Origin of the sequence: Gluconobacter sp. P1C6_b (genome assembly GCF_018811945.1) — a bacterium.
Taxonomy (GTDB): domain Bacteria; phylum Pseudomonadota; class Alphaproteobacteria; order Acetobacterales; family Acetobacteraceae; genus Gluconobacter.
On record NZ_JACRVU010000024.1, the window covers coordinates 1 to 42,698 of the forward strand.

A 42,698-nucleotide genomic window follows, 5' to 3' on the forward strand; every position below is an offset into this window, starting at 1 on the left:
GAGATAGCCCGCCCTCCCGGCCCGCACAACCTTCACCTCGGGACAGAGAAACCCGCTGATATCTCCGCCCGTCAGCGGATCGACAGTATTGCGGTCCAGCAGCAGTGTGACGTCATGGCTCCGCGCCTGGATGGCGGAGAGTTCCGCAAGATGACGCTCCGTCCCCGCGAATTCCCGGGTCGAGAGGCAGTGCAGAATTCTCAGTCGGGAAGTCACGCGCTTTTTCCTTGATGGGCGTGTCGGGAAAACCGAGAGTCAGGAGTTGATCCGGCCCCCGGCGCTCCAGACACCCTCGATGATCGGGCCGCTGCGGGTGGACATGCGCTGATACGGCGGCCGCGGCTGGCACGCCACGAGATAGAGACCCACCGTGAACAGAAGCTGGGAAATCGTGGTCATCTGGGTCAGAAGCCAGATGAAGCCCGGCGCGCCCATGCCCCGGAACAGCTGGTAGACCAGAAAGGCTAGCGACAGCAGGCGCATGGCCCGCAGCAGCGGACGCAGCGGATTGAGCATCCCGGGACGAACCAGCGGCGCCGAACGTTTCATGCCGAGGAAGAACGCCAGACTGATGCACCAGATCAGCGCGCTGTCGATCATGTTGGCCAGACTGGCGCCGAACAGCAGCATAGGCAGCACGAGGGAGAGCCCGTCCAGCATCAGCGCGCCGAGCTGACAGCTCAGGCCAAGCTGCAGCGCCGTCAGGCGCCCGGGAAGGCGATCCGCCACTGGCTGGAACAGCCGGTCGAGCAGCCAGTCATCCACATGGGCAATGCGTTCAGGTAAAGTCATCACAGACACTTTATCCGGCCAGACGCCCCCCTGCACATAATTTTTTCTTCATCCGACCGTCAGATACAGCCCGGCCAGCGCAGGCTACACATGCTGGACAGGGACCGGCACAACCGGTTTACTCTTTTGTGAAGATACGTTTCTCCTCTGGAAAGTTCTGAACACATGTCCGCACTCTCCCGTCTTTCCCGTCTGTCACTGCTGGCAGCCACCATGCTGGCGCCTCCAGTCCTTGCGGGAGCCCAGGCCGCACCGGCTACGGCCCCCACGACGAATGCGGCCGCAACGAGTGCCGCCCCCGCGACGGTGACGCGGGCGACCCTCGCCAACGGCCTGCGGGTCATCGTGGTGCGCGATACCCTCGCCCCGGTGGTGCAGACGATGCTGAACTATGAGACGGGCTCGGTGAACGCACCGAAAGGCTTTCCGGGTACGGCGCATGCGCTTGAGCACATGATGTTCAACGGCTCACAGACCCTCTCGCGCGACCAGCTTTCCACCATCAGCGCGCAGCTCGGCAACAACGACAACGCCGACACCACATCCGACGTCACGCAGTATTACTTCAAGGCCCCTGCCAGCGACCTCGACGTCCTGCTGCGCATCGAGGCCGGGCGCATGCGCGGCCTGAACATCACCGAAGCCGAATGGGCACATGAGAAAGGCGCGATCGAGCAGGAAGTCTCACGCGACCTCTCCAGCCCGATCTACCGCTATCTCTCGCAGATCCGCTCCGCCCTCTATGCCGGCACGCCCTACGAGCAGGACGCCCTCGGCACCCGTCCGTCCTTCGATGCCACGACCGCGCCCCTGCTGAAGAAGTTCTATGATTCGTGGTACGCGCCCAACAACGCCGTGCTGGTCATCACCGGCGATGTGGACCCGCAGGACACGCTGAAGAAGGTTCAGGCCGCGTTTGGCAGCATCCCGGCTTCCACCCTGCCCGAACGCGGCACCGTTTCCCCCACTCCGGCCAAAGCGCAGAGCATCGCGCTCGACACCGACCTGCCGATCGGCCTCGTGACCATGGCATGGCGCATGCCCGGCCAGCGCGACCCCGACTACGCCGCGACCACCCTGCTCGCCGACGCCATCAGCAGCCAGCGCGCCGCCCTGTTCGACCTCGTGCCGTCGGGCAAGGCGCTGGATACCGGCTTCATGTATGACCCCGAGGCGCAGGCTGGTCTGGGCGTCGTCTATGCCGGCTTCCCCAAGGGTGCCAACCCGGACGCCCTGCGGAGCAGTGTGGCCACCATCATGGAGAATTTCCGCACCCACGGCATCCCGGCCGAGCTGATCGAGGCCGCCCGCCGCAAGGAAATCGCCTCGCTCGAGTTCAACGCCAACAGCATTTCCGGCCTCGCCGAAAGCTGGTCGCAGGCCGTCGCCATCCAGCACCTGAACGACCCGCAGGACATGCTGGCTGCCTTCCGCAACGTGACCAAGGAACAGGTTGACGCGCTGGCCAAAAAGCTGCTCGACCCGGCCCATGCCATCACGGCGACACTGACGCCGAGCCCCTCGGGCAAGCCTGTCGGCCAGAAGGGCTTCGGCGGCGCGGAATCGTTCAACACGCCGCCTTCCGGCAAGGTCGCCCTGCCGGACTGGGCACAGCAGGCCCTCGCCCGCCTGACCATTCCGGCCGCAGCCCCGCTCCCGGCCGCCTATACGCTGCCAAACGGCCTGCATCTTCTGGTCCAGCCCGAGCATGTCAGCCACACCATCGAACTGATCGGCCGCATCCGCCAGAGCGCGGATCTCGAACAGCCGGTCGGGCAGGAAGGCGTGGCGGACGTGACCGAACAGATGTTCCTCTACGGCAGCAAGACGCATGACCGTCTGGCCCTCGCCCGCGCCCTCGACGATCTCTCGGCAGACGAGGAAGCCGGCCCGTCCTTCTCGCTCAGCACCCTGACGCCGAACTTTGAGAAGGGTCTCGCCCTGCTGGCGGATCACGAGTTGAACCCCGCCTTCCCGGAAAAAGCCTTCCGCATCACCCAGATGCAGGCCGCACAGGCCCAGGCCGGCGAACTCCAGTCACCAGGCTACCGCTTCGGCCGCGCCGCCCGCAAGGCGCTGGTCCCCCCGCAGGACCCCACCCTGCGTGAAGCGACTCCCGCCACGATCGGCAAGCTCACACTTGCGGACGTGCAGGCCTATTACGCCCATGCCTATCGCCCGGACCTGACCACCATTGTCATCGTCGGCGACATCACCCCCGAGGCCGCGAAGGCGGATGTCGAAAAGGCCTTTGGCGTCTGGAAGGCCGTGGGACCAAAGCCGGTTGTCGATCTGCCCGACATCCCTCTGAGCCGCGCCTCTCAGGCCGTCGTCGCGGATCCGGGCCGCTCGCAGGATGAGGTCAAGCTCGTCGAGACCATCGGCATGAAAGTGACCGACCCCGACCGCCATGCCCTCGCCGTCGGCAACACGATCCTCGGGGATGGCTTCTCTTCGCGCCTGATGCAGGACCTGCGCGTGAAGACGGGCTATGTCTATGGTGCCGGAAGCGGCTTCACCTATTCCCGCACCCGCAGCGGCTTCGGCATCACCTTCGGCGCCGATCCGGACAAGGTCGCCAAAGCCCGCGCCCTCGCCGTCAAGGATGTCCAGGACATGCGCGACACCCCCGTCTCGCAGGAAAGCCTCGACCTCGCCAAGGCGTCGCTGCTGCGCAGCCAGCCCATGTCCCGCGCCAGCTTCAGCGCGCTGGCCGGAAGCTACCTGTCCCTGATCGCCCTGGATCTGCCCCTCGACAGCCCGGCCAAAGCTGCTCAGGCGATCTACGACATGAAACCCGAGCAGGTGCAGGCCGCCTTCCGCAAATGGGTCCGCCCGACCGATCTCGCCCAGATCGTCATGGGACCCCAGCCGAACTGATCTTTCCTTTCCGGCACAACAGACAAAGGCCACGGACTGCTCCGTGGCCTTTTTTCGTACCCGTCCCCCGAACCGGAGACACAAAAAAAGCCGGAGACACGCCCCGGCTTTTTTCAGGATCAGGCAGGAAAGAGCGTCAGGTCAGACCAACCCTCAGCCGATCAGCCCCTCATCCCTGAGCACGCGCAGCGCATACTGGATGCGATGCTTGTACAGATGCTCGGCCTGCGTCCGCGCCTGGGCCTTGCGGGCCATCTTCACGCGAAGTTCGTTGTTGTCGAGATACGTCACCACCAGCCGCTCAAAATCCACGCGATTGGAGAACACCGGGATCTCGTCGGCGGAGTAATAGCGGCGGATCTCATGCGTATCCTCGTGGAACACCTGGAATGCCCCGGCCAGAGCAGCCTCGAATGTCCGTGGTCCCGGCGTGGACGGCGCAATCACGAAGCGCTTGTTCTCGAAGCTCAGCGAACGGCCGAGATTCAGCACCAGCTTGGAGCGGCGATAAAGCTCCACAAGCTGGGACTTCTCGATCCGAGCATCGGAGAACCCGATCCCCAGTTCGCCCCAGCCCGGCCCAACGATTTTGATGTTCAGGTCCCGCAGAACAGGCAGCAGGTTGCGGACGATGTCCTTGCGGTTCGTGAACGCCACACCGCAGAACAGGACGTCGATCGTCTTTTCGGAATCCGCTTCGATCTCGCCGTAATGCAGCTTCGGGCTCGCTGCCAGCGGCAGATGGAACACCCGCTCGCGCTGATAGAAGTTATGCCCCCAGCGATCGCAGGAGAAGATCACGTCGAAATCATCGGCAATACGATAGTTCGCATCCTGCTCGTAGGGATCTTCCGTCGCCCAGAACACCGTTACCGCGCCGATCTTCTTCGCCTCGCGGCAGACCTCGCCGAAATACGTGCTTTCCGGAAGATAGGAGCCGATGGCGAAGACGATCGTCGGCTTCAGGATCCGGATGGAACTGGCCGCGGCCGAAATATGGACGGCCGTGACGTTGTCTTCGCCAAAACAGTCCGCCCAGCCATCCATGATGGACTCACGGATCTGCGCATTGGCCTGGCTTTCATACCGGCCACCACTGCAGACAAGAACACGCCCTGTCAGGCCACTCATTCCGCTGGCCGTCCCGCTGCTGGCGCTTCCGGCTTCCACGATCGTTTCATTCACTGCGTCCATAACCTTCCCTGCTCTCCCAAACTTTTCAAACCGGAGTTCCCCGGCACGTCATGCAATGCAGCCCTGAACAATCCCTGACAGCGCCTGCCGGAAATGGACCGGAGAACAGTCCCGCTCGACAGCCGCGAGCGCGCCAGCCCTCAGAGTCTCCCACAGTTCCGCGTCCTGATAAAGCCGCTCCACGGCCGCCGCGAACGCCTCCGGATCATCCGACGGAGCCGCCAGGATCTCTGCGCCGTCCGTCCAGCCAACTTCTTCCTGAAGCAGCGTCGTCACAACCTGCGGCAGCCCATAGGACGCCGCTTCATGGACCTTGAACGGAATCCCGCCCGCAAACCGCGTCGGCGCCACAAACACCCGGTGCCGGTCAAACAGCTCCCGCGGATCCCCCACAGGACCCACGATTTCCACCCGGCTGTTCGTTGAAAAAACCGTCATATCCACATCCGGCCCCACATAACCGGCGATCGTGAAATGGACATCCGGCGCCAGAACCCTGTCCAGAATCGGCAGCACACTGTCCACAAACCAGACAAGACTGTCGTGATTGGGCGCACCCTCGTCATGGATCGCACCGAAAAAGAGGATGCTGTGCCGGGTCTCGAACGGCGCCGGCGTCGGCTGGACCTGCAGTTCATGCCCGAGAACCGAGACATTCTCATAGCCTGCGCGACGCACCAGAGCCGCGTCATGGGACGTCACCGCGATGATCTTCTGGCAGAACCGGGCACAGTCCAGTTCCTGCTGAAGCATGTCATCGAAGCTGATATCCGGCTCCGGAAGGTCCAGAACCCGGATGCGCTCCAGCGTGCGAGGCGTGGCAATCACTTCCGTGTCCAGGATCGGACCGGCAGAAGGCAGATAGCGGCTCGATTCATTCAGCAGGGGCAGGAGACGCGCCAGATTGTGCGTGCGCCCGATCCAGACCAGATCGTAATATCCCACCCGCTCCTGAATGAAATCGGAGAAACTGGACAGATCCCGATTCACGATCAGTTCCACCGTCTCCGGAAAATCCCCGAACAGGTCGATGGCCGTCTGATCCCTGGGCAGGACGGGAAAAACCGTGACCTGATATCCCAGCGCCGTCATCTCATGAATGATATCATTCGAGCGGACATAGCCGGACCCCAGACGTCGCAGAGGCAGACGGTCCTCGATGAAGAGGATCCGTTTGCGCTGGCTGACCCGGTGTTCGCGCGCCAAAACGGCGTTACGGATATGGGCCGGCTGCTGATGACGCAGGAAATCCTGCTGCAGACGGGAAAATGTCTTGAGATTGCCCCGGATCAGGGCATGGGATCCGGCGGCACCGGAGCTTCCAAACTCCAGATGCTCGATGACCACGTCCGGATCATAGATAATCCGCATTCCCGCCTTGAGGATCCGCACGCACAGATCGGCATCTTCGAAATAGGCCGGCGTGTACCGCGGATCATACCCGCCCAGACGACGCAGCAACGTTGTGCGGACCATCAGGAAAGCGGCTGAACAGTAATCAACGTCCCGGACGAAATTGGCCGTCGTCAGGTTCGGATCGTCCTCGCGCAGATAGCCGTAAGTCGCACCGTCCCGCCAGATGATCGATCCGGCTTCCTGCAGGCGCATGTTCGTGCGGATCAGCTTGCCGCCCACCGCCCCGATCGCAGCCTCGGAGCGCAGACGCTTCAGCGCGTTGACGATGGCATCAGGATACAGGCGGATATCGTTGTTCAGATACAGGACAAACGGTGCTTCCGCTTTTTCCAGCGCAAGATTGCAGCCCAGGAGATAGCCGATATTGTAGCGGTACCGCAGGATCGTGGCGCCCCGCACCATGCGCCCGATATGGCGGGTCTGGTCATGCGAGCCCGAGTCCACAAGTATGAGCTGGATGGCTCCGGCATAGTTGGCCCGCAGCGAAGCCAGGGCCTGCGCCGTCAGTGCTACCCGGTCATAGACGACCATGAGAACGCTGATTTCAGGAACGCCGTGAACCGTGAAATCCAGCGGATGCCGGACCAGAGACGGGAGGATGGCTTCGGCCTCACGTTCAAACAGAAGTCTGGACTGTTCCTCGGGAATCTCGGGCACGGCCGCAAGCGCTGCCATCCGCCTCTCACCCAGCCCCATCCGGCCGGCGACGAGATGGGCGAACGCACTGTCATACAGGCGATTGCGCACGTCGTTGCGAACCTGTGCCTGCGCCATGTGGGCGGCGAGGTCCACGTTTTCCTGCGGCGCACGTCCTTCCTGCGCGCCGTAACGGACGAAATGATCGTATCCGTTGCGGAAATATCCATGCTCCAGTGACGGCACCATATCCGGATGGGCCTGCCGGTAGAACTCTTCGGAAAAGAATTCCTGCGGATCGAAAAGACGGGGGGTCTCGTTGGTCAGGTAATGATGCAGGGCGCTCGAATAATGACCTGCGGCAATTTCCTTCCGAACTTCGGGATAGCGCGTCAGATACCAGACCGGGTCGAAATACCACGAGACACGTCCGGCATCGGCAACATGGGCCGGAAGTCCGAGCCATGACCCGAACAGCCCGATCCGGCTGTCGAAACAGTCCGGAAAGGTCAGGGCGAGTTCGCGGCAGAGTTCATCATCGAAGAAATGATGCCCCCGGTAATAATGGCTCTCTCCGATCTCGAGATAATGGTCGTAGCCGTTACGGAAACCGTTCTCGCTCAGAAAACGCTGCGTCAGTTCAGGATAACGGCGCCGATAGCCCGGCTCGTCAAACAGCCAGTGCGGCGAATGGGTCTTGTATCCGATTGCGGTATAATGCTCGAAACCCGATGCCCATTCTTCCCGGATCAGCCCCTGACGCACATCCTTGTGCGCGTCGCGATACCAGATCTCGTCAAAATACCGGTTCGGAGAATGCCCGTAACGCTGGCCCGTCTGCAGATAAAACGCATACGGATCGTCCTGCCCTTCTTCCCGCATCCAGTCCCGCACCTCGGGATAGCGCAGCAGATACCACTGCGTATCAAAGCGGGACCACCGGGGTTCCCGCGTCTCGGATAACGGGGCTGAAACAGTTTCGGACATCAGGGCAAGCCTCCTGCTCGCAGGTCAGGAAACGATTTTTCCCGCGAGAAGACGTTCCCCGCGTTCGACGTTCTCGGTGTGCAGGTCGACATATTCCGCAGACAGGATCGCACCATTGTCGAACGTCACGGCAATATTCGTCATCCTGGATCCGTAGACGTCTCCCACGACATTCACGAGAATGAAGCGATAGACGCCATCCAGCGGACGGGCATAGCCTTCGCGCGGCATGAACGTACCGCTGAATCCGGCACAGGTCGGCGCATCGCGATGCGCTGTCCCGACATCAGTCCGAAGCACGCGTTCCAGCGCAAAGAACACGATCTCGTCACGGCTTTCCGAAACCAGTCCGCCATAGGCCTGACCAGCACGGGACAGATTGCGGAAGAACATCCAGCCACGGACCGACAGAGAACCGTCCGGTGTCAGTTCGGCAGGCGGATCACCAGCCAGACCCGTGAAATCATCAATGGAATAATCCAGCGCTCCAGACGTGTAAGGATGCATCTGGTGCTTGCCGACACCCGACAGCTTCACCCCACGCATCAGACCGTCACTATGAGAGACACGGCGGAAGTCGGACAGGATGAGATCGTTGGAAGGAGCAGAACGGATGATCTTCCGGATCTGCCCGCCTTCGACCTCAATCTGCATGGACGTCAGTTGGAACGCACCCTGACCATTGACCACGTTGATCAGACCGATGCGGAAACGTCCCTCACACCACTTACCGCGCAGGGCCACCTTGCCGGAGAAACCGGCGCGGCGCGGTGCATTGGCGAAAAGCTCCGCAATATCCGCGCGAATCTCGCGCTGGCATTCCAGGAAGATCATGGCGCTGTCGGGATCTTCGCCCAGCAGGACCGTGAACATCTGACCTGCTGAACTGATCCCGGGCAGGATCATCCATCCGCGAATATGGAACTCGGGAGCACCCGGGAAGGGCTTCTCTTCCACACCCGCGAAGACATGGTGGCAGATGTCATCGATATAGCATTCGGCACCCTGCACCGAGAACCAGTCCGAAACCGGGACCGGCATTTCCACTGACAGGTCACGCGCGGTCGGCGGATCGAAGATGTGACGCGGCGGTGCCTGATGGCGCCAGGTGGGATGGGCCAGAAGGTGAACCTGCCCGGCATCCAGACGAAGTTCCGACACACCCATTTCGCGACGTGGCGCCGTATCGTGATAGAGCGCCAGCAGTTCGTCGGCATAGTCCCGGGCATGGGTCCAGAGCGCAGGCGTGATGTTCTGCATGATCTGCCGGCGCAGAGGCTCGGACGAACGCAGCAGTTCCAGACGCTCGAGCACCATGCTTGGACGGCTGATGGGAACCTTGAAACCGTTGACGCCGTCTTCGACGCGGTCTCCCAGAGCGCCCACATCGGTCACGATGGGGATGAGACCATTCTGCCAGGCCTCGGACAGGGAGATGCAGTAGGTCTCGGGCCAGATCGACAGGTTCAGTGCGACATCCGCCACCTTCAGCGCATCGATATCCCCCATCTCGTACCGGCCGTAAATCTTGACATGCGGACGCGGGACGGAGGTCAGGACCGCTTCATATTCCGGATGCACATAACCGAAGATATGGAAGACGAAATGATCCGGATGAGCGATATCGATCAGGTTGAGAATCGTATCAGCACCCTTGGTCCGCAGAAAATTCCCGACAATCGCAACACCAAGAGGGCGGTCCCCCAGTGGCTCGTAGGACTTCATCACGACCGGAACGGTATTGTCCGGGCTGGGAATGCCCATCACGAGGCTGCGCTTGGTATCGAGCACCGGATAGATTTCGTGCGTCAGGTTCCGGGAATGAACCGTGCCGAACAGGATGGCATCGACGGAATGCAGCATCTTGGCCACGAAGGCACGACGGGTCTGCTCCCCGCCATGGTCCACATTTTCGGAGGCTTTGAGCGTGATGTCGGCGGCCAGAACGGAGCGGACTTCGTCCTCGACATAGCGAAGTTCATGATTGAGTAGGTTGTACCGGGCGGAAACCAGCCAGAAATCATGAGCAGAGAAAATCACGCCCGCGCCGTTGGCCTTCGCGATGATCGGCAGCGAGAGAGCATGATGCCCCAGATGCTGAAAGTGGACGAGATCGATGTTGTACTGGCTGATAACGCTGGAAAACGCCATTTCTTCCGGCGAATCACACATCGCATCCTGCCAGCCCACTTCCGGCACGTCGAAACGCTCCAGTTCGTGACCGTTGGCCGTGGTCAGACGGCAGAAGCCGCCACGACGCAACCAGTAAAAGTATTCCACGTCACGCGACAGAAGCGCGCACAGGCCCTGCTGATAGACTTCAACACCACCCCATGCCTGCTCGTGAATCGTGGAATGCGTGCACATCAGCACACGCAGACGGCGGCGGCGATGCAGAGGCGCAAGGGCCTGGGTCCGGCGTCCGAAATCGGCCCCCGTAATATCACGCATCTTCTCGAGACGGTGCTCGTAGAGGTGCTGCGATACGACGGATTTCTGTGCAGCCAGAGCCGCATTGCGACGTGTGCCCTTCTGCTGGAGCAGCCGGGCAATCGCATTCACGACCTGATTGGCATCACGGGCCAGGGAAATGCCATTCACGGTCTCGAAATGCTCGACACTCATGCTTTCTGGAGCTTCCACGACCTGGGCGGCACCTGCCAGCGCCAGCTCGAAGAATCGCGGCCCGGGAGCCGTGGCCTGACTGACATCACCGTGGCTGGCATAGTCACGGAACATCGTCAGGGTGACGGCGCTGACATTCGCGAAATCGATGAAGGCTTCGTGGCTGATCGGGCGCTGGATGGCCAGCGCAGCCAGATCAGCCGGCAGGGGCGGCAGGAATTCGTTGGTCGGGCAAACGAGCTTGAGACGGGCATCCGGGAACGCTGCGATGACCTTGCGCAGGGTATGGACACGGTTGGGCCACATCGTACCGGCAAAGAAAATATCATATTCCAGCTCGGCAGCAGGAAGTACGGAACGCTCGTGAATCGACGGGCTTGCAGCCAGCGGGAGATAATGGCCCTTGCCGTGATAGTATTCCGCACAGGACGGATCATTCGTAAAAACGTAATCGAAGAGTTCGGCATTCTCGACATTGAAGTCCCGCATGAAGGGGTCTTCGAAAGTCCAGAGAATCATGGTCTTGAAGGCAGGACGTACACGACGGATCAGGGGCAGATTGATGCGCTGGGCATCCAGGCAGATCAGGACATCATGTTCACCTGAAGCCGCGATACCGGCCAGGCTCATGTTGTCCGCGACAACCACCTGCTCCTTTCCGAAAAGCGTCTGGGCTGCCCGCTGAACGGCAAGCGTCAGATAGGAATTGGGATTGTGGGTGTAGTTTGTATTGTAAATGACCGCCATCAATCTCTTGGGCTCGGACGCCCACTCCCATATTCAATATTGGCCAGTCGTCCGGATTACAGCAGGGCATGCCCTCCGTTCACGACATTTCCGTCTCAGCGCTTTTTCTTTTGTAGCGGATGGCGCCGTTAAGAAAAAGCCCACCCGGGAAGAATGAATTTTCAATAAAAAAGGGCCGCCGAAGCGACCCTTTTCATATCCGACCGGGAGAGAAGACTCTCTCCCGGTTCACCAGAGCTGGAGCTCAGGCGTCCGTGTTACGACGACGGATGGCGGCACCCAGGATGTCACCCAGGGACGCGCCCGAGTCAGAAGACCCGTACTCGTTGATGGCCTGCTTGTCTTCCTCGACCTCACGGCCGCGGATCGTCAGGGCCAGCTTGCGGGACGCGCGGTCAACGGAGACGACCTTGGCGTCAACCTTCTCACCGACTGCGAAACGCTCCGGACGCTGCTCGGCCTTGTCACGGGCCAGCTCGGCGCGACGGATGAAGCCGGTCAGAACGTCGTCGACCTTCACTTCGATGCCGTTGCTCTGAACAGCCGTCACAACGCAGGTGACGACAGCACCCTTCTGGACGCGGGACAGGGTGTCAGCTGCCGGATCTTCCTGAAGCTGCTTGATGCCCAGGGAGATACGCTCCTTCTCGGGATCCACGTCGAGAACCTTGGCCTTGACGACCTGGCCCTTCTCGTAGTGCGCCATGGCTGCTTCGCCCGGCTCGTCCCAGGACAGGTCGGACATGTGAACCATGCCGTCGATGTCTGCGGAAAGACCAACGAACAGACCGAATTCGGTGATGTTGCGGATCTCGCCTTCGATGATCGAACCGACCTTGTGCTCTTCCTCGAACTGCTCCCACGGGTTGCGCTGAACCTGCTTGAGACCGAGGGAGATGCGGCGCTTGGCGCTGTCCACATCCAGAACCATGACGTCGACTTCCTGCGAAGTGGCGACGATCTTGCCCGGATGGACGTTCTTCTTCGTCCAGGACATCTCGGAAACGTGCACCAGACCTTCGACGCCCGGCTCCAGCTCCACGAATGCACCGTAATCGGTGATGTTCGTAACGCGGCCCGTGAAGCGCGCACCAGCCGGATACTTGATGGCGACGTTTTCCCACGGATCAGCTTCAAGCTGCTTCATGCCGAGGGAGATACGCTGCGTGTCCGGGTTGAAGCGGATGACCTGCACGCGGACCGGCTGGCCGATCTGCAGGGCTTCGGACGGGTGGTTGATGCGCTTCCAAGCGATGTCGGTGACATGCAGGAGGCCGTCAACGCCGCCGAGGTCAACAAACGCACCGTAGTCGGTGATGTTCTTGACGACGCCGTCGAGGATCATGCCTTCCTTCAGGCCCTGGATCAGCTCGGAGCGCTGTTCCGCACGGGTCTCTTCGAGAACGGCACGACGCGAGACAACGATGTTGCCACGGGCGCGGTCCATCTTCAGGATCTGGAACGGCTGCGGCTGGCCCATCAGCGGTCCGACGTCACGAACCGGACGGATGTCGACCTGGCTGCCCGGAAGGAACGCCATGGCGCCGCCGAGATCAACCGTGAAGCCGCCCTTGACGCGACCATAGATCGTGCCGTTGACGCGCTGGTTGTTGGCGAACGCACGCTCCAGAGCGGTCCATGCCTCTTCGCGACGAGCCTTCTCGCGCGACAGGACGATGGAGCCGTCACGGTCTTCGTAACGCTCGACATAAAGCTCAACGACGTCGCCCGGCTTCACGTCCGGAGCAACGCCGGCCGGACCGAATTCCTTGAGGGACACGCGGCCTTCGCTCTTGAGGCCGACATCGACGATTGCGAATTCGTCGGTCAGGCGGACAACGCGGCCCGTGACGACGGAGCCGTCAAAGCCGGTGTCACGGCCCAGGGTCTCTTCGAGAAGGGCTGCGAAATCTTCGGTGCCGTGATTGGCCGTGGGGGTCTGAGTGGCTGAAGCCATGTAGATACTATATTCCCGGATGCCCGTTCCTTTGGCGGAGCGGATATCCACGTCTGCGCCAGATCCATGACGGACCGGACGTCTCCCCGCTGCCGCTGAACGGTCAGATCGGGTTGTTGGCTGTTTGACCTGCCTGCCAGACGCAGAACAGACCATCACCCTGCCCTTGCGGCCGGGTGATACGGTGCACCAACACCCTGCAAGGGCGCGGTGTCAATAAAAAAAGGCGCTTTTTCGGGCGCTTCGTCGTCAGGTCAGTTTCGCGCGCGACGCAGGGCGACGGTTTCGCATGCCTTATCAAGGACCTCGGCGGCAGAGAGCGCATCGGTCTCGATCAGGATGGCGTCAGGAGCCTGCACCAGCGGAGCGGTTTCACGCGATGAGTCGCGCTCATCCCGCGCCACAATCTCGGCTACGGCAGCCTCCAGAGCGGCCTCGTCCAGCGGAGTCCCACCCTGAACCTGATGATGCCGGCGCAGCGCACGGGTGCGCGGCGAGGCCGTGATGAAGAACTTCACGTCCGCATCGGGGAAAACAACGGTGCCAATGTCACGGCCGTCCACGACCGCGCCCGTTTCAGACGCGAAAACGCGCTGGCGTTCGAGCAGGGCCGCGCGGACGGCGGGCTGCGCGGCCACGAGGGAAGCACCCCGGTCAATCTCGGGGACGCGCAGATCCGTGCGGGCCAGGTCTGCCTGTTGCAGGGCCTGTGCCTCAGTCGAGGCATCGTCAGCCGGATCCAGTCCGGCATTCACCATCCGGCGGGCGACGGCGCGATACAGCAACCCTGTATCGAGATAGGGCAGCCCCAGCTTCGCGGCGAGCGCCTTGGCGAGCGTGCCTTTCCCGGCTGCGGCCGGACCATCGACGGCAATGACAAGCGGACGGACCGTCACGGCGTCAGCCCCGCGCCGAGACCGTTCATCAGATCCACGAAACCGGGGAAGCTGGTTTCGATGAAAGCCGTGTCGTCCACGTTCACCGGCTTCTGGGCAGCGAGGCCAAGCACAACGGCGCTCATGGCGAGGCGATGATCCATGTGGGTCTGGACCGTGCCGCCGCCGAGGGGACCGTGATGACCCTTCACGATGAGATCGTCACCGATCACTTCGGTTTCGGCACCGTTCACGTTCAGCAGCGCAACCGTGGACGCCAGACGATCGCTCTCCTTCACTCGCAGTTCTTCCAGACCGCGCAGACGGGATGGACCCTCGGCAAAGGCACAGGCGACGGCCAGAACCGGATATTCATCGATCATGGACGGCGCACGCTCGGGCGGAACATCCACACCCTTGAGCTTGCTGTAACGCACATGCAGATCGCCGACCGGCTCACCGCCTTCGACGCGTTCGTTTTCGATGGAAAGGCTGGCGCCCATTTCGATCAGCGTCGTGAACAGCCCCGTGCGGAGCGGGTTAAGCCCCACGCCTTCGATCCAGATATCCGAACCCGGAACCAGCAGGGCGGCAACGATCGGAAAGGCCGCGGAAGATGGGTCGCCAGGGACAGTGACGTCACGGGCCGTCATCCGCACCGGCCCCGTCAGGGCGATTCGGCGTCCGCCGGCATCAATGCGCGAGACATCCACCTCAACACCGAAATGGCGGAGCATATTTTCCGTATGATCGCGCGTGGCGACAGGCTCTTCCACAACCGTGGTGCCGTGGGCGTTCAGGCCGGCCAGCAGAATGGCGGACTTGACCTGGGCAGACGCGACGGGAAGGCGGTATTCGATCGGCTTCGCCTCACCCGTGCCGCGGACAGCCATCGGCAGGCGACCACCCTCGCGGGTCAGGAATTCAGAGCCGTTGGCTGCAAGCGGAACCGTCACGCGGCGCATGGGACGCGAGCGCAGGGACGCATCGCCCGTCATGATGCTGTTGAAAGCATGGGAGGACAGGATGCCGGAGAGCAGACGCGCTGCCGTGCCGGAATTGCCCATGTCCAGCACATCCGCCGGCTCGGTCAGGGCGCCCACACCGCGCCCCTCGATGACCCAGTCCGCGCCTTCACGCGTAATGGTTGCGCCCAGCGCGCGCATGGCATCTGCCGTCCGCAGCACATCCTCGCCTTCGAGCAGGCCGGCCACATAGGTGCGGCCGGAAGCGAGGGCGGCGAACATCAGCGAGCGGTGGCTGATGGATTTGTCACCCGGGACACGGGTGCGGCCGGAAAGTCCCTTGGGGGACGCGGAGACGGTCAGGGGGCGCGAGACTTGCATGGCAATGTTCTTGCTGGGGCTCCCCTCGCCTGTCAATCACCTCGTGAATCACGCCGGGGCGGCGCAGTCATGCGCCTGAAAACTGTCAGGAATCATGCTTCGGGATTTGACAGAGCGCGCACAAGCTGGCATGGCCGCGTTCCTTATTCGAGGCATTAGCAGGCTCCGCACAATGGCAAAACCCGAACTTGGTCTGAAACGGACATGCGTTGAATGCAGCGCCCGCTTCTATGACCTGAACCGCGTCCCTGCGGTGTGCCCGAAATGCGGCACAACGCAGCCGGACGATTCCCGCCTCAAGCGCAGCGAGGTTCCGCTGCCTGAGGAGAAGGATCCGAAGCCCCAGGCCAACGAGCATGAGGATGATGTGGATCTGGAAGTCGCCGAAGACGAGGACGACGATGATGTGATCGCCCCGGACGATGATCTGGACGATGACGATGATCTCAGCAATGACATCGAAGTCCCCAACGACAAGGATGACCGCGACGACAACTAAGGTTGTTTGCGCTGTTTTCCTGGCGGCACTGATGAGCGGCTGTTCTGATCCGGAAGGTATTTTTGCCCCGGACAGCGCAGCCGTTCGCGCATTCAGGGCCCGGCTTGACAGCCAGCCCAGCGCTACGGCCGCACTTCAGGCCCGTTGCTCCACCCCGATCCGCGTGATCCGACTGAGCGTGGACCGGCCGGTGACGGAAGACATCCTGACGCTGCTTCAGGTCCGCGAAACGCATCAGGTCATGACGCGGCATGTCCGGCTGCTGTGCGGCGAAACCGTACTGTCGGACGCCTGGAACTGGTATGTGCCCGAGCGCCTCTCCCCCGCCATGAACACGCTGCTGGAACAGACCGACACGCCGTTCGGGCGCGTGGTCCGCCAGACCGCTTTCCGGCGACAGAGACTCGAAACCCGCTTTCCGGGCAAGGCGTCGGGAATCGTTCTGGAAAACCGGGCGCTTCTGCTACGCGGCGCAGACAACGCACCGATTTCCCTTGTCGTGGAAGATTATCTTCCGGCTGCGATCCGCCCCTGAGGCTTCAGGAGGCGGGCGACCAGTTCAGGTGCTGCCCGCCGTCGAGCGCCAGCATCTGGCCCGTGACGGACGGAAGCGCAAAAAGCGCGAGCGCGGCCTGAGCAATTTCCTCGGGCGAGGAGCCGTGTTGCAGCGGAGTTCGCGCACACATGCTATCAAAATGCTCCTGGCTCTGACGCATGGCTGGCAGGACCGGCCCGGGGCCGATCGCATTCACCCGCACCCGGGGAGCAAGTGCGAGAGCCATGGTCTGCGTCAGGGTCCATAACCCTGTGCGGGACAGGGTATAGCTGACGAAATGCGGGGTCAGGTTCCACACACGCTGGTCCAGCATGTTCAGGATCAGACCCTCCGCGCCTTCGGGAAGCGCCTGCGCCATCGCCTGCGAGAGGACGAACGGGGCGCGGAGATTGGTTTCCAGATGCAGGTCCCAGCTTTCGCGGGTTACACTGCCCATTTCGTCACGGATAAAGGCGGATGCGTTGTTGATGAGGATGCCCACCGGGCCAAGCATCGCCTGAACACGAGGCAGAAGTGCCACGACTTCCTCTTCGCGTTGCAGATCGGCCTGCAGGACGCAGCCTTGGCCGCCAACCCGCTCCAGCAGGGCTTCGGCCTCGCCCGTACTGTCACGGCAGTGAATGGCGACCGCGAATCCCTGCTCCGCCAGCATTTCCACCAGAGCGGCACCAATGCGACGCGCGCTTCCCGTAACAAGGGCGACACGGGGGACACGCGGTGGAATCCGAAAAGACAGCGTCATGGTCAGAGAGACCGGCGGGCCGTGAGAGCCGCGGCCAGAGTGCCATCATCAAGCACGTCCAGCGCGCCGCCCATGGGCACGCCGTGGCCAACGCGCGTGACGGTCACGTCCGTAGGGAGCAGCCGCTCCTGAAGCCAGTGCGCGGTCGTTGCGCCTTCAACGGTGGCGCTGAGTGCAAGAATAACTTCCCTCACCCCGCCTTCTTCAATCCGCTCGAACAACGGCCGGACATTCAGATCATCCGGCCCAAGCCCCGCCAGAGCGGACAGGGTGCCTCCCAGAACCTGATAGACGCCACGATGGACGCCCGCGCGTTCCAGCGCCCAGAGGTCCCCGACCGTCTCGACCACACAGATCAGCCCGCGGTCACGTCCTGCATCCGTGCAGATATGACACGGATCGACCGTATCGAGATTACCGCACAGGGAGCAGGTCTTCACGCTCGTGGCCGCGCGCTCCATCAGATGGGCGAGCGGCAGCATCCGGCTTTCCGGCTGCCGCAGAAGCGCCAGCGCGGCGCGACGGGCGGAGCGTGGCCCCAGTCCCGGCAGACGCGCGAGCATGGTGATCAGCTGGTCGATATCGCCATGGCCCATCATGGGCGTGCAGTTCCTGTCAGCCGGATCAGAACGGCAGCTTCAGCCCGGCCGGGAGGTCGAGACCACCGGTGACATCGCGCATGGCTTCGGAGCTTGCAGCTTCAGCCTTGGTCTTGGCGTCCGTATAGGCCGCGACGATCAGGTCCTGCAGCGTTTCGATATCGCTCGGATCGGCCAGCTGCGGGTCGATCTTCAGGTCGCGCATCTCGCCCTTCCCCGTCAGCTTGACAGTCACCAGCCCCGCACCGGCAGAGCCTTCGACAATGAGAGACGCCAGATTGCTCTGGGCGGCTTCCATCTTGGCCTGCATCTGGCTGGCCTGCTTCATCAGTCCGGCAAGGTTTTTCATCGGTATCGTCCTAATCAGTTGAGGTTCAGGTCGTCTTCTTCAAGGGAATCGGCATCCAGAGGCGCGAATTCCAGATCGGGCGGTTCGTCATCGGTCAGCGGCACGGTAATTTCCGGCGGCAGCCCGTATTCATCAAGGGAGTGATCCTGCACTTCCCCGATCTTCGCACCCGGAAAGGTCTGCAGGATGGCCTGCACCAGCGGGTGCTGCTCCACCGAAGCCTGATTGAGGGCTACGACTTCCGCACCCTGTTCATCCAGCGTCGGCTCGCCCGGAGCGGTCGAGGCACTGACGCGCCACTGGCCGGGATAGACGCGATCCAGCAGTTTCTGGAGCTGGCGCTCGATGCGGGCCTGCGGCTCCTCGGCGCGGATCTGCACATCCGGCGGTGAAAAGCGCACGAGATGAACGGCATTGCGGAGCAGGCCATGCAGCACGGGTTCGCGCTCACGCGCCACCATCGCCACCATTTCACGCCAGGTCCGTGGCGGCGGCGGAAGCTCGGGTTCCGGCTCTGGCTCCGGGACAGGTTCGGCGTAACGGATGCCGGGCTCGATGATCTCACCCCCATTGGCGACCAGCCGGACATGCGCGCGGGGCCCGGAGCCGCCAGAGGTTTCACTGACACTGCTGGACGCGATGCCGCTGACCGATCCGGACGGCGTTGCAGAAGCCGCGCCCCCAGTCGGGCCGGAAGGACCAGCCGGGAGGGACAGATCCTGCCCCCCTTCGGTCAGCTGGCGGATCAGGCGGTCCGGCGTGGGCAGCAGGCTGGCATGACACAGGCGGATCAGCACCATCTCGGCGGCCTGACGGCGATCCGGAGCAGTTTCGACTTCCTGCACACCCTTGAGCAGGATCTGCCAGGTGCGCCCCAGAACCGCATTGGACAGCCGGTCGGCCAGAGCCGCGCCCCGTGTGCGCTCGGCTTCCGGCAGATCCCGCCCCTCTCGCAGTGACGGAATAGCCTTGAGACGCGAGATCAGATGCAGCAGGTCCAGCAGATCCGCCAACAGGACACCAAGATCGGCCCCGCGGGCATAGGCCTGATCCGTCAGATCAAGAGCATCCGCGGGCTTGCCAGCCATCAGAGCATCCAGCAGATCGAAAACCAGACCGCGATCCGCCAGGCCGAGCATGTCGGCCACGGCATCCGCGTCGCTGGCTCCCTGCGCGATCGCCTGATCGAGCAGAGAAAGCCCGTCACGCACGGAGCCGTCAGCCGCGCGGGCAATCAGGGCAAGCGCGTCTTCGGAAAGGGTTACCCCTTCCCTGACAGCGATATTGTGGAAATGCCCGGCCAGAAGAGACTGCGGAACGCGGCGCAGATCGAAACGCTGGCAGCGGGACAGGACCGTGACCGGAACCTTGCGCAGTTCGGTCGTGGCAAAAATGAACGTGACCTGCGGCGGCGGCTCTTCAAGCGTCTTGAGAAGCGCGTTGAAGGCGTTGCGCGAGAGCATATGGACTTCATCGATGATGAAGACCTTCATCCGCGCCTGCATCGGGCGGAAGCGCGTGGCCTCGATGATTTCGCGTACATCATCCACGCCGGTGCGGGACGCGGCATCCATTTCCAGCACGTCGGGATGACGGTCCGCGAGAATGGCGGTGCAGTTGGGGCAGACGCCGCAGGGATCGGCGGTCGGGCCACCATTGCCATCCGGGCCGACACAGTTCAGGGCGCGGGCAATGATGCGGGCCGTGGTCGTCTTGCCAACACCACGCACGCCAGTCAGCATGAAGGCATGCGCCACACGCTTGAGTTCGAAAGCACGGCGCAGGATGCGGACGAGGGAATCCTGACCGATCAGGTCATCGAAAGTCTGCGGACGGTATTTGCGGGCCAGAACGCGATAGGGCGTGGCCTCGGCAGCCGCTGGGGCTGGAGTTTCCGCTGTCGGAGCTTCCCCGAAAAATCCACCGCCATTTTCGGGCGGCAGGGGAAGATCGTCGTTTTCATCAGTCATGGAGATGTCGAACCATCAGCACGGAGGGTGGGACCGTGCCATGACGGTCGGGGCGCTGCGTGGAGGATGCCGGAACGCCCGGTGATCTGTGTGAGGTAGGAGGCCGGACATTCAACCCGGATAAAACTCACTGCGGCTGCTTCCTTCCGGACCTGACCGGGTTGGCAAGGTATCCGTCCAAAGCCGACCTCCCGGCGCTCTCCTAACACGGAGAGAGGGGTGTCTGACAACCCCCAATCATCAGAGTGCGCCCTCATTATTCCGTCTTATTCTCCGACAGCCGCCCCGCCCATGTGCCGCGGATCAGCCGCACCATAGATCAGACCGGTCTTTGCCGCAGACAGGCTCGGGTGGTCCGCAAGAATACCTTCGGCCACACCCCAGGGGCGATGCGGCGACAGGGCATAACCTTCGGCCTTGAGGGTCTGCATGGTCTCGTCCGACAGCGCACCGGGTTCCAGTTCGACAGCCGAGGGTTCCCACTGCTCGTGGATTCGCGGCAGATCCACGGCCTGACGGATATCCAGCCCGTAATCGATCACACCCAGAATGACGGACAGCGTGATGGTCGGAATCCGCGAACCACCCGGGCTGCCGATCACCATGACGGTCTTGCCGTCACGCGAAACGATGGACGGGGACATCGAGGACAGGGGCGTCTTGCCCGGCGCGATCGCATTCGCTTCGGAGCCTACGATACCGAACATGTTGGGCGCGCCCGGCTTGGACGAAAAATCGTCCATCTCGTCATTCATCCAGATGCCGGTATGGCCACCCATCACGCCCGCACCGAACCATCCGTTGAGGGTATAGGTCGCGGAAACGGCCATGCCATCATGATCGAGAACGGAGAACTGCGTCGTCTCGTGCTTTTCCTGCGTGTCAGGTGCAGCCTGCGCCACGGATGCGGGAAGCGGGTCCCCTGCCCTGAGCGTGCTGGACGACAGGGCATGATCGGTCGGGATCCCCTGACGGATCTGATAGGCATAGGCCGGGTCGATCAAGTGCTCGACGGGATTGTGCACGAAATCCGGATCGCCCAGGTCACGGCGGTCCGAATAGGCGTGGCGCATGGCCTCGATTTCACGCTGCACGGACGGTGCCGTGTGCAGGCCAAGCGCATGCATGTCATAGCCGGACAGGATGTTCAGGATTTCGCAAAGCGCAACGCCGCCACCGCTCGGCGGGGGCGCGGTATCGATCGTATAGCCGCGATACGTGCAGCGGATCGGTTCGAGATGCCGGATATGATAGGATGTGAAATCGGCAGGCTGGAGCAGGCCGCCGCCTTCCGTGCTGGCACGCACGATTTCCTTTGCGATCGGACCTTCATAGAAGGCTTTGGGACCATCCTTCGCGACCAGCTCAAGGGAATTGGCCAGATCTTTCTGCACCAGACGGTCACCCGCCTGAAGCGGCGTGCCATCGGGGCGCAGATAGAACGCGCGGGCATACGGGTCCTTCTGGAAATAGCGCGTGGACGTATGCAGAAGATCCGCATCGCCCTGATTCAGAATGAAGCCATCCCGGGCCAGCGCGATGGCAGGCGCCATGACCTTGGCGCGCGGCAGGTGGCCCCATTTCTGCAGGATGGAATCCAGCCCTGCGACGGTGCCGGGGATGGCAACGGCCTTCCAGCCTTCGGTGGACAGGCCCGGAATGACCTTGCCAGAGGCATCCTGATACATCGTCGCCGTAGCCGCACCCGGTGCATGCTCACGGAAATCGATGAAAACCGTCTGGCCGGTCTTCAGACGCAGGGTCATGAAACCACCGCCGCCGATATTGCCGGCTGCGGGATAAACCACGGCCAGCGCATATCCAACAGCCACAGCCGCATCGACCGCATTCCCACCCTGCGCCAGAATCTTCGCGCCCGCATCGGAGGCGAGATGCTGGGCCGAGACCACCATGCCGTGACGCCCTGAAGCCAGAACACCGGCGCTGACATGATCCGGACCGAAAGCCAGCGGATCATGGGCGGAACTGAGCGCCTGCGGGGCGGCACTGGCAAGCGTCGTGCTGCTGATCAGGAGCGTGGCGAGAAGAAGCGGAAACGCTCTCATGCAGTCTCTCCGTAGGGCGGCTTGGTGTAGCCTTTGGGGGACAGGGTGAAAATTTCGCAGCCATCGGCCGTCACGCCGACCTGATGCTCGAACTGGGCAGACAGGGTGCGGTCACGGGTGACGGCTGTCCAGCCATCGTCAAGAATCTTCACGTCCGGGCGGCCGATGTTCAGCATGGGCTCGATCGTGAAGACCATGCCTTCCACGAGCTTCACGCCCTCGCCCGGCCTGCCGTAATGCAGGATGTTCGGTTCGGAGTGGAAATCACGACCGATGCCATGGCCGCAAAAATCCCGCACGATGGAGAAGCGGTTGGCCTCTGCATATTCCTGGATGGCATGACCGATATCGCCAAGCGTGTTGCCTGGGCGCACCTGCGCAATACCACGCATCATCGCGTCATAGGTCACATCGACCAGCTTCTCGGCCTTCTTGGGCGCCTTGCCCACGACATACATGCGCGAACTGTCGCCATACCAGCCATCCAGAATGGAGGTGACGTCGATATTGACGATGTCACCATTGGACAGCTTCTTGGAACCCGGAATACCGTGGCACACGACGTGGTTGATCGAGATGCAGCAGGATTTCGGGTAACCGCGATAGTTCAGCGGGGCAGGCGTGGCGCCATGAGCAATCGTAAAGTCATGGATAAGCTGGTTCAGCTCTTCCGTGGTGACGCCGGGCTGCACATGGGGTGTAATCATGTCCAGCGCTTCTGCCGTCAGACGACCGACACGATGCAGATGTTTGAAATCGTCCTGATCGTAGAGAACGATACCCCGTGCCTTGTCCATATCTGCTGCCCGATCCTTCAATCTTCAAAAAGCCTGGACAAAATGCGTCTGTCCGGGCTGGATCGCAAGGCGGCAGGTCAGATTTTCGGTATCAGCTGTGTCGGGAACGCTTTTTGTGGGCAACGACATGCCGCGCACTGACCATCCGGACAGCCGCGCCATGATGGGAAATCCGCCCATAACGACGCGGAGAGGTCGGCGCATCGGCCACTTCCATCGGACGCGATGATGCGAGCAGGACAGAGTGCCGGAAATGACCCCGGCGACGGGCCGAAGCCATCAGCACGCCGGACGGCGCCACCGGATGAAGCAGCGGCTGCGGCGCAACGCCCTCGTCCGCGAACCCCTTGTCGAGCAGCGACACCATTTCCATCGAACGACGGGTATTGTTCGGTGCCCCCATGACCACGCCGATCAGCCGGACATTGCCCCGCTGGGCGGAGGTGATGAGATTGTGGCCCGCAAGATCAGTATAGCCGGTCTTGAGACCATCAGCGCCCGCATAGATCTTCAGCATCGGATCATGGTTCGGAACCATGCGGCGATGAAAGTAGAACGAAGGCACGTTGAAATAGTGATAATACTGCGGGAAATCCGAAATCAGATGCTGTGACAGCAGGGCAAGATCGTGGGCCGTGGTGACCTGATCCGGGTCCGGCAGCCCGGACGCATTGCGGAAGGTCGTGTTGGTCATACCAAGGGCACGTGCTTGCTGCGTCATGAGCTGCGCGAAGCGGACCTCGTCTCCTCCACCAAGAAATTCACCCAGAGCGCAGGCGGCATCATTGGCGGATTTGGTCACGAGTCCCAGAATACCCTGTTCCACCGTCAGGCGCGTCCCCGGTACGAGCCCGAGCTTGGAAGGCGCCTGGATGGATGCATGGATGGAGACCGGAACCTGCTCGTCCAGCGTGATCTGATGGGCCTCAAGGGCGCGAAAGGTCAGATACAGGGTCATGAGCTTGGTCAGGGACGCCGGATAGCGCTGAAGCTCGGCATCCGTTGCCGAGAGAACCGCGCCCGTGCGAGCATCCATCACATAGCTGGAGATATGGCCGGCATACTGCGCCTTCGCAGATCCCAGACCCATGGCTGTCATGGCGCACAACAGAAAAGCTTTCTGGAACGGGAAACGCATTTGTCTGACAGCCTCTGAACGGAAAATCGTCGCAGGAAGGGTTTCGGGCTCTAAAGCCACCTGCATTGCAGATACTCTAGGCGCATTAAAAACTTCCCGTCCACCAGCTTTGAAGGACTTTCCTTAATTTTTCGTAAGCAGACGGCAAACGCGGCAGCATCATGGCAAAAGGGGCATAAAAACCTCTTTTCAGAGGCGCGCGGCCCTTCTCAAGACCGAAATTCGCACCATATCATACCGGTCATGTCTTCTTATGATCTTCCCCCCCGCCCGAATGGCCTTCCCCGTGCCGCATTCCCGCGGCTCGCATCCCGCATGGGGCCAGAGTCTCCCGACTCCATTCCGCCCCATGGGCCCGGGAACGGAGTTGGGGACGGAGACGGGGATCAGGACCTTGACATCGGAGTGGTCGTGCGGCCGCGAACCCGGACGCGCAAGCCTTCCATGTACAAGGTCCTGATGCTCAATGATGACTACACGCCGATGGAGTTCGTGGTGCATGTCCTGGAGCGTTTCTTTGCCAAAACGCGCGACGAGGCGACGTCCATCATGCTTCAGGTCCATCAGCGTGGTGTCGGAATCTGCGGTGTGTTCACGTATGAAGTGGCCGAGAGCAAGGTGACACAGGTGATGGATCTGGCGCGCCAGAACCAGCACCCCCTTCAGTGCACGATCGAGAAAGACTGATCCGTCTGACAGACAGAAAAGCACGGACGCAGGATATTTTCTTGTTTCCATCTGCGTTTCTGGCTGGCGTTACACGTTACTCCGCGACAAGATACCTTTCCTACGAGAGGTCGAGAGGAGCGCCATCACATGCTGTCCCGTACGCTCGAACAGACGCTCCACCGCGCCCTGACATTCGCAGGTGACCGGCGTCACGAATATGCAACCCTCGAACATCTTCTGCTCGCGCTGACAGAGGACGACGATGCCCTGACGGTCTTCCGGGCCTGCGGCATCGACCTCGACAAGCTGCGCTCCGACCTGACGGACTTCCTGGACAAGGATCTGGCGGGACTGGCGGCAGAACGCCCGACAGAACCCAAGCCGACCGCGGCCTTCCAGCGCGTGATCCAGCGCGCGGCGATCCACGTACAGAGTACGGGCCGGGACGAAGTCACGGGCGCGAACGTTCTGGTGGCCCTGTTCGCCGAACGCGAGAGCCATGCCGTTTATTTCCTGCAGTTGCAGGACATGACGCGACTCGACGCGGTCAATTTCATCTCCCACGGCATTGCCAAGGCTCCGGATCGTGGCGCAGGCCGGCGTCCGGCGGCGGCTTCCAAGGACACGTCCGAGCGTGAAGAACGCAAGGAAAGTGCAAAGGAAGGCGCACTGGCGACCTATTGCGTCGATCTGAACGAGCGTGCGCGTGAAGGGCGGATCGATCCGCTCATCGGCCGCGATCAGGAAATCGAACGCACCATCCAGATCCTGTGCCGCCGTACCAAGAACAACCCGCTCTATGTGGGTGATCCGGGCGTCGGCAAGACGGCCATTGCCGAAGGTCTGGCCAAGCGGATCGTGGAAGGCGACGTGCCGGAAGTGCTGCTGAACAGCACGATCTACTCGCTCGACATGGGCTCGCTTCTGGCTGGCACGCGGTATCGCGGCGATTTCGAAGAGCGGCTGAAGGCCGTCGTGACGGAAATGGACCAGACCCCTGGCGCCATCCTGTTCATCGATGAGATCCATACCGTGATCGGTGCCGGTGCGACGTCGGGCGGGGCGATGGATGCGTCCAACCTGCTCAAGCCCGCTCTGGCTGCCGGGACGCTGCGCTGCATCGGATCCACGACCTACAAGGAATTCCGCCAGCATTTCGAGAAGGATCGGGCGCTCGTCCGCCGGTTCCAGAAGATCGACGTGCCGGAGCCTTCGATCGAGGATGCGGTCAAGATCCTGCGCGGCCTGAAGGGCAGCTACGAGAAGCATCACAAGGTCCGTTACACCGACGAAGCCCTGCGTGGCGCAGTCGAACTGGCGGCCAAGTATGTCCATGACCGCAAACTGCCGGACAAGGCGATTGACGTGATCGACGAAGTCGGTGCCGCGCGGATGCTGGTGCCCGAGAACAAGCGCCGCAAGACGGTGACGCTGAAGGACGTGGAAGAGGCCATCGCCAAGATTGCCCGCATCCCGCCCAAGAGCGTCTCGGCCGATGACCGCGAGACCCTGCGCCATCTGGAGCGGGATCTGCGGAACATGGTCTTCGGGCAGGACAAGGCGATCGATGCGCTGGCCGCCGCGATCAAGCTGTCCCGCGCCGGACTGCGCGATGCTGAAAAGCCGATCGGCAACTATCTGTTCTCCGGCCCTACAGGTGTCGGCAAGACGGAAGTGGCCAAGCAGCTTGCCAACTCTCTCGGGATCGAACTGATCCGCTTCGATATGTCCGAATACATGGAGCGTCATTCGATCTCCCGCCTGATCGGTGCGCCTCCGGGGTATGTCGGCTTCGATCAGGGCGGTCTGCTGACGGATGCGATCGACCAGCATCCGCATGCAGTCCTGCTGCTAGACGAGATCGAGAAGGCCCATCCGGACCTGTTCAATGTCCTGCTTCAGGTCATGGATCATGGTCGCCTGACGGACCACAATGGGAAGGTCGTTGATTTCCGCAACGTGATCCTGATCATGACCACGAATGCAGGTGCTGCGGACCTGTCCAAGGAAACGATCGGGTTTGGCCGCACCGTGCGCAGTGGTGAGGATGAGGAGGCGATCAAGCGCCTGTTCACGCCGGAATTCCGCAACCGTCTGGATGCGATCATTCCGTTCGCCAACCTCACGCCGGAAACGGTGGGCCGCGTGGTCGAGAAGTTCGTGCTGCAGCTTGAGGCCCAGCTGGCCGACCGTCACGTCACGATCGAGATCTCCTCGAGTGCCAAGGAATGGCTGGCCGAGCGCGGGTATGACCGTCTGTATGGCGCACGTCCTCTGGGCCGTGTCATTCAGGAGCACATCAAGAAGCCACTGGCGGAAGAGCTGCTCTTCGGACGGCTGGCTCAGGGTGGCGCCGTGAAGATCGGCATGAAGAACGGTGCACTCGACTTCGACATCATCGAAGGCCGGGACAGCGCCAGGGGCGAAGATGGCGCGTCAAAGAAAGACGAAGCGACAAACTGAAGCCCAGCTTTAAAAGAGAAGGCCCGGGAGACATCGTCTTCTGGGCCTTTTTCGTTACTGGTACCGGGTGCCGTTCACGACGACATAACCGGGCCAGCGCCATTTGCGGCTCGTACCATGATGGGTCCAGTCCACGCCCTGACGACGCAGGCTGTCGTAATAGTACCGTCCCTGCACCTCGACCTGATCTCCCTTGTTGACCCAGGGCCATTGGGGGGCGTTCATCTCATCGAGGTCGGAGACGATCCGGATGGAAACACCCTGCCCGACCGACACATAAAAATAGCCATGCCAGCCGCTGCGGGTCCGTTTAGCCTTCGGTGAAATGGCGAGAACCTGTCCGCACAGATGCTCGGGAAGATCGACGCGGGTGGGGCCGGACTGCTCAAGGCCCTGCTGATCCGCAAGGAAACGCGCATTATCGCAGGTGGCAGGCATGTCGTGGGTGGCCTGGCCTGTCAGAGCCTGACCGAAAAGACCCTGCGCGGAAGCAGCGAACGGGGCGCACAGCAGGGCTGCGGCGACTGCGGGGAGCAGACGGAATTTCATGGAATTTCTCCTGTCTGGGCGGTCCTGTGCGATGTTCTGCCGCCGACGGAAAGGACCCGGACACAAAAAAGCCCGCCCCGACACGGGAACGGGCTTTCCTGCTGGTCCGGGAAAACGGATCAGGGGGCTTCGCTGGAGCCTTCACCAGCAGCCGGCTCGGCCTTGGCGGCGTCGCTGGCAGCCGGGCGTGCGTGCGCACCATCCGTGATCATTTCGAGCTGACCGGTGATCTGGCCACCGTCTTCGACCTGCAGGCGGCGGCACTTCACCTTGCCGATCAGACGGCCGGTGGAGCGGATCGTCAGGCTGCCATTGACGGTCAGGGTCCCGTCAATCGTGCCGGCCAGTTCCGCATCCTCGACTTCAACACCACCGCGGAAGACGCCACCATGCGTGACCTGAAGCTCGCTGGCCTGGATCATGCTGGATTCGACGGTCCCCTCGACCACCAGGCGCTCAGCGTCCTGCACTGAACCCTGGACGCTGATGCCGCGGCCCACGACGAGCGTACGACGCTCCGGGCCGGTCTGGCGCGGTGCGCCCGGAACAGCGGCCGCACCGGGGCGCGGAGCCCCTGCCGGCATCGCGCCCGTCGGAGAGTTGGGAGACGGCGGTGCCGGGAAAGGGGTACGACCCATGGGAGCGGGGTCCTTCTGCTGGTTGGGCTGCTGGGGACTGGTAGGCGATCCGGATCCTGACGCGGGAGCCGTCTGGCTGGGAGCGTCCGGCCGGTTGGGGAAAATGGGCTGCCCTGCGAGCTTGCTGTTCTCTGCAGGTTTGGAGTCATCTTCCGGTTTGCGTCTTCTGAACAAGGAAACCCCGCTGCGGATCTGGAAAAGAACACTCTCTGTCTAGGACGTCTCCCGTATGTTCCATCGCGAGGGCGGAACAGTCAGGGCGGGCCTTTCGACAACGCTACACGCTCACCACCCGGCGGGACAAGACGCGCATTTCCATAAATGTGACGAATGGCCACGCATGAAAACGGCGCCGGGCGGACCGGGAGTTGGCGTGAACCCAGAGGGGACCTATGATCGTGTTGATTTAATGGCGCAGTCTGCCCGTTAGATGTTTTTTCCCGAAGTTTTCAGCGACCTGACCGGAGTTCCAATGTCTGCACCCCAGCATGACCTTCTGTGTATCGGCAATGCCATCGTCGACGTCCTCGCCCCTGTGGGCCAGGATCTGATCGACGGACTTGGCGCCGCTGCCGGAAGCATGACCCTGATTGACGCTCCTACGGCGCATGCCATCGAAAGCCGCGTCGATATCGAAAACGTGACCGGCGGCGGTTCCGGCGCGAACACGGCCGTCGTGGCGGCCCGCATGGGCGCAAAGGTTGCGTATCTCGGCAAGGTGACGGCTGACGAGGCTGGCGACCACTTCACGCGCGACATCCGCGAGCAGGGCATCACCTTCCCGTCCGAGCCGCTGCCGGCCGCCGATGGCACCCCGACCGCACGCTGCATCGTTCTGGTGACCCCGGAAGGCCAGCGCACGATGTTCACCTATCTTGGCGCCTGCACGGAGTTCACGCCCGAGGACGTGCATGAATCCGTCGTGGCCGATGCGGCGATCACCTATCTGGAAGGCTATCTGTACGACAAGCCTCATGCCCAGGAAGCATTCGAGCACGCTGCCCGTCTGGCCCGCAAGGCTGGCCGTCAGGTCGCCCTGACGCTGTCCGACACGTTCTGCGTGGAACGTCACCGCGCCGCCTTCCACGAGCTTGTGGCCGGCCATGTGGACATCCTGTTCGCCAACGAGGCCGAGCTTCTGGCGCTGTACGAAGTCACGGATTTCGAAGACGCCGTCACGCAGGTCTCCGCCGAGACGAAGCTGGCCGTGGTGACGCGTGGCGAGAAGGGCGCGGTCGTGATCGGCGACGGAGAGCGCCATGACGTACCGACAACCGAAGTAAAGGTTGTGGACACCACGGGCGCCGGTGACGCATTCGCTGCCGGCTTCCTGGCCGGTCTGAGCAAGAAGCATGACCTCGTGACCTGCGCGAAGCTGGGCAACCAGGCCGCCGGTGAGATCATCACCCGTTACGGCGCACGCCCGACCGAGACATTCACGCTGACGGCCTGAGCATCACCCTGCTCTCTCGGTCAGGGCCGGTCTTACAGATCGGCCCACCCAATGCGGGTGACGCCATACCGGTCGAATGAGGCCCGCACAGCCGGGTCCAGAAGAGCGGCGAGTTCGCCCTCCTGCTCATAGCCCGGCATGAAGCGCTTCATCATGGCGTTCTGGGCCGTGGCGGGGTGAAAATAGATTTCGCTCGTGCCTGTAGGCAGGCGCGGAATGAGGCCGTGGATATGGTCCGGTGTCATGTGGCCGGACCAGCGCAGACCGAAGCACCAGTCATTGGTTTTCAGCCCCGCTTTGCGGATCTGGTGGCGCAGGACGCCTATCCAGTGACGCAGGGCACGATCTCCCAGCGTATCGTTGGCTTCAACAGGCTCCGGCGGCTCGAAAGGCGAGCGGACAGCCCGCAATCCATGCTCCAGACCGGATTCGATCAGGAAGCGTCCCACGGTCGGATGCAGATGCATGTGCTTGTGGGCATTGGCATGATCGAGCGTCAGTCCGGTCGCTGCAAAGGCCCGGAACTGGGCTTCGATCTCTCGACGCAGGGCCTTGCGCGCGGCCGGGCTGAAAAAATACTCCACGCCCAGACGCAACTGGTTACGACCGAACCAGCCCTGCTCATCCGTGATGGCAGGAAGATCGAGAACGGACTTGCCCTCGATCGCCACGACATGCAGCCCCACCTTCAGATCCGGCATGGTCTTCGCCCGCCGGATGGCATCTTCGGCGGCATCGCCTGCAACCATCAGGCTGGTCGTGGACAGGATGCCGTTGCGGTGGGCCTGTTCAATGGCCTCGTTGACTTCGAGGCTCATGCCGAAATCGTCGGCGGATACGATGGCGCGGCGAAGGGAGCTGGATGTCATGGCAGGTCTCACGAAAAAGGGGCCATGACATCTGCCATGACCCCTGGGTAGTATCTGGTCAGACGCGCACCGTTCAGGCGGCGTGACGGTCCTTGAGGAACTGGAAGAACTCCACACCCTCACGCAGGCGACGCTTCATCATCTGCGGGCTGCGGATCATCTCGTTGACGATCGAGGCGATCTTGGAACCGCGGAAGTAGAATTTGCGGTAGAATTCCTCGACGCTCTCGAAGATTTCCGTGTGCGACAGATGCGGGTAGTGCAGTGGTGCAATCTGAACGCCGCTTTCATCGATCAGTTCGGCTTCCGCCTCGTTCAGCCAGCCGTTTTCCGTCGCCTGCTTGTGCAGGAACGTGCCGGGATACGGCGCGGCCAGGGAAACCTGCAGGGTATGCGGGTTGATTTCCTTGGCAAACTCGATCGTCTCCTGAATGGTCTCCTTCGTCTCGCCCGGCAGGCCGACGATGAAGGTTCCGTGGATCTTGATGCCCAGCTTGTGGCAGTTGCGCGTGAATTCCTTGGCAGTCTCGACGCGCATGCCTTTCTTGATGTTGTGCAGGATCTGCTGGTTGCCACTCTCATAGCCGACCAGAAGCAGGCGCAGGCCGTTTTCCTTGAGAACCTTCAGGGTCTCATAGGGAACATTCGCCTTGGCGTTGCAGGACCATGTGACACCGAGCTTGCCCATTTCGCGGGCAATGGCTTCAGCGCGCGGCAGATCGTCCGTGAAGGTGTCATCATCGAACATGAATTCCTGCACTTCGGGGAAGTACTGCTTGGCCAGACGCACTTCGGCGGCCACATGCTCGGGGCTGCGGGTACGGTAGCGATGACCGCCAACCGTCTGGGGCCACAGGCAGAACGTGCAGCGCGACTTGCAGCCACGGCCCGTATAGATCGAGATGTACGGATGCTTCAGGTAGCCGATGAAGTAGTCGTTGATGTTGAGGTCGCGCTTGTAGACCTCGGTCACGAACGGCAGGCTGTCCATGTCCTCGATCATCGCGCGATCCTTGTTCGCGATGATCTCACCCTTCTCATTGCGCCAGGTGATGCCGTCCACTTCGGCAAGCGGCTTGCCCTCGGCGATTTCCTTGATGGTGAAGTCGAACTCGTTGCGGGCCACGAAGTCGATCGGACCGCCCTTCTCCATGCTCTCCATCGGCTGGACGGCCACCTTCGCGCCCACCATACCGATCATCAGCTTGGGGTTCGCATCCTTGAGCATCTGGGCGACGCGGACGTCGGATGCAAAGGACGGCGTGGAAGTGTGCATGACGACGAGGTCACGGTTCTTCACGTCTTCGAGAATGGGATCCATGCCCATCTTGGCCGGCGGAGCATCAATCAGGCGCGATCCGGGCACGAGCGCGGCAGGCTGCGCCAGCCATGTCGGATACCAGAAGGACTTGATCTCACGCTTCGCCTGGTAGCGGGAGCCAGCACCACCATCGAAGCCGTCGAAGGAAGGAGGCTGGAGAAAAAGGGTTCTCATCATGATCGGACACTCCTGTGGGTGGCGCCGGCCTGGAGCGAGGGGGCGCAGGACGCGGAATTACGTTTTCTTCGGGCGATATGGACCGTTCTGCCCCGCCATGCAACGCGTGATCCGCGCGCACTGCCCACCATAATGGCAGCAGACAGCCAGTCACGGACGACCAGAAGCGGAATTGCGGCCGGGAGCGGGCACTCCGTGGCACGGTCCATGATGCGGCTTCCAATGGCGCGCACCAGCCATGTCAGAAGCAGCATGAACCATGTCCACCAGGCGTTCGGACGGAACAGGACAGCCGTCACAGCCCAGAAGAGGGGAAGCTGGATGGCGGACAGTCCGTAGCCGACAGGCGCGACGTTCTTGACGGTCCGTCCCCAGCGCAGCTCATGGGCCAGCAGGTCGCTGATGGAGTGCTCGCCCACGGTGGTATGGGTCAGGGTGGGCGCAATGGTGATGTTCTCACCCCGCGCCCGGATAAGCTGGCCCAGTTCGGCATCATCAGCCACATGATCGACCAGCGCCTCAAGGCCGCCGATCTCCTCAAGGGTCTGACGCCGCAGGGCCATCGTGGCCCCGAGACAGTCCTGACGCCCCAGAAAGCGGGACATCATGACGCCGGGCAGAAAGTTGTGATTGATCTGGCAGGCGCCAAGCTGCTGCACGAGCGTGCCTGCAGCCGGACGACCTGCATACAATGTCGTAACCAGACCCGTCCCCTGCTCTTCCAGACTCGTCACCACGTGACGCAGATAGTTGGGACTGGCGTGAATATCGGAGTCGGAAATCACGATAATGTCATGACGGGCTTCGCCGTACATGTTCATCAGATTTCCGACCTTGCGGTTCGGACCGTGCTCCTGCGGATCGATCACCACGCTGACCGGAATCCGCGGATGACGCGCCCGAAGGCGCTCAATGACAGCCAGGGCGGTATCTTCCCTGTCCTGAACGCCGAAGACGATCTGAAAATCCGGATAGTCCTGCGTGAATACGCTTTCCAGCGCATCCTCCAGCAGCGGCTCATTGCCGTGCAGCGGCTTGAGAACCGTAACTGACGGCCAGGTCCGGTCCGACAGGCGCAGGGCGTCATCCGCTTTGCGCTCCGTCCGACGGAACCGTGCGAGCAGGGTTGCGCCCGCCAGCGCCTGCAGATTGCCGGCGGCGGAAACAAGGGCGCAGAAACCGGCCGCGATCGTAAGAGGTAAGGGCACGACGGTCTTCTACCCTTCCCAAACGCTTTTGGGAAAGGGTGCCGTCATGGAGCCGGACTCAGTCATGCAGGAAATGGGCAGTCTTGCTGTCCAGATGATCGGCCAGACCGCTGGCCCCGCCCGAACTGAGGGCACCACCAAAATCGGCGCGCTGGGCAGCAACCTGGCTGATATGCGCGTTGAGCAGGACGTCAGTAATCCGCCAGCCGGACGTGCCATTCGTCATGATGTAGTCGATCGGCGTGACGTCACCCCCATCCGTGCCACCGATCGTCGTATCGACAATCAGGCCGCCGGTCGGGTTGGGTCGCGTCTGCGGACTGACCGTGAAGGCTGCCGGGGCTTCGGGTTTGAACGAAGAGGCGTAGCGGGCAATCGTGAACTGGCGGAAAGATCCCAGCAGGCGGGTCCGGTCAGAAGGGCTCAGGCTGTTGTAACGCACGCCGACCGAGCGACGGAGAATCGCTTCGAGGTCAAAGGCACGATCTACGGCCGGGGCGATCATCGTCGCGCGCTGCTGGGCGGTCTTTCCCGTCTTCTGAGCCGCTTTCAGGGCGTCATACAGGGCCGAAATCGGCGTTACCGCAGATGCTGCATCAGCCGGGGAGGCTGCGCCGGCCGTCTGGGCCAGGGCGACCGAGGAGAGCGCCGTCATGGCGACAGGCCCCGTCAGGAGGCAGGCGGACAGAAGGGACAGGGTCACTTTCGGGGAAAAACGGCAAATCATGATCGTGCTTTCGTCCTGTAGACAGTTCCGTGCGTAGAGATCAGGTTCATGACACACTGTATCAAGTTCCCTGTAACAAGTTCTGGCATCCATAGATCCATCTGTGCTCGATTAGCCACAGCCCTGATGCGAATTATGCAGCCTGACATTGAGGCGAACACGACAATGGGTCTATAGGCAGTCAATCTAATGCTCGATGGTCCTTCATGTTTCCCGACTTTCCGGAGCCGGGACAGGGAAGACAGCCACGGGCCATCCACGATGTGCAAGGCCCCGGGCGCCCTATGGACGCACCTTCCGGAGGCTAGAACCAGAGGATTATAATGGCCGTTCCTTTGATGCAGGCTGTCCGAGTCGGACGGTACGTTGTCAAGCAGCACCTCACGGGCCGCAAGCGCTATCCGCTGGTCCTGATGCTCGAACCGCTGTTCCGCTGCAACCTGGCGTGCGCCGGTTGTGGCAAGATCGACTACCCGGCACAGATCCTGAACCAGCGTCTCAGCCTTCAGGAATGCCTGGATGCCGACACGGAAGCGGGTGCTCCTGTTATTGCGATTGCCGGTGGTGAGCCCCTCCTGCACAAGGAAATGCCCCAGATCGTCAAAGGTTTGATCGGGCGGAAAAAATACGTTTACCTGTGCACGAACGGTCTGCTGCTTGAGAAGAAGCTCGACGATTACGAGCCCTCCCCGTTCTTCTCCTGGGACGTGCATCTGGATGGCGATCAGCTCATGCATGATGCCTCTGTCTGTCAGGAAGGCGTTTTCGAGCGCGCGACCGCAGCGATCCGTCTTGCGAAGTCCCGTGGTTTCCGCGTCTCCATCAACTGCACCCTGTTCGACGGCGCAGTTCCGGAACGCGTTGCAGCCTTCTTCGACGAAGTCATGGCGATGGGCGTAGACGGCATCATGACCGCTCCGGGCTATGCCTATGAGCGCGCACCGGACCAGGCACACTTCCTGAACCGCCAGAAGACGAAGCAGCTGTTCCGCGACATCTTCCGCCTCGGCAAGGGCAAGAAGTGGCGCTTCACGCAGTCTCCGCTGTTCCTGAACTTCCTGGCCGGCAACGAGAACTATCACTGCACGCCGTGGGGCAAGCCGCTTCGCACGGTCTTCGGCTGGCAGCGTCCGTGCTATCTGCTCGGTGAAGGCTATGCCAAGACCTTCAAGGAACTGATGGACGATACGGCCTGGGAGCAGTATGGTACCGGCGCTTATGAGAAATGCGCCGACTGCATGGTGCATTCCGGGTACGAATCAACGGCCGTCATGGATGCGGTCGCGCGTCCTTGGCATATCGCCAAGGTGGCCCTGTTCGGACCGGAAACCGAAAAGCCGATGGTCCCGGAAATCTCGCTCGCCAACCAGCGCCCGGCCGAATACGGCTACGAGGAGCAGGTCCAGCAGCAGATGGAGCGGATCTCCACGGGTGCCAAGCCGGCCCGCGGTCCCCGCGTCCGCGTGAATGGCCGTCCGGCCAACACGGTTTCGGATGTGGCTGACGCGGCAGACTGAGGACGCGCCTCCCCTGCGGCACGAAAAAAAAACCGGCTCTTCGCGAGCCGGTTTTTTTGTGAGGAAAGTCTCTCCTCTGCCGGGGCACAATCAAGGGCATGGCATCCGCCAGTCGTCCTGTTATGCTTGTGTCTTCATTATTCTGGCCGGACCATGCTGACCCCTATTCTCGTTATCTGTCTGCTCATTTTCCTCAATGCCGTGTTTGCCATGGGAGAAATGGCACTCATCTCGGCAAAGCGGCCACGGCTGGACGTGCTGACCAAGCAGGGAGTCCGGGGGGCCACGACCGCAATCCGGCTGGCAGAAGATCCGCACAGCTTCCTGCCGACCGTGCAGGTGGGCATGACGCTGGTTTCCATCCTTGAAGGCACGTTTGGCGGTAGCCAGATGGAAAGTACCGTCACGGCATGGATCGCCAATATTCCCTCGCTTCGTCCGATTGCCAGCGAAGTCTCGATCGTGCTGGTCGTGGCGATGATCACCTTCGCCATGCTGGTTTTCGGGGAACTCATCCCCAAACAGATCGCATTGCAGCAACCGGAAGCCATTGCCTCACGGCTGGCATGGCTGCTGGTCGGCGTCGCCCGGATCGCACAGCCAATTGTCTGGCTGCTCAGCGGCACGTCCTCGCTGGTACTCCGCCTGCTCCGTGTTGGTCCCCTGACACGCGCAGCGGTAACGGAAGAGGAACTGAAAGCCGTTCTTGCCGAAGGTGCCCGTGCTGGTGTTCTCGAAACCGACGAACAGGCCATGATCGAGCGCCTTCTGCGTCTGGCAGACCGCCCGGTCCGGGCCATCATGACTCCCCGTAACGAGCTTTTCTGGATCGACAGGCATGCGGATCAGGAAACGCTGGTCCGCAAACTGCGCCAGTCTTCTTACGCCCGGATTGTCGTCTGTGAGGGAGACGTCGATCATCCCGTCGGTGTCATTCTGGCCAAGGACATCATGGACCGACTGCTGCTGAAGCTCCCGGTTTCCGTCGATGCTGTCCTGCGTGAGCCCCCGGTCATCCCGGACAGTCTCAGCGCTCAGGACATGATCGAGCGCATGCGCGGCGTCAATCTTGGCATCACCTTCGTCCTGGACGAATACGGCTCCTTCGAGGGCATCGTGACGCCCTCAGACGTTTTTGAAGCCATTGTCGGCGAAGAAAAGACCGAATCCTCGTCTTCAGAGCTTCAGGCGGCCGAAGGCGAAGATGAATATATTTTCGATGGCTTCATGCCGGCGGACGAACTGCGTTCCCGTCTCGACCTGCCGGAACTGCCGGGCGCCGGCGGGTATCATACTCTTGGCGGCGTGATGCTGGCGCTTCTGCGGCGCGTTCCGGCCCGGGGAGACAAGGTGGCGTTCGGGGGCTGGCTGTTCGAGGTTCTGGAAATGGATCGCCGACGCGTCGGAAGGGTCAAGGTCAGTCATCAGGTTCTCGCCGAAGACTGAGCCTAAAACTCAGACTTTGCTGACAAACAGGGCCGGCCTGTCAGTCACAGGGGCATAGCCGCCCTGATTGCCGTAATTCTGCGGCTGAGCCGTCATCGGCGTGGATGTCAGCAGTTCGATGACGCGCTTCTGGGCTGTAATGGCCCTTTGCAGAAGCTCGCCATTGCGATTGCCCAGTTCCGTCATCTGTTCCAGCAGATCGCGGTAGGGAAAGGCTGGCGAGACTTCCCGCGCAATAGCCTCATCGTCCTCCGGGCAGCACGGGCAGAGATTCTCCCTGCGCTCATTGGCCGCAGAAACTTCCTGCTCCAGCGTTCTGGCAGCATCCTGCTTTTCCGGAAGAAGCGCCAGAGCGTCCGGAATCCGTGCCTCTTCCAGTGCAGAGTTCTCCGCTTCGAGAATGGCGATCAGACGCTGCATGGCCGGAATAATGGAAGCGCTCATTTCTGCTCCTGCATAGCCAGCATCTGACGATCAATTGCGTCCGTCAGGCCTATTCCACCGTTATTTTCCATTTGCTTGGCGATCTGTTCCACCAGCATGGGCCGGAACTGCTTTTCCCCTGCCCCGCCGCTGAACATACTGTCGCTCTCTTCAGCCGTGGCGAACATGGGCTGAAGCATCTGGTTGATGGCCATCGACTCGAAACTCTGAGCCGACTTCAGGGTCTTGGCCGGATCTGCCTTCTGCCCGTGCAGCGGCAATCCCTGCGATACCGTGGCGGTGGTCGAGGATACTGTCATCAACGCATCTCCAGTTCTGCCTGCAGGGCGCCATCGGCCTTGATGGCCTGCAGAATGCTGATCATGTCTCTTGGCCCTATTCCCAGCGCATTCAGCCCTGAAACAAGCTCCCGGAGCGTGGTACCCCCCGGCACGACAGCAAGATGATGGGTCTTGCCTGTGTCCACCTTGACGTTTGTGCGGGATACCACGGCAGTCTGGCCGCCGGAGAATGGCCCGGGCTGGGAGACCTGGGGCGTCTCCGTCACCTGAACCGTCAGATTGCCCTGCGCCACGGCAACCGTGCTGATCCGGACATCCGCCCCCATGATGATGGTGCCACTGGCTTCGTCCACGACCACTTTGGCCGGTGTATCCGGAGTGACCATAAGGTCTCCGATTCGGGAGAGCGTGGAGACAGGATCATGGTTACTCAGATCCAGCAGGACTGTCCGTGGATCCTGAACGATCGCAATCGGTCCGAAGGTCCGGTTGATGATAGCCGCAATCCGACTCGCCGTCGTAAAATCGGGGTTACGCAGACTCAGATGCAGGTTCGAACGATGGCTGAGGTCGAAGGGCACTTCCCGTTCGACGATACCGCCATTGGCGATATGCCCGCTGGTCGGCACGTTGCGGGTAATGGACGCAGCCGCACCATGGGCCGAAAAGGCATTGGTGGCCAGAGACCCCTGCGCGACGGCATAGACCTCACCGTCAGCAGCCATCAGCGGCGTCACCAGAAGCGTTCCGCCAGTCAGGGAAGACGCGTCACCCGCAGCCGAGACCGTCACATCGATGCGGTTGCCCCCATGAACGAACGCCGGAAGATCGGCCGTCACCATGACAGCGGCCACGTCATGCGTCTGGAGCTGGGTTTCCTGATCGCGGATGTTCACACCCAAACGGTTCAGCATGGAAATCAGGGTTTCGCGGGTAAAAATCGTATTGGTCAGCCGGTCGCCCGTCCCGTTCAGCCCTACCACCAGACCGTATCCGATCAACTGGTTGCTCCGAACACCCTCCATGTCCGTGATGTCCTTGATGCGAACACTGGCAGCCAGGGTAAAGCCCGGCAGAAGAAGCAGTCCGACACAGACAAACGCAGTCAGTCGCTGCGTCAGGGTCCGGATGGAGAACGGAGATTGCGTGAAAAAGCGCATGGGCGGCGGCGGGTATCCTGATGCCTGCAAGAACAGGTCTGGGGGTCTCAGGTGTTGAGGATGGGCGTACAGGGTAAAGAAACCCCTAACAGAGACGCAGATTTCCGCGCTTTCCGACAAACGGGCAAAGCATGTTCGGGGTTGGCGGATGCGGCTGGGGTGGCTATAAGCCGCGCGTTATCGCCTGCGGCTGTTGGAAGCGGACGTTGGCAGATCAGCCAGGGATTGGATGCGCATGATTACGCTGCCGCCGGATTATAGACCTTCCGACAATGAAGAGTTCATGAACCCGCTTCAGGTCGAGTACTTCAGGCAGAAGCTTCTGCGCTGGCGTCTGGATCTGCTGAAAGAGGCGGATGGAACCCTTGCGAGTCTCTCGGAAGGCGGAATTCATGAATCAGACATCACCGACCGTGCCAGCGTCGAAACGGACCGGGCCTTCGAGCTCCGCACCCGTGACCGTGCGCGCAAGCTGATCACCAAGATCAACATGGCCCTCGAACGCATCGATGACGGAAGCTACGGTTTCTGCGAAGAGACGGGAGAGCCGATCGGTCTGAAACGCCTTGAAGCGCGCCCGATCGCGACCCTGTCCATCGACGCGCAGGAACGCCACGAGCGCATGGAAAAGGTCCATCGGGACGATTAAGGCTTGCGCTTGGCGCGCTGACCCGTTACGAAGCGCGCCAAGGCAACGGTATGCTGCTGTAGCTCAGTGGTAGAGCACTCCCTTGGTAAGGGAGAGGTCGACAGTTCAATCCTGTCCAGCAGCACCAGTTAATTCCCTAAAAAATAATCATTATATCTTAAAGTTTTATGTGCCTGTTGGCACAGAGAACGAACCTTCGATCATTTTCACCTCCTATGGTCAATCAATCCTTGATTAACTGTGAAATATGATAATTGACACTGAAACGCTTCAAGTGCTCAAAATGATTCTGTGACCTAGCGCGCCAAGGGAGGCAAAGAACATGTGTTTCGAGGCTGACCACGGCGATGCTGAAATTGGTTTCAAAATCGACGGTTTCAAATTGTCTGGCGTTTCCCTGAAGCGTGCTGAAGAATACCTGAAACTTCTTAATCAGCTCTTGGGAAAGCAAAAATCTGGGGTTGCTCTGCGAGAGCTGCGTGACGGCTCTCTGGTCGCCGCAGTTCATATTGAATCCGCGTACGTCCCTTCCGTACTCGTATCTCTGCAAGAGGCCGATGAGTCTCTTGAGCGTGGCGATAACCCCGCAGTACGTACACTCATGCGTTATATGCGGCAGGACGGAGGTACAGGAGCAAAGATTTGGGACATTAAAACCCAACGTCCCCTTTTGGTTATTGAGCCTCAGATATCCGAACAAAAGACATCTCAGTCTCTAGCTCAAGACGACTCTCTTAGGGGACGTATAACAGCATTAAGCTTAGCCAAGAATGGCAGGAAATATACCGGCACCATTCAGTCTGGTGGTGAAAATATCTTTTTTTCTTATAAAGAAGATTTAGCTTCCACCCTGAAAGAGCAGCTCTGGGGTAATAAAATCGAGCTGCAAGGCGCCGCCAGATGGCAGCGTAGCGTTTTAGGCTCTTGGAAGCTGACGGGCTTCGACGTCCATAGCGTCAAAATACTAAAGAAACAAACGTTTAAAGAAATACGGCAGAAGATCAAAGATGAAGGCGGCTTTGGTTTTGAAGAAGCAGATATGTCTGCCTTTCTGAAGGACGTTCGCTAGCATGTCTCAGAAAGTCATATTTGATACAAACTTCCTGACCTACTTCAGCGACTCAAACGGTTCTTATGCATTCGAACCTGAAGATGAAAATGATCTTCTGGACGAAAGATTTGATTACCTCTTAGAGCGCCTCAGTGCTGCCGACACAGAGATAATAATCCCTGCTCCTGTCCTCGCGGAGGTATTGTCTGCAAAGCACAAAAATCAAGGGACAATTATCGACCTCATTAACGAGGCTGATAATATGAATATTATAGCATTTGATGCTAGGCAGAGCATTGAATTTGGATATTTATTCAGAAATACAAATAGAGACTCAGATCATAGCCGTAACGCATTTAAATTTGATCTCCTCATTCTTGCCTGCGCCAAAGTTCACGGCGTTTCTGTAATTTACACGGCAGACAAACAACTCCGTCGAAAGGCAGAGCGCATGGAAATCCAAGCGTATTCATTTCAAGACTTGGAACGAATCCCTTCAAACTCTCCAAAAACGTCAGAGGATCGGGATCTATTTAGCATCGAATGTCAAAGGTGAGCTAAAGCATCGGCGGCTTGCTTAAGCCAGTCCGGGCTATGGTGCCCATAAACTCGCTCAATCATCTCCACACTATTCCCCAGAAACTTGGCGACCATCTCAAACGGAACGCCATTCATCACCATCCAAGTGGCGCATGTGTGCCTGAGGGTGTGCGGTGTAACATCTGCCAAGCCTGCACTCTCTGTTGCGTCCCGGAAGGCATGTCGGACTGACTTCACCGGCTTGCCATAGAACTCGATGACCCAGTCCGAGGTTCTAATTTGTGCAGCCGCGCTCAATGCGTCTCGTAGCTGCGGCACCATCGGCACAATCGAGCGACGCTTGTTCCCCTCCCCTGCCCCAAAATGAATAATACCTGTCGCGAGATCGACCCGGCTCCATTCCAGTTCAAGAATCGCTCCCGTCCTTGCGCCTGTATAGAGACCGATCAGCACAAATAGATGGACATGTGGCGCTTTGATATGCGCAAGCAGACGCTTGGCTTCATCACGGGTTAACCACCGCTCCCGTGGAGCTGGTGCAGGCGGTGCCTCGATCTGCGGTGCATCCGAGATCCATTTTTCAGACACAGCCCATTTCAGAGCCGCGCGCAACGTGACGATCTCTCGGATGATCGTACCATTCGATAGTGGCTTCCGAGTCTTCCAGCTTGGACTGCGGGCACCTTGGGAACGGCGCTGCTCGGCATACTTGCGGCAGACCTGCCTGGTCAGGTGTTCTGGCTTCAGATCTCCCAGATGCACATTCAAGGCAGCGCAGGCATACTCAATGCTCGCAATGCTTTTGACGCGAGGCCTGCGGTCTTCAATATAACCAGCCAGAATATCTCTCACCAACGGCTGCGCAGGTGGTAAGGGCGAATCCACCCCTGCCAGAAACTGCCTTAATGCACGCTTGGCTTCTTCCCGATCTGCCGTCCCGAGAGAAACACGTTTCTTTTGTTTCCCGTCCCACCATTGGACATAGAAGCGGCCGTTCCGTTCGGCGAGACTGTAGGATGGGCTGTCTGATCTTGGGCGTGCCAATGCATTTTCTCGTATTTTGCGACTTCGTCAGGGTGAATGCGCTTGGAAGCGCCGATGCTGATCGCAGCCAACTAGAGGTGGTCCCCATTTTTCGGACAGGGCGATAAGCTATCATCTGGCCTGAACGAGGACGGGTTTTATGGGCAAGGTTACGCGGAAACGGTATGCGGCAGAGTTCAAGTCACGGGTTGCGCTGGAGGCGATCCGTGGGGAACTGACGCTGGCGGAACTGGCTTCGAAACATGGGGTACATCAGACGATGATCGCCCAGTGGAAACGGCAGGCGATCGAGGGGATGGCGGCGACCTTTTCCGGGAAGAC

At 61.0% G+C, this 42,698-nt stretch carries 36 protein-coding genes, 1 tRNA gene, 1 other RNA gene and 1 pseudogene; 13 read left to right on the forward strand and 26 right to left on the reverse strand.

Going from position 1 to position 42,698, the window contains the following annotated elements; all coding sequences use genetic code 11:
* Together KP701_RS13280 and KP701_RS13285 are read right to left on the reverse strand one after the other, a co-directional pair.
* Positions 1 to 216 (reverse strand): annotated as a pseudogene (locus tag KP701_RS13280) (glycosyltransferase); the annotation flags it as partial.
* Positions 217 to 255: 39 nt separating this feature from the next.
* The gene (locus tag KP701_RS13285; protein WP_215747462.1) at positions 256 to 792 is read right to left on the reverse strand and encodes a hypothetical protein; all 537 of its coding nucleotides are present in this window, start codon (positions 790 to 792) and stop codon (positions 256 to 258) included.
* 165 nt (positions 793 to 957) lie between these two features.
* Here KP701_RS13285 and KP701_RS13290 point away from each other — a divergent pair, with 165 nt between their 5' ends.
* A complete protein-coding gene (locus tag KP701_RS13290; RefSeq protein WP_215747463.1) occupies positions 958 to 3,672 on the forward strand; it encodes a pitrilysin family protein in 2,715 nt (904 codons plus the stop codon).
* Positions 3,673 to 3,825: 153 nt separating this feature from the next.
* Here the strand turns inward: KP701_RS13290 and KP701_RS13295 are convergent, their stop codons facing one another.
* From KP701_RS13295 to aroA, 6 genes are all read right to left on the reverse strand, one after another.
* Complete coding sequence (locus KP701_RS13295; RefSeq protein WP_215747490.1) at positions 3,826 to 4,803, reverse strand: glycosyltransferase; 978 nt, start codon at positions 4,801 to 4,803, stop codon at positions 3,826 to 3,828.
* Between the two features lie 111 nt (positions 4,804 to 4,914).
* A complete protein-coding gene (locus KP701_RS13300; RefSeq protein ID WP_215747464.1) occupies positions 4,915 to 7,905 on the reverse strand; it encodes a glycosyltransferase in 2,991 nt (996 codons plus the stop codon).
* 24 nt (positions 7,906 to 7,929) lie between these two features.
* The gene (locus KP701_RS13305) at positions 7,930 to 11,277 is read right to left on the reverse strand and encodes a glycosyltransferase (protein WP_215747465.1); all 3,348 of its coding nucleotides are present in this window, start codon (positions 11,275 to 11,277) and stop codon (positions 7,930 to 7,932) included.
* A 244-nt stretch (positions 11,278 to 11,521) separates the two neighbouring features.
* Positions 11,522 to 13,234, reverse strand: a complete 1,713-nt coding sequence (gene rpsA / locus KP701_RS13310) for a 30S ribosomal protein S1 (RefSeq protein ID WP_215747466.1) — start codon at positions 13,232 to 13,234, stop codon at positions 11,522 to 11,524.
* Positions 13,235 to 13,488: 254 nt separating this feature from the next.
* Complete coding sequence (gene cmk, locus KP701_RS13315; protein WP_215747467.1) at positions 13,489 to 14,130, reverse strand: (d)CMP kinase; 642 nt, start codon at positions 14,128 to 14,130, stop codon at positions 13,489 to 13,491.
* Entirely contained in the window at positions 14,127 to 15,455 is a 1,329-nt protein-coding gene (gene aroA, locus KP701_RS13320) for a 3-phosphoshikimate 1-carboxyvinyltransferase (protein WP_215747468.1), read from the reverse strand. The genes cmk and aroA overlap by 4 nt, the downstream gene beginning before the upstream one ends.
* A gap of 172 nt (positions 15,456 to 15,627) precedes the next feature.
* Between aroA and KP701_RS13325 the strand changes: the two genes are divergently transcribed.
* Positions 15,628 to 15,954, forward strand: a complete 327-nt coding sequence (locus KP701_RS13325) for a TIGR02300 family protein (RefSeq protein WP_062507949.1) — start codon at positions 15,628 to 15,630, stop codon at positions 15,952 to 15,954.
* Between the two features lie 31 nt (positions 15,955 to 15,985).
* The gene (locus tag KP701_RS13330; RefSeq protein WP_215747469.1) at positions 15,986 to 16,489 is read left to right on the forward strand and encodes a hypothetical protein; all 504 of its coding nucleotides are present in this window, start codon (positions 15,986 to 15,988) and stop codon (positions 16,487 to 16,489) included.
* Between the two features lie 4 nt (positions 16,490 to 16,493).
* Here KP701_RS13330 and KP701_RS13335 read toward each other — a convergent pair whose 3' ends face one another.
* The 8 genes from KP701_RS13335 to KP701_RS13370 form a co-directional block, all read right to left on the reverse strand.
* Positions 16,494 to 17,252 (reverse strand): SDR family oxidoreductase, encoded by a 759-nt coding sequence (locus tag KP701_RS13335; RefSeq protein WP_215747470.1) that lies wholly within the window; start codon positions 17,250 to 17,252, stop codon positions 16,494 to 16,496.
* Between the two features lie 2 nt (positions 17,253 to 17,254).
* Entirely contained in the window at positions 17,255 to 17,851 is a 597-nt protein-coding gene (gene recR, locus KP701_RS13340; protein ID WP_215747471.1) for a recombination mediator RecR, read from the reverse strand.
* Between the two features lie 25 nt (positions 17,852 to 17,876).
* Positions 17,877 to 18,200, reverse strand: coding sequence for a YbaB/EbfC family nucleoid-associated protein (locus KP701_RS13345; protein WP_062497712.1), 324 nt, complete (start codon positions 18,198 to 18,200; stop codon positions 17,877 to 17,879).
* A 14-nt stretch (positions 18,201 to 18,214) separates the two neighbouring features.
* Positions 18,215 to 20,170, reverse strand: a complete 1,956-nt coding sequence (locus tag KP701_RS13350) for a DNA polymerase III subunit gamma/tau (protein WP_215747472.1) — start codon at positions 20,168 to 20,170, stop codon at positions 18,215 to 18,217.
* Between the two features lie 95 nt (positions 20,171 to 20,265).
* Positions 20,266 to 20,362, reverse strand: an RNA gene (gene ffs / locus KP701_RS13355) — signal recognition particle sRNA small type.
* A gap of 74 nt (positions 20,363 to 20,436) precedes the next feature.
* Complete coding sequence (ggt, locus tag KP701_RS13360) at positions 20,437 to 22,236, reverse strand: gamma-glutamyltransferase (protein ID WP_215747473.1); 1,800 nt, start codon at positions 22,234 to 22,236, stop codon at positions 20,437 to 20,439.
* Entirely contained in the window at positions 22,233 to 23,033 is an 801-nt protein-coding gene (gene map, locus KP701_RS13365; protein WP_041111196.1) for a type I methionyl aminopeptidase, read from the reverse strand. The genes ggt and map overlap by 4 nt, the downstream gene beginning before the upstream one ends.
* A 91-nt stretch (positions 23,034 to 23,124) precedes the next feature.
* Positions 23,125 to 24,171: a D-alanyl-D-alanine carboxypeptidase family protein gene (locus KP701_RS13370; protein WP_215747474.1), complete on the reverse strand. Its 1,047-nt coding sequence runs from the start codon at positions 24,169 to 24,171 to the stop codon at positions 23,125 to 23,127.
* 243 nt (positions 24,172 to 24,414) lie between these two features.
* On the opposite strand from KP701_RS13370, the gene clpS reads away from it, so the two are divergent.
* The gene (clpS, locus tag KP701_RS13375) at positions 24,415 to 24,858 is read left to right on the forward strand and encodes an ATP-dependent Clp protease adapter ClpS (RefSeq protein ID WP_215747475.1); all 444 of its coding nucleotides are present in this window, start codon (positions 24,415 to 24,417) and stop codon (positions 24,856 to 24,858) included.
* 129 nt (positions 24,859 to 24,987) lie between these two features.
* On the forward strand, positions 24,988 to 27,303 hold the full coding sequence (gene clpA / locus KP701_RS13380; RefSeq protein ID WP_215747476.1) for an ATP-dependent Clp protease ATP-binding subunit ClpA: 2,316 nt from the start codon (positions 24,988 to 24,990) through the stop codon (positions 27,301 to 27,303).
* 54 nt (positions 27,304 to 27,357) lie between these two features.
* Here clpA and KP701_RS13385 read toward each other — a convergent pair whose 3' ends face one another.
* On the reverse strand, positions 27,358 to 27,852 hold the full coding sequence (locus KP701_RS13385) for a DUF3465 domain-containing protein (RefSeq protein WP_215747477.1): 495 nt from the start codon (positions 27,850 to 27,852) through the stop codon (positions 27,358 to 27,360).
* Positions 27,853 to 27,971: 119 nt separating this feature from the next.
* Positions 27,972 to 28,664 carry a polymer-forming cytoskeletal protein gene (locus KP701_RS13390; protein WP_252345626.1) on the reverse strand — a complete coding sequence of 231 codons (693 nt, stop codon included), beginning with the start codon at positions 28,662 to 28,664 and terminating at the stop codon, positions 27,972 to 27,974.
* 298 nt (positions 28,665 to 28,962) lie between these two features.
* Here KP701_RS13390 and KP701_RS13395 point away from each other — a divergent pair, with 298 nt between their 5' ends.
* A complete protein-coding gene (locus tag KP701_RS13395; RefSeq protein WP_215747479.1) occupies positions 28,963 to 29,943 on the forward strand; it encodes an adenosine kinase in 981 nt (326 codons plus the stop codon).
* Positions 29,944 to 29,975: 32 nt separating this feature from the next.
* On the opposite strand, the gene hpnK is transcribed toward KP701_RS13395, so the two are convergent.
* From hpnK to KP701_RS13415, 4 genes are all read right to left on the reverse strand, one after another.
* Entirely contained in the window at positions 29,976 to 30,812 is an 837-nt protein-coding gene (gene hpnK / locus KP701_RS13400) for a hopanoid biosynthesis-associated protein HpnK (RefSeq protein WP_215747480.1), read from the reverse strand.
* A gap of 73 nt (positions 30,813 to 30,885) precedes the next feature.
* Positions 30,886 to 32,310: a hopanoid biosynthesis associated radical SAM protein HpnJ gene (gene hpnJ / locus KP701_RS13405; protein WP_215747481.1), complete on the reverse strand. Its 1,425-nt coding sequence runs from the start codon at positions 32,308 to 32,310 to the stop codon at positions 30,886 to 30,888.
* Entirely contained in the window at positions 32,307 to 33,518 is a 1,212-nt protein-coding gene (gene hpnI / locus KP701_RS13410) for a bacteriohopanetetrol glucosamine biosynthesis glycosyltransferase HpnI (RefSeq protein ID WP_215747482.1), read from the reverse strand. The genes hpnJ and hpnI overlap by 4 nt, the downstream gene beginning before the upstream one ends.
* 58 nt (positions 33,519 to 33,576) lie before the next feature.
* Positions 33,577 to 34,245, reverse strand: coding sequence for an ABC transporter substrate-binding protein (locus KP701_RS13415; protein ID WP_215747483.1), 669 nt, complete (start codon positions 34,243 to 34,245; stop codon positions 33,577 to 33,579).
* Between the two features lie 323 nt (positions 34,246 to 34,568).
* Here KP701_RS13415 and hpnH point away from each other — a divergent pair, with 323 nt between their 5' ends.
* Positions 34,569 to 35,762: an adenosyl-hopene transferase HpnH gene (gene hpnH / locus KP701_RS13420; RefSeq protein WP_011252194.1), complete on the forward strand. Its 1,194-nt coding sequence runs from the start codon at positions 34,569 to 34,571 to the stop codon at positions 35,760 to 35,762.
* A 153-nt stretch (positions 35,763 to 35,915) separates the two neighbouring features.
* Positions 35,916 to 37,208 carry a hemolysin family protein gene (locus KP701_RS13425; protein ID WP_215747484.1) on the forward strand — a complete coding sequence of 431 codons (1,293 nt, stop codon included), beginning with the start codon at positions 35,916 to 35,918 and terminating at the stop codon, positions 37,206 to 37,208.
* A 9-nt stretch (positions 37,209 to 37,217) separates the two neighbouring features.
* On the opposite strand, the gene KP701_RS13430 is transcribed toward KP701_RS13425, so the two are convergent.
* The 3 genes from KP701_RS13430 to KP701_RS13440 are packed head-to-tail and all read right to left on the reverse strand — an operon-like array spanning position 37,218 to position 39,093.
* Complete coding sequence (locus tag KP701_RS13430; protein WP_215747485.1) at positions 37,218 to 37,652, reverse strand: flagellar protein FlgN; 435 nt, start codon at positions 37,650 to 37,652, stop codon at positions 37,218 to 37,220.
* Entirely contained in the window at positions 37,649 to 37,951 is a 303-nt protein-coding gene (locus tag KP701_RS13435; protein WP_194263861.1) for a rod-binding protein, read from the reverse strand. The genes KP701_RS13430 and KP701_RS13435 overlap by 4 nt, the downstream gene beginning before the upstream one ends.
* On the reverse strand, positions 37,951 to 39,093 hold the full coding sequence (locus KP701_RS13440; RefSeq protein ID WP_215747486.1) for a flagellar basal body P-ring protein FlgI: 1,143 nt from the start codon (positions 39,091 to 39,093) through the stop codon (positions 37,951 to 37,953). The genes KP701_RS13435 and KP701_RS13440 overlap by 1 nt, the downstream gene beginning before the upstream one ends.
* Before the next feature lie 235 nt (positions 39,094 to 39,328).
* Between KP701_RS13440 and dksA the strand changes: the two genes are divergently transcribed.
* The 4 genes from dksA to KP701_RS13460 all read left to right on the forward strand — a co-directional run bounded on the left by dksA (position 39,329) and on the right by KP701_RS13460 (position 41,349).
* Positions 39,329 to 39,742 (forward strand): RNA polymerase-binding protein DksA, encoded by a 414-nt coding sequence (dksA, locus tag KP701_RS13445; RefSeq protein WP_041112617.1) that lies wholly within the window; start codon positions 39,329 to 39,331, stop codon positions 39,740 to 39,742.
* Positions 39,743 to 39,794: 52 nt separating this feature from the next.
* Positions 39,795 to 39,869: transfer RNA gene (locus tag KP701_RS13450), tRNA-Thr, on the forward strand.
* Positions 39,870 to 40,064: 195 nt separating this feature from the next.
* A complete protein-coding gene (locus KP701_RS13455) occupies positions 40,065 to 40,811 on the forward strand; it encodes a hypothetical protein (RefSeq protein ID WP_215747487.1) in 747 nt (248 codons plus the stop codon).
* Between the two features lies 1 nt (position 40,812).
* A complete protein-coding gene (locus KP701_RS13460) occupies positions 40,813 to 41,349 on the forward strand; it encodes a type II toxin-antitoxin system VapC family toxin (protein WP_215747488.1) in 537 nt (178 codons plus the stop codon).
* On the opposite strand, the gene KP701_RS13465 is transcribed toward KP701_RS13460, so the two are convergent.
* Complete coding sequence (locus tag KP701_RS13465) at positions 41,340 to 42,377, reverse strand: site-specific integrase (RefSeq protein ID WP_215747489.1); 1,038 nt, start codon at positions 42,375 to 42,377, stop codon at positions 41,340 to 41,342. The two genes, KP701_RS13460 and KP701_RS13465, sit on opposite strands and share 10 nt — an antisense overlap.
* 139 nt (positions 42,378 to 42,516) lie before the next feature.
* On the opposite strand from KP701_RS13465, the gene KP701_RS13470 reads away from it, so the two are divergent.
* Positions 42,517 to 42,698: transposase (locus KP701_RS13470; RefSeq protein ID WP_215747293.1), on the forward strand; the 182-nt coding region annotated here is incomplete at its 3' end.

Coding starts and splice junctions, on each gene's coding strand:
- KP701_RS13290 (WP_215747463.1), top strand. CDS start 958: ATGTCCGCACTCTCCCGTCTTTCCCGTCTGTCACTGCTGGCAGCCACC.
- KP701_RS13285 (WP_215747462.1), bottom strand. CDS start 792: ATGACTTTACCTGAACGCATTGCCCATGTGGATGACTGGCTGCTCGAC.
- aroA (WP_215747468.1), bottom strand. CDS start 15,455: ATGCAAGTCTCGCGCCCCCTGACCGTCTCCGCGTCCCCCAAGGGACTT.
- KP701_RS13370 (WP_215747474.1), bottom strand. CDS start 24,171: ATGCGTTTCCCGTTCCAGAAAGCTTTTCTGTTGTGCGCCATGACAGCC.
- KP701_RS13295 (WP_215747490.1), bottom strand. CDS start 4,803: ATGAGTGGCCTGACAGGGCGTGTTCTTGTCTGCAGTGGTGGCCGGTAT.
- KP701_RS13305 (WP_215747465.1), bottom strand. CDS start 11,277: ATGGCGGTCATTTACAATACAAACTACACCCACAATCCCAATTCCTAT.
- map (WP_041111196.1), bottom strand. CDS start 23,033: ATGGACAAGGCACGGGGTATCGTTCTCTACGATCAGGACGATTTCAAA.
- hpnJ (WP_215747481.1), bottom strand. CDS start 32,310: ATGATGAGAACCCTTTTTCTCCAGCCTCCTTCCTTCGACGGCTTCGAT.
- KP701_RS13345 (WP_062497712.1), bottom strand. CDS start 18,200: ATGAAAAACCTTGCCGGACTGATGAAGCAGGCCAGCCAGATGCAGGCC.
- clpA (WP_215747476.1), top strand. CDS start 24,988: ATGCTGTCCCGTACGCTCGAACAGACGCTCCACCGCGCCCTGACATTC.
- KP701_RS13460 (WP_215747488.1), top strand. CDS start 40,813: ATGTCTCAGAAAGTCATATTTGATACAAACTTCCTGACCTACTTCAGC.
- KP701_RS13425 (WP_215747484.1), top strand. CDS start 35,916: ATGCTGACCCCTATTCTCGTTATCTGTCTGCTCATTTTCCTCAATGCC.
- KP701_RS13415 (WP_215747483.1), bottom strand. CDS start 34,245: ATGATTTGCCGTTTTTCCCCGAAAGTGACCCTGTCCCTTCTGTCCGCC.
- KP701_RS13440 (WP_215747486.1), bottom strand. CDS start 39,093: ATGCGCTTTTTCACGCAATCTCCGTTCTCCATCCGGACCCTGACGCAG.
- KP701_RS13395 (WP_215747479.1), top strand. CDS start 28,963: ATGTCTGCACCCCAGCATGACCTTCTGTGTATCGGCAATGCCATCGTC.
- KP701_RS13385 (WP_215747477.1), bottom strand. CDS start 27,852: ATGAAATTCCGTCTGCTCCCCGCAGTCGCCGCAGCCCTGCTGTGCGCC.
- KP701_RS13325 (WP_062507949.1), top strand. CDS start 15,628: ATGGCAAAACCCGAACTTGGTCTGAAACGGACATGCGTTGAATGCAGC.
- KP701_RS13430 (WP_215747485.1), bottom strand. CDS start 37,652: ATGAGCGCTTCCATTATTCCGGCCATGCAGCGTCTGATCGCCATTCTC.
- KP701_RS13435 (WP_194263861.1), bottom strand. CDS start 37,951: ATGACAGTATCCTCGACCACCGCCACGGTATCGCAGGGATTGCCGCTG.
- hpnK (WP_215747480.1), bottom strand. CDS start 30,812: ATGACATCCAGCTCCCTTCGCCGCGCCATCGTATCCGCCGACGATTTC.
- KP701_RS13300 (WP_215747464.1), bottom strand. CDS start 7,905: ATGTCCGAAACTGTTTCAGCCCCGTTATCCGAGACGCGGGAACCCCGG.
- KP701_RS13350 (WP_215747472.1), bottom strand. CDS start 20,170: ATGACTGATGAAAACGACGATCTTCCCCTGCCGCCCGAAAATGGCGGT.
- KP701_RS13455 (WP_215747487.1), top strand. CDS start 40,065: ATGTGTTTCGAGGCTGACCACGGCGATGCTGAAATTGGTTTCAAAATC.
- rpsA (WP_215747466.1), bottom strand. CDS start 13,234: ATGGCTTCAGCCACTCAGACCCCCACGGCCAATCACGGCACCGAAGAT.
- KP701_RS13330 (WP_215747469.1), top strand. CDS start 15,986: ATGAGCGGCTGTTCTGATCCGGAAGGTATTTTTGCCCCGGACAGCGCA.
- dksA (WP_041112617.1), top strand. CDS start 39,329: ATGATTACGCTGCCGCCGGATTATAGACCTTCCGACAATGAAGAGTTC.
- KP701_RS13335 (WP_215747470.1), bottom strand. CDS start 17,252: ATGACGCTGTCTTTTCGGATTCCACCGCGTGTCCCCCGTGTCGCCCTT.
- ggt (WP_215747473.1), bottom strand. CDS start 22,236: ATGAGAGCGTTTCCGCTTCTTCTCGCCACGCTCCTGATCAGCAGCACG.
- recR (WP_215747471.1), bottom strand. CDS start 17,851: ATGATGGGCCATGGCGATATCGACCAGCTGATCACCATGCTCGCGCGT.
- clpS (WP_215747475.1), top strand. CDS start 24,415: ATGTCTTCTTATGATCTTCCCCCCCGCCCGAATGGCCTTCCCCGTGCC.
- hpnH (WP_011252194.1), top strand. CDS start 34,569: ATGGCCGTTCCTTTGATGCAGGCTGTCCGAGTCGGACGGTACGTTGTC.